This is a genomic window from Rhizobium mesoamericanum STM3625 (genome assembly GCF_000312665.1).
Classification (GTDB): domain Bacteria; phylum Pseudomonadota; class Alphaproteobacteria; order Rhizobiales; family Rhizobiaceae; genus Rhizobium; species Rhizobium mesoamericanum.
The window spans coordinates 1,441,042-1,484,660 of record NZ_HF536773.1; the positions used below are offsets into that span (position 1 = coordinate 1,441,042).

The following is a 43,619-nucleotide window of genomic DNA, read 5'->3' on the forward strand; positions in this document are numbered from 1 at the left end:
TGGCCGACATGGTGATGAATAGGACGCTTGATTTCGCATTGGCTGGGCCGGGCTTTGAATCCGCAGAATTGGAGGGAAGAAAGATCAGCGAGGACCCTTTTGGTCTCGTCTGCCATAGAGATCATCCCCTTGCACGGTCGCCACGTCCAATTGTCTTGGCCGATATCAACCCGGACGATGTGATCGCGCTCGACAGACAGGCGGGTATTGCAAGAATGCTTGCCAATTGCGCCGAATTGCCGCTGGACCTGACTGTGGGCCGTATTAAAACATTCAGCACCATTGCGCAGTTGACGTTGATCAGCCGCAACGCCGGCGTGGCGCTGCTGCCGCAGCACGCCGCGAAGGTCATCCAGAGCGATGACATCGTCTTTCGCGCGATTGCCGATTTCCGGCTCGTCCGTTCGCTCTATCTGTTGACGCGCAGCCGCTCCAGTCCGTCGCCAGCGGCGCAACGCTTCATAAGCTACCTCCTATAGTCGTTGCCGCACGAAACGTTCAATGGTTTGAAGAAAGTTGCAAAAACGCCGACGCAATTGCGTGTTTGCATGAAGGATTGACCAAAAAATTCAATCACTCGCCGATATCCTTGCCACCGCGTATACATTTGGGCCAGCACATCGGTGGTATTTGGCCGACATCAAAAATGGAGATGATGGCTGAGGACACCGATATCATCACCTTCAAAAATCCTCGCCCGTTTGGGCAATAGTTAACCTGATCTGACTTTTTCTGGGGTTCATAATGAAGATCACCGTGCTTGGGGCCGGCGTCATTGGCGTTACCACTGCCTACTATCTGGCAAAATCGGGACACGAGGTAACGGTGTTGGAGCGCCAGAGCGGACCGGCGCTGGAAACCAGCTACGCCAATGCCGGCGAAATCTCGCCCGGTTATGCATCCCCCTGGGCAGCGCCTGGAATTCCTCAGAAGGCCGTGAAATGGCTTTTCATGAAGCATGCGCCGCTGATCATACGTCCAACATTCGACCCGGCCACTTGGTCCTGGGTGACGTCGATGCTGCGCAACTGCACTTCCGCGCGCTACGCGACCAACAAGAGCCGTATGGTCCGTCTTGCCGAATATAGTCGCGATTGCCTGATTGAACTGCGTGGCGAAACCGGCATCCACTACGACGAACGGTCCCAGGGGACCCTGCAGCTCTTTCGCACGCAAAAGCAGCTCGACTCGATCACCAAGGACATTGAAGTTCTCGCCAAAGACGGTGTGCCGTTTCAGGTGCTCGATCCGGCAGGATGTGTCACGGCCGAACCGGGACTGGCCCCGGTCAAGCATAAGATTGTCGGCGGCTTACGTCTGCCCAACGACGAAACGGGCGACTGCTTCAAGTTTACAAATGAGCTCGCAAAACGTGCGGAGGCGTCAGGCGTGCGCTTCATCTACGGCACCGAAGTCCACAAGCTGCGCATCGACAACAATCGGATCAGCGCGGTCGAAACCTCGCGCGGAGCGTTTGAAGGCGATATCGTCGTGGCTGCCTTTGGCAGCTTCACGCCAACCCTCTTACAGCCACTCCGACTGAGGGTACCGATCTACCCTGTGAAGGGATACTCGATCACCGTCCCCATCGTCGACGAGAGCCGCGCGCCCGTCTCGACGATCATGGACGAAACCTTCAAGATTGCAATCACACGTCTTGGCGATCGTATCCGTGTCGGCGGCATGGCCGAAATCGCACGATTCAACAAGGACTTGCCGATCAATCGTAAAGCAACACTTGTTCACTCGGTCGAAGATTTGTTCGGCGGAGCCGGGGATCAGAGCCGGGCGGAATTCTGGTGTGGATTGAGGCCGATGACTCCTGACGGCACGCCCATCATCGGCAAGACCGTCTACGACAATCTCTACCTCAACTCCGGTCACGGCACGCTCGGCTGGACGATGGCCTGCGGCTCCGGCCGCGTGCTGACCGATCTCATCAACAAGGCCAAACCGCAGATATCGACAGAGGGCCTCGACCTTAGCCGCTACGCCTGACACATAGCCGCGGAATTCGTACGGGATCTTGATAAAATACCGGCACGCACAGCGACGCCGGTATTTTTCTAAGCTAGCAGTTCAGCGAGCTGCCCAGTTCGCACCGCGGCGGAAAATCGTCTTCATCTCAGGCACCGAAAACTCCTTGGCCTGATGGCCAAGGGAAGAATAAAAGACGCGTCCCTTGCCGTATTTGCGCTTCCAGACGACGGGCATCACCACGCCGTCGATCCAGTAGGCGTGGTCGCCGGTGAACCTCGTTGTCGCCAGCACCTCGTTCGACGGATCGACATGCATGTAGTACTGCTCGGAGGTGTAAGGGAAGTCGCCAATGCCCTCCACGATGGGATCGCCGGGCCGGGTGATGTTAACCGTGTAGTCGATGATGTTGCCGGGGTGGGCGACCCACTGGCCGCCGATGATGAACTGATATTCGACGCAGTCGCGAAAGCTGTCGCCGGCACCGCCGTGGTAGCCGGCAATTCCGACACCACCCTCGATCGCCGCCGCAAGGTTCTTGATCTCTTCCTTTTCGATCTTTGACATTGTCACGATCGGCACAACGAGACTGAGATCCTGGACCGACGGGTCCGCAAAGGCCTCCGTCGTGTGCTCGACGTAGACCTTGAACCCGTCCTCCTCCAGCATGTCCTTGATGATTAAGGCACATTCCTGCGGCTCATGGCCGCTCCATCCGCCCCAGACGATCAGTGCTTCACGCATCTCTTTCTCCTGATGTTACTTTGCCAAGCGTCCGTCGACGAGCGACTGGGACAGCGGCATCGGCCGCTCGGTATGAGTTGTAATGGCAACGGTATGTCCGTTCTTAGAGGCCGTATGGAAGGCTTCCATTACCTCAAGGACATGCAGAGCCAGGTCGCCGCTTGCACGATGCGGCCGGTTCGAGCGGATGGCATGGGCCAGATCCGCAACACCGATCGAGCGGTAGTTTCCGTCGCCGTAAGGCGCCGTCAGTTGCTGCGGCTCGAATGCGCCGCCCTTCTTCAGCAGTTCCACATCGCCGCCGAAATGGTTCGGATCAGGGACAATTAGCGTGCCTTCGGTTCCGTAAATCTCGAGTGGCACGTGCTTGTGGCCGGCGACATCAAAGCTCATGCCGATCTGCACGACTGCGCCATTGGCGAAGGCCATAAGACCCGCCACATGTGTGGGTACATGCACCGGAATATGCTCGCCGTTTCGCGGTTCGCTCGTGATAACACGCTCCTTGCGCGGCGTTACGGCAAACCCGGCCACCTGTGCGACTGGTCCGAAGAGGTTGACAAGATCGGTGATGTAGTATGGCCCCATGTCGAGCATCGGTCCGCCCCCGACTTCGTAATAGAAGGCAGGATTGGGATGCCAGCGCTCGTGCCCCGGGCACATGAAGGTCGCCGTGCCTCCGACTGGCTGGCCGATGACACCCTGATCGATAATGGCCCGCGCGGTCTGGTGGCCGCCACCGAGAAAGGTGTCGGGGGCAGCACCGATGCGCAAGCCCTTGGCTTTGGCAGCCTCCGCAAGCAGTTTGCCTTCCGCGAAGTTGATGCCAAGCGGCTTTTCCGAATAGGTGTGCTTGCCAGCATCAAGCGCCTTGAGCCCAACCGCCACGTGTGCCTTGGGTATCGTCAGGTTGACGATGATTTCGACCGCCGGGTCGGCAAACAGCTCATCGATCTTTTTCGCCGGCACGTTGAATTCGGTAGCCTTTGCCACAGCCATGTCGTGGTTGAGGTCGGCCACGCCGCGAACATCAAGGATCGGAAAAGACGCCATCGCTTTCAGATAGGCACCGGAGATGTTGCCGCACCCAATGATGCCTATACCGACTCGTTCCATGATTTCCTCCCGTTGGATGTCGTGATTGTTTGCCGGTCAGAACGCCGGACCGGTGGTGTTCCACGGCGACTCGTAAAGTTCGTAAAGCGCTACCGCGGCTGCCCCTTGCGCCCAGAAGTCGTCGGTCGAATCATCGAAGACAAGTTCGGCAACACCCTTCAGAGAGGGGGGAACTGCGAGCGCATAGGCGTTTCGCAGGCTGTCGAGAAACGGCTCTCCGAGTGCGAGACTGGAGCCGACAAGGATAACGCGCGGCGGCGCAAACAAGGTGACGATGTTGGCAATCGCCACACCGACCGCTTCTCCAGCGCGGATTGCAGCACTGATCAAGGTGTTGTCTTCGGCTTTGATCAGTGCCTGGGCGTGAGCCATTCCTCGTCCAAGCCGGATGGCCTCGGCAAACCGGCCGCTGGCCGGCTGCTCACCCAGAATTTCGCTCTCTCCGGCCTGGCTGGACAGTCGCACGATGCCGCGCGCTCCCATCCCGAGCACGAGATCGCCGAGATTATGGCTGAGGCCACCGGCGCCGCGGAACAATTGATTGTCGTGGAGCACGCCGAGACCCAGCGTCTGTTCCAGAGAAATCAGAACCATATCCTCCAGATCTCGTGCCTTGCCAAACCAGTGATGGGCAAGCGTGATGGCATGCGCATCGCTTTCCACGATGGTTGGCGTGTTGAGACGCGCGGTCATCTCGCTGGCAAAGTCGACATTCGTGTCACGAAAGATCGGGCTGCTGCGGATATGGCCGGTGCGGTGCTCGATCACGCCCGGAAGGCCGAGGCAGACCGTGTCGACCTCCTCGAGCGATAGGCCGGCATCGACGACACAGCGGCGCACGCCGTCTTCGACGAGATCGGCAATCACGCCGATTGGCTGGCGATCGATGCGAATGGGAAGGGTGAGTTTCGACAGCATATCACCACGAAAATCGGTCACGACGAAAACGAGGCGGTTGGCCGCAATCTTGGCGCCAACCACTCTTGCCGCATCCGGATTGAGTTCGAGCATCACACGCGGTCGGCCGCGGGCCGCCTCGTTGCGAATATCCCCCTCGTGACGCGGCAGGATGAGGCCGTCGTCGAGGAGCGAAGCGGTGATCGCTGAAACCGTCGTTGTTGACAATTGCGTGCGTTCGCTAATCTCGACACGTGATATCGGCCCGTGACGACGGATCGTATCCAGCACGTTCAAGCGGTTGATCGCGCGCATCAATTCGGGATCTGCGGTCTTCATGTGGTCTTGCCGGCTCTTCAAAATCCCGCGAGGGCGAGGGTCTTACCTTTTCAACGGTATGCGAATTAAATAGCGCGTCGATGACCCCACCTGTCAAGGCGAATCTGCCAATTTCCGTGAGGGGAGTTGACATTCGCCAAAACCTCCCGATGATTTATTCCGCATAGGGGAAAAATTGCAGAGGACGATTTTCGCCCTTCCTGGAGGAGAAATCATGTTTGACCATATGAAGGCAAAGGCCTTGCTTCGCAGCCGTTTCACTGCACGTTCGGCGGCCACCGGACTAGCGCTCCTGATTGCAGCGGGAAGTGCTGCGGCAGACACGACCGTCAAGTGGCTGCACCTTGAAATCGACCCGAACTATCTGGCGGCCTGGAAGAAAATTGCCGACAAGTACGAGGCCACGCATCCAGGCGTAAAGATCCAAATGCAGTTTCTGGAAAACGAAGCCTTCAAGGCGAAACTTCCAACACTGCTGCAATCGAATGATGCCCCGGATCTGTTTTTTAGTTGGGGCGGTGGCGTCCTGAAGCAGCAGCTTGCGACCGGCACGCTGATGGACTTGACCGAAGCCATGAAGGCCAAGGACGGCGCCTGGCAGAAGAGCTATAATCCGGCCTCGATCAATGGCCTGACCTTCGACGGCAAGATCGCCGCAGTTCCCTACAAGATGGGCACGGTTTCCTTCTTCTACAACAAGCAGATGTTTGCGAAGGCCGGCGTGGATGCCGCGTCCATCAAATCATGGGACGACTATCTCGCCGCCGTGAGAAAACTTAAAGCTGCCGGCATCGTGCCGATTGCAGGCGGTGGCGGCGAAAAATGGCCGATCCATTTCTACTGGAGCTATCTCGTCATGCGCGATGGCGGCCAGAAGGTCTTCGATGCAGCCAAGAACGGGCAGGGCGAAGGCTTCAACGATCCGGCGATCATCAAGGCCGGAGAACAACTCGCCGAGCTCGGCAAGCTGGAGCCTTTCCAGCCGGGCTTCCTCGGCGCGACCTGGCCGCAGGCGCTTGGCGTCTTCGGTGATGGCAAGGCAGCGATGATTCTCGGTTTCGAGAACACAGCTGCGAACCAACGCACGAATTCCGGCGATGGGAAGGGACTTGACCCAGACAATATCGGTCGCTTCGCGTTTCCTGCCGTCTCCGGCGGGGCGGGCGCCGTGACCGACACGCTCGGAGGCCTGAACGGCTGGGCAGTGACGAAAAAGGCGCCCCCCGAAACGCTTGATTTCCTCGCCTATCTGACAAACGCCGAAAACGAGCGCGAGATGGCCAAGGCCGGCATGCTCATTCCGGTTGCAATCGGCGCAGAAGACGGCGTGACCAATCCGTTGATGCATCAGGCAGCCGAACAACTCGCGCACTCGACGTGGCACCAGAACTTCTTCGATCAGGATCTTGGGCCGTCTGTTGGCCGAGTGGTCAACGATGTCTCCGTTGCTATCGTATCGGGGCAAATGAGCCCAACCGACGGCACCCAACAGATTCAGGAAGCCTTCGAGCAGGATCAGCTCTGATCAAGACGATCGCGGCGCGGAGACGCATCCGCGCCGCCCTCAATCTGAATAACGGGGATCGGCCTTAATGACCACCATCAGCGCGACAAGCATCGTCCGCCCGCGTCCGACTGTCAGACCGTCGGTGCGAAGCAAGGCTCCTAGCCTGGCGCGGCGGCTGCCGGTCCTGCTTCTGTTTCTGCCCCCAGCACTGTTGCTGTTTGCGATCTTCGTTATCCTGCCGATGGGGGAGGCCGCCTGGTACAGCCTTTACAAGTGGGATGGTTACGGTCTTCCGACGCAGTTTGTCGGAATGCGGAATTTCGAAGTGCTGTTCAAGAACAGCGCCTTCCTGACAGCACTGAAGAACAATGCCCTGATCATCGTTATTTCGATTTTGATCCAGATACCACTCGCCATCTGGCTGGCGATGATGCTGGCGCACCGGATCGCCGGTGTCGTCCTTTTTCGCCTGATCTTCTTCCTGCCTTACGTGCTGGCGGAGGTCGCAGCTGGCCTCATCTGGCGCTTCGTCTACGATGGCGACTATGGCTTGTTTGCCTCGGCTGCCCACCTTTTCGGCGTCGCGACCCCTTATGTTCTGGCAGACAAGGACCTTGCGATCTATGCGGTGTTGGCGGTTGTCGTCTGGAAATATTTCGGCTTCCACATGATGCTGTTCATCGCCGGGCTGCAGTCTCTCGACAAGAGCGTGCTGGAGGCTGCCGAAATCGACGGCGCGAGTGGCTGGCAGAAATTCCGTTACATCACTCTGCCGCTTCTCGGCTCGACCGTCCGCCTGTCCATCTTCTTTGCCGTCGTTGGCTCGCTGCAGCTCTTCGATTTGATTATGCCGCTGACCGGTGGTGGGCCGTTCAATGCGACGCAGACCATGGTCACCTTCCTGTTCAACTTCGGCGTTACGCGCATGCAGGTCGGCCTCGGCAGCGCCGTTGGCGTCGTGCTGTTCCTCATCTGCGTGACGCTCGCCTTCGGCTACAAACGGATATTCATGCGCAATGACTGATATGGCCTCAACAGCCCGGATTGCGACCGGCACGAAGATCTACCTCTACGTCTCGCTGACGATCATCGCCGCAATCGTGCTGGTGCCACTGCTGACGACAGCGCTTGGCGGCTTCAAGGATCTCGGTGACCTGCGCACCAACCCCTTTGGACTGCCTGCTGCATGGCATCTGGAGAACTACACCGACATTCTCTTCGGAGATCGCTACTGGCGCCAGATGATGAATTCGCTTGTCATCGCGACGCTCACCGTCTGCCTGACGGTTTCGGTTTCAGCCATGGCCGCTTTCACCTTCGCGCATGTAAAGTTCTTCGGCGCCGGCTTCCTGCTCAACTATTTCCTGATCGGCCTGATGTTTCCGGCAGCGACCGCCATCCTGCCTTTGTTCATCCGGATCCGGGACCTCGGCTTGCTGAATTCATACTGGGGGGTCGTCCTGCCGCAGGTCTCCTTTGGCCTTGGCATGAGCATTCTTTTGTTTCGGAACTATTTTCGCAACCTTCCGGAAGAATTGTTCCAGGCGGCAATTGTTGACGGCTGCGGCTACATCCGCTTCTTTTGGCACATCTCGCTGCCGCTCTCGCGGCCGATCATTGCAACTGTCAGCATAATCTCCTTCGTCGGCAGCTGGAACAGCTATATTCTACCGCTTATCATGCTGAACTCGGAGACGATGTACCCGTGGCCGCTCGGCATCATGGTCTATCGCGGCGAGTTTGGAACCGCCTGGCAGCTCGTGCTCGCCTTCATCACGCTGACGATCATGCCGACCATTATCGTCTTCTTCTTGGCGCAGAAGCATATCATCGCGGGCCTGACGGCCGGGGCAGTCAAGTCCTGACGCAACGGGCCGAGGATGCAGCTCAGCGTCATCCAAAGGCGAGGCGGCCCTCAGTGAGGGAGGAATGCGAAGTGACCGCGCATCCCCGTATCACGATGCGGGAACCCACTTGAAGTGATCACCATCGGACTGGATATGGCCGACGCCGGGGAACGGGAAGTGAGGCGCGAAGATGAGTTCCTTCGATGCGGCAAGCTTTTTCAGGGTCTGAATGCGGGTTTCCTCACCGATGGTTGCGTCCGTGTCGAACCCGAGCGGCCAATCGGGCCGGACAAGTGAAATGATCGAACTGTGAACGGTATCGCCGATGTCGAAGAGTTTCTCTTTGTCGGAAACCATCTCGTAGCCGACATGGCCGGGCGTGTGTCCTTTCAAACTGACGGAGGTAATGCCAGTGACGACCTCGGCACCCGGCTCGAAGGTCTTCACGTGCCCCTCGATTGTCTTGACGACGTCAGCGAGCTGATCGTTCGTCTTGGCAAAATCCCACTCGAGCGACGACATGCGGATGGTTGCCTTGGGAAAGGCAAGTTTGCCGTCCTTGAGGAGACCACCCACGTGGTCGGGGTGCGAGTGGGTGATCAGTACGTCGGTGACGTCCTCCGGCTTGAAGCCTGCCTGAGCGAGAGACTGTTGCAACGCACCGCCCACACCTGTGTCGATGAGGATCAATTTCTTAGGCTCCTCCACCAGCAGTGCGTCGACGCTGAGCGTAATAGTGTCCGTCGACGCACCCGCCGCCTTTAGGACGTCTCGGACCTCTTCAGGGCTGTGGCCGACACCGAATATCGTATTGTCGTTCGGCCTGACGAACTCTGCATCATGCAAGGCAACAATGACAAACGAGCCGAGTTTGAAGGATTTCGAACTCGGCTGCTGCTGTGGCATCTGGGCGAACGCGCCCGTTGCCAGTGCAGTGGCCAAGGCGAGGCAGACGGAGAAGGAAATTCTGGAGCCGTGCATGATTGCAATCCTTTCACGAAGTGCAGACAGCCCATCTTCATAGGCCTATATCGCATAGGCGGTCACATCGAATTCTCGTGAACACTAGAGCTGCGCCAAGCTCGGTCTTCTTCTGCAGTGGCCAGATGCTGCCCTCAATGATCACTGCACAGCATGCTCGTGCTTGAGAGTTGAACCATCAGAGCGCTGGGGCGCAAGCAGCAACGATGTATTTTTCCCGCCAAGGTCACATCTGGCTGGTTTTACGATGCAAGCGTCGCCCATCAAAGCTGATCGGCCCAGCTCAGGCTGCATGTCCAGTTAAAATCGCTTTGCGACCTGGTACTCATTCTCTTCCCAAGCGCGGAGTTCGCCGGCTTCGCAAGTGTAAATCTCGTCCGTCTCGTCCAGTCCAATGCCAATGCCATCGATGTTGGGATCGTCGAACGTGACGAGGATCCTCGATTTGGGGATTTTTCGATCCTGAAGGTCCTTCAGTATGAAGGCGAGACATTGAACGTTTTTCTTCGTGTTGCTGGTCTGAATGTGGCCCTCAATTTTGCGATTGACCTTCGAAAGCGGAAGCGTGTCTGCCCGAGCTGCCTCGGAAACAAGCATCGCCGGCAACACCAGAAAGCAGATCCATACCGAACACAATTTCATCATAGAGTTCCCCTCTGCAACCAGGTCAAATCTACCCGTCTGGCGCAGAACGTAGCGCTGATTATCGGGTCCGGATAGGCCGTACAACTGACCTTCTGATAGTTCAACTTCTCGCACCGCGACGCTTGGATCTTCCATTGTCGCTGGGCATTTCAAACGAACCTTCATTTGAACCTCAAGGAGGTCCGGTGTAGAGCCAATGTCCTGCCCTCTATCGGCAAATCCTCCGCGCCTACGGCGGGCCTTCAAGAGAGGAGAGTATTGGTGTGTTTGTCTGCTGATCTAACAAGTAGAATTGCTATATGGATCGCTGCAGCTAGCGACCTCAACCAATTGCAGTTGCTCGATTTTCTCTCTAACTTTCATTGGTGCAAAGGACGGCGGCAATGAGACTGTTAATCGTTGAGGACAATCACGAGCTGGCAGATTGGCTGGCGAGGGCGCTTGAACAGGCACGCTATACTGTCGATGCGGCCCTTGACGGCGAGGAGGCCGAGCATTTGCTCGCCATCGCGAATTACGCGGCTGTCATCCTCGATCTTTCCCTGCCCAAAATCGACGGCATGACGCTCCTCAGGCGCATTCGCCGTGCTGGCAACAAGACACCCGTGATTATCCTGACGGCCAATGCCTCGCTCGACGGACGCGTAGCGGGCCTCGACACAGGCGCCGATGATTATCTTGCCAAACCCTTCGAGCTTGCCGAACTGGAAGCGCGGTTGCGCGCCCTGATCCGGCGAGGGCATGATCTGGCCAATCCGGCAATCGCCGTGGGCGATCTCGTGCTTGATAGCGCCACCCGGCAATTCAGCCTGAACGGCGAGCCTTTGCAGCTTACACCGCGGGAACATTCCGTCCTGGAGTATTTGATTTTGAAAGCCGGGACGACGGTGACTAAGGCCGCGCTTCTGGAGAGTGTATTCGGCTTCGACGCCGAGACGGATCCGAGCGCCATCGAGATCTATGTGCACCGCGTGCGCAAGAAGCTCGAAGGCGGAACTGTCCAGATCGCAACACTTCGAGGCCTCGGATATATGCTGAGGGCACTTTGAAATGAGGTTTTTTCAGCCGCGGTGGCTTGTTGCAGGCCCATTTGCGCGCCTTCGCCACAGCCTTCGTGCCCAGCTATTCGCCTGGGTAACAGTAACGCTCGTCTGCGTACTCTGTCTCAACCTCTATGTCAGCCAGCGCCGTGCCGTCTTCACCGCAAACATTGTCACCGACAACATGCTGCTCGGTTCGGCGCGCATGATCGCAGAAGCGGTGCGCGTCGATCCAGGCGGCACGATCACGGTCGATATTCCCCCAGCTGCCCTCGAGATCTTCGGCACCGGCTATGGCGACCGCGTCTATTATCGGGTGACGACCCCGTGGGGAAATCTCGTTGCCGGCGATCCAGCGCTTGTGCAACCTGAAAAGCTCGCCACCGGCCAGGATATGCGGTTTCGCGACATGGATATCAGGGCGATGGCGATCAATCATCCGGTCGTCGGCCTTGGCAATGACGGCGTCGCGACGGTGACCGTGGCGGTGACGCTGAACAGTGAAGCCGCGCTAAGGCGGAGCCTCTGGATGTCCGATCTCACCAATCAGGTCGTCCTGGTCGTGGCTGCTGGCCTCGTCACCGTGCTGGGTCTGCGGCGTCTTCTAGGGCCGGTGCTGAGGCTCCGCGATGCCGTTCTGGCAAGTCGGCGCGAACGTCTTGAACCCTTCGATCCTGCTAGCGTGCAGACAGAGCTGCAACCGCTTGTGCACGCCCTCAATGATTACATGGGCAGGGTACAGAAGCAGATGGGAGCCCAGCGCCGTTTCGTCGCCAATGCGGCGCATCAGCTCAGAACACCTTTGACCCTACTTGCAACGCAGGCCGGTGTCGCGGCGCGTGAAATGAACGCAACCCGCCGCCACGAGGCGCTGCAGGCGCTGACGCACAGCACCCGGCAGGTATCTCGGCTCGCCGAACAACTTCTTACCCTCACGCGCGCCGAGCCGGGTAGTCGCGCCCCGCGCGCCGAACGCATCGACATGGCAGAGGTCGCGCGCAAGGTGCTCGAGGCCCATGCCGAGGAGGCACTGCGACGCGGCATCGACATCGGTCTTGAGGCGGACGGGCAGTCACCGGTGGTCGGCGACGGCACTATGCTGCGCGAGATGGTCGTCAATCTCGTCGATAACGCATTGCGCTACACGCCGGCGCCAGGCGAAATTACCGTCAGCGTAGCACGTGATAAAACGCATGTGGTTCTAACAGTCGACGATTCCGGTCCCGGCATCCCCGAAAACGAACGCAACCAGGTTTTCGAACGCTTCTATCGCATTATTGGAACGCGAGCTGAAGGCAGTGGGCTTGGTCTTGCCATCGTCCATGAAGTCGTGGACGGTGCCGGCGGCTCCATCGATCTCGGGACATCACCTAGCGGTGGCCTTGCCGTGACAGTCCGTTTGCCGTTGGCCTCATAGCAAAGAGGGGGCCTTTGGCCCCCTCGATAGCAGATTGATCAGCGAACGGGTTAATGTGTCTCAAGGCTTTGTTGCGGGCGCCACTTGGCAAGGCGTTTCTCGACGAGAGTCATCACGTATTCGGCCGCAAGCGTCACGACCATCACCAAAACGATGGCGGCGAACATACCGGCTGCGTCAAAGGTACCCTTGGCGATCGAGATCAGCTGGCCAATGCCGAAGCGCGCGCCGACGAACTCGCCGACGATCGCACCAATGATGGCGAAGCCGAAGGACACATGCAGGCTGGCAAAGATCCAGCTCATCGCCGAGGGGATGACGACGGCGCGAGTAACCTGCCAATCCGACGCACCGAGAATACGGGCATTGGCGATCATGTCGCGGTCGGCTTCACGCACCCCCTGGAAGGCGTTGGCGAAGACCACGAAAAACACCATTACGAAGGCGAGGGCTACCTTGGAAGCGAGGCCCAGTCCCATGATCATGATGAAGATCGGAGCAAGAACGACGCGTGGGATCGAATTGATCGCCTTGATGTAGACCGAGAAAATATCCGAGAGCATCGGGTTGCGCCCAAGCCCGACGCCGACCACGACGCCTGCGATCGAGCCGGTGAAGAAACCAATGAGAGCCTCTTCCATCGTCACCCCGAGATGATACCAAAGAGACCCTTCCGTGGTGCCTTGCGTCGCCCACTCATAAAGACGTTGCAAGACCCCCGAGGGACTTGAATAGAAGAAGGGATCAATCCAGCCGAAATCGGAAGAGAGTTCCCAAAGTCCGAGCGCTGCGACAAGGATCGCGATTTGCCAGAAAAAGACCGTCTGCTTGCGGCGCTTGATCGCCTTAATCGCAGCGCTCTCGATCTCCTTGTCTGATGTGCCCGGACGGAACGAAGTGGTAGCGGTCTCCATGGTGATGCCGGTCATAACGTCATCCTTTCTCACGCTGCTTCACTGGCGCGGCGATAGCTGGTCTCGACCTCCTGGCGCAGGTCGTCCCAGATGGTCTTGCAATAGTCGATGAATGCGTGCTCGTAGCGGATTTCCGAAACGACGCGGGGACGCGGCAGATCGATATGGTAGACGGATTTGACCGTCGCCGGGCCGGCTGTCAGCACATAGACCTTGTCGGCGAGCGCTACGGCCTCTTCGAGGTCATGTGTAACAAAGACCACCGACGCCTTGCGTTCTGCCCAGAGCTTCAGCAGTTCCTCGTGCATGACGGTGCGGGTCTGAACGTCGAGCGCGGAAAACGGCTCGTCCATCAAGAGGATCTCGGGCTCGTTGATGAAGGTCTGGGCAAGTGCTACGCGCTTGCGCATGCCGCCCGAAAGCTGGTGCGGGTAGTGATGCAGGAATTTCGACAGCCCGACGCGGGCAAGCCAGTCTTTGGCGGCCGCCTCTGCGGCGGCGCGCGATCGGCCGCGAAAAAGGGGGCCGGCCATGACGTTGTCGATGACATTCTTCCAGGGAAAGAGCGCATCTTTCTGGAAGGCGAAGCCGACGCGGGGATCGATGCCCTTCACAGGGCCACCCATCAGGCGCACTTCGCCGGCCGAGGGCCTGGCCAGACCAGTGACGAGGTTCAAGGTGGTGGATTTGCCGCAGCCGGTCGGACCGACCACCGCGACGAATTCGCCCCGCTCCACCGTCATGTTGAAGTCCTTAAGCGCCGTCAGCGTCTTGCCGGTCGGGGAAACGAAGCGTCGCGTGACATTGATGAGCTCGATGGCCGGCTCCTGGCCCTGATTTTTGGACATTGGGTCATCCTTTCGGCGGCGCCACTTGCGCTCGCAGACTATAGCTCCGAAGAATCCGCCCCCGCCCGGAGGCGGGAGCGGCCGGGAGGATTGGCTATTGGGCGTTCTTTACGAATTCGGTGGTATAGGTCTTTGACAGGTCGATCTGCTTGCCCTTGACGTTCTTGGAGAACTCCGAGAGTACGGCGAGGACCGTCTTTGGACCATCTTCCGGCATCACGCCGTCGGCCGTGAACATGCCCTTGCCCGCCTCGAGCGCCTTCACGTAGCCGTCCTTGTCACCGACATAAAAATCCTTCGGCATCTTCTCGGCGATCTCGGCGGCGGAATGGCTATTGATAAACTTCAAGGTCTTGACGAAGGCGTTTGCGAGCTTCTGCACCTCTTCCTTGTGCTCATCCACCCAGGCCGTCTCCATATAGAGAGAGGCGGCGGGATAGGTGCCTCCAAGGGCAGCACGTGTGGTCTCCACCGTGCGCAGATCCACGAGCACGCGGGCCTCACCAGTCTTCACGAGACGCGAGATGGTAGGCTCGGTCGTCATGCCGGCCTGGATCTGGTCCTGCTGCATGGCAGCAATGAATGTCGCCCCGGCACCCGCCGGCACAGTGACCATGTCGCCGCCGGAAAGGCCGGCCTTGGATGCCATGTAGAGGGTCAGGAAGTTTGTAGAGGAGCCGAGCCCCGTCACGCCGAGGTTCTTGCCCTTGAGGTCGGCAAGGCTTTTCACGTCGGGATACTTGTTGGAAACGACTTCCACTTCGCCCGGCGCCTGACTGAACTGGACGACAGACTGCACAAACTTGCCCTTGGCCTGAAGGTCGACACAGTGATCATAGAAGCCGACAACACCCTGCACCGCACCGGCGAGAAGCTGGTTTTCGGCGTCAACGCCCGCGGCCTCGTTGAGCAATTCGACATCGAGCCCTTCATCTTTGAAGTAGCCTAATGCTTCGGTCAGCTTGGCCGGCAGATAGATCTGCTTTTCGTAGCCGCCGACCATGATCGTGATTTTTTCGGATGCGCCAGCAAGTGAGGTGGTGGCAAGAAGCCCGGCAATGGCCAGAGCGGACATGGAAAAGGCGCGCACGAAATTGCGATGAAAACGCATGAGATCCTCCCTATTGAGCAGAGCACCGGCGTAACGCTCTCCAAACGCATATCTACCCGGTGCGTAGGAAACGGTTTAGCAGCCCGAGCTTTCAGTCAGCTTTCAGCGCCGCAGTATTTTCGTCGCTGGGTCGCTAAATAGGTCGCGGGCCCTGCCGGACATCGACTTTGCCAATGCGTTACCATTTGCGACGGACACCGTTCGGCCTTGGTTGTTACCTCTGCTCTTCGGTTTCGCACGCTGCCATCTGCCAAAGCTCATGAAAATGTTGAACCGGCCCATGACCGGAGCCCACGCTTAACGTGTCTGCCCGGGCAACGGCCAGCGCAAGGTAAGCCTTTGCATCCGCCACGGCCACCGGCAGCTCAGCACCCTTTGCAAGTTCAGCTGCAAGCGCACTCGAGAGTGTGCAGCCGGTACCATGCGTATTGGCCGTTGGTACCCGCCTCGCCTCGAACCAAGTCAACCCCGAGGCTGTCGCCAGGACGTCGGGGCTTGCGTTGCCAGACAGATGGCCACCTTTAACAAGCACCGCCTTAGGGCCCAAGACACGCAAGCTTTGCGCCTGCTCAGCCATTTCCGCGCGGGTCCCGGCCGTTGGTCCATTAAGGAGTGCTGCAGCTTCCGGAAGATTGGGGGTGAGCAGCGTCGCAAGCGGCAGCAGGCGCCGGGTGAGGACCTCAACCGCTGACAGATCGAGGAGGGCAGCCCCACCCTTGGCCACCATGACCGGATCGAGGACGATCGGGATATTTTGGTGAGGTTCGATCGCCCCAGCGACGGCCTCGGCAATTTCAGCGTTGGCGATCATGCCGATCTTGATCGCGTCAACACGTATATCGGCGAACACCGCTCTGATCTGGTCGGCAACGAAAGCCCCGGGAACCAGCTGCACGCCGGAAACACCCTGCGTGTTTTGCGCCGTCAATGCGGTCAGGACTGCCATGCCGTAGACGCCCCGAGCAGAGAATGCCTTCAAGTCGGCCTGAATTCCGGCGCCGCCCGAGGGATCGGAACCGGCAATGGAGAGGACGTTGCGGATCATCGATGAACCTTTCCGATGCTTTCAGCCAGGGCGCGGGTGGCCGCCTTTGGGTCAGGCATGCCGCAGATCGCGGAGACGACGGCAAGACCGTTTGCACCAGCCGCAAAGACATCCCCGACATGGTCCGCTTTCAAGCCACCGATCGCGACTGCGGGAACGGGGCAAATCCGCACCAGGCGAGCAAGTCCATCAAAACCGATAGGCAGCTTGTGGTCCGCCTTCGTCGGCGTTGCGAACACAGGGCCGACCCCGGCATAATCAACGATTGCCGGATCGATCGCCGCGGCCAAAGGCTCGGTCTCAACAGAAAGCCCAAGGACCATGTCGCGCCCAATTAGGGCGCGGGCAGTCAATGCATCCATATCTTCTTGTCCAATGTGCAGTCCATCGGCACCAATTGCGATCGCAGCCGCCACGTCGTCGTTGACGATGAGCCGTGCGCGGGTACCAGCCAAGGCTGCCTTGAGGACTCGCCCGGTCTCGATCATTCGGGCCGTGTCCGCACCCTTGTCCCGCAGTTGCACGACCGTCGCCCCGCCTGCGACCGCGGCACGCGCGGTCTCCACCATCCCGACGGCAGCACAAAGGTGAGGATCAAGGACGAGGTATAGAGAAAGATCGAGGTATCTCATGCAGCAAACACCCTGACATTGCGATCGAGCGCTAAGGCGTCGAGCGCAGCAAGCGCATCGAGAAACCGCCAAGAAAACGAGCCCGGGCCGTCCGCCCCATTGGCAGCAAACTCACCCGCGACAGCAAAGGTCGCAAGTGCCGCAACTGTCGCGTCAAACGGTTGCTCCGGCCGAACCGCCGCGAAGGCTCCTACAAGGCAGGTCAGGGAGCAGCCAAGCGCGGTTACCCGCGGCATCCATTCGCAACCACCCTCAACCCGGACCGCCCGTTCACCGTCGGTGACGAAATCAACGACGCCGGTCACCGCGACAGTCGCGCCGTGCACCCTTGCGAGCAGCCGTGCGGATTCTTCGGCCTGCTCGACGCCGTCGCGGCTATCCACACCCTGACCGCGGCTTACGCCGCCGGCAAGGGCAATGATTTCGGAGGCATTGCCGCGAATGATGGTGGGACCAAGTTCCAGCAGCCGATCCACAGCCGCACGACGAAAGCCGGTGGCGTAGTGGGCGACAGGATCGAGGACCCATGGTTTTCCCGACTGACCGGCAGCGACGGCCGCCGCTTCCATGCCGCGCAACCAGCCTGACGAAAGCGTACCGATGTTGATCGTCAGCGCGCCGGCGATTGCGGCAAATTCGCCAGCCTCCTCTTCTGCATGCACCATGGCGGGGGAAGCACCAGCCGCCAGAAGCACATTGGCCGCGATATTCATGGCGACGAAGTTGGTGATGCAATGGACGAGCGGCGGTTGCGCGCGCAGTTGGCTGAGCAACGTTCCAGGTGAGGCTTGATCTCGCATCGTGCGCCTTTCGAGCGGGGAGGAAAAACGCAGGGACCACCGAGGAGGCAGGGAGCCCGAGCGACTCCCTCCGCCGGCATTATCCGGTTCAGGTTCAAAGGGTGCTTCTCAGCCCCCCCAATTAGGAGGGCGCCCCTGTCTCTCATTGCCTTCTTGTCGCAGAGAAGCAGGCGCCTGTCATCCATTAAAATGGACGCCTCCAACGCGTTCCTGCTATAGACCCACGAGGGCTCGAGCAGTGAGCAGCTGAGCTACCGGCAAGGGGCACCATGCAAACTCCCTTCGCCTCAGGCTCCTTGATTTAGCTCTCGCCGGCGAACATTAACCGCTTTCTATCCGTCGAACGCATCAACTCAGCGCTGGGACGCAGCGCAAGCGCTAAGAGCGATCGCGAAAACGGCAATAAGACTGCGGAAGCAACGGATTCCGCCAAATTTTCAAAGTCGAGCCGGAAAACTACATAACTCAGAAGACTGCATAACGGGTTGCGCGGTCGGATGATCTTCAGACGCCGCTTTCCTTTACGGCTTCCATGGCCACGAAAGTCGACGTACTGGCAACGAAAGGAAGGCTCGAGATCTTCTCACCGAGCACCAACCGGTAATTGGCAATATCTGACGTGCGAATCTTCAAAAGGTAGTCGAAAGCACCGGCGATCATGTGGCACTCTTCCACCTCCTGCAGCTTGCGCGCGGCGATGTTGAAAGCCTTCAGCGCGTGCTCACGCGTGTCAGAGAGTTTTACCTCGGTGAATGCAACGTGATTCTTGCCCAGTTTTTTCACATCGACGATTGCGCGAAATCCAAGAATATAGCCATCTTCGATCAACCGCTTTAGTCTGACCTGGCAGGGCGTATTGGAAAGGCCCACTTTTTTGGCAAGGTCGGTGATCGACATGCGACCGTCGGCGACAAGCGCCTCGATGATCTTATGGTCGAACTGGTCAATTTCCCTGGCATTTGTTGCGATGCTCACCATATTCCCTCAAACGTCTACTATAATTAGGCGATTATAGTTCATTCGGCCCATTTTCAAGTGAAATCACCTTTCTGCGAACTGCTATGTTTTGTTCACAATCCCGACCTGGAGCAAAGACATGACAATCCCCCGCGATACGGTGGCGAATAAGACCGGTGACACGCAGCCTGGCGGGGTAAATCCGTTCGACGGGTTTGCACCGGCAGTCCGGCCGCAAAGCGATTTGCGGCGTGCCATTACGGCGGCTTACCGCACGCCGGAGACCGTCTGCGTCCCACATCTCCTTGAGGCCGCCACGCTTCCGGAGAAGGTCAGACTGGGTGCGGCAAACACCGCTCGCAAGCTAATTGAGGCGCTCCGCGCCAAACACAAGGGCACTGGCGTCGAAGGGCTTGTTCACGAATATTCCCTTTCAAGCCAGGAAGGCGTTGCACTCATGTGTCTCGCCGAAGCTTTGCTACGCATTCCCGATACGGCGACACGCGATGCCCTGATCCGCGACAAGATCGCTGAAGGGGATTGGAAGTCTCATCTCGGCGGTGGCCGCTCACTCTTCGTTAACGCAGCAACCTGGGGACTTGTGGTGACCGGCAAGCTCACCGCGACGGTCAATGATCGCAACCTCTCGGCAGCACTGACCCGCCTGATTGCACGATGCGGCGAGCCTGTCATCCGCCGCGGCGTCGACATGGCTATGCGCATGATGGGCGAGCAATTCGTCACGGGCGAGACAATCGATGAGGCGCTCCAGCGAGCAAAACCGCTGGAACAGCGCGGTTTCCGCTACTCCTATGACATGCTCGGCGAGGCAGCGACGACATCGGCAGACGCTGAGCGGTATTACAGGGATTATGAAGCTGCGATCCACGCTATCGGCAAAGCCTCCGACCGGCGTGGCATCTATGAAGGTCCAGGCATTTCGATCAAGCTTTCGGCCTTGCATCCCCGCTATTCAAGAGCTCAGAGCGCGCGCGTGATGGGCGAGCTGTTGCCGAAGGTCAAGGCACTTGCATTGATTGCCAAGTCCTATGACATCGGCCTCAACATCGATGCCGAGGAAGCCGATCGGCTTGAGCTGTCGCTGGATATCTTCGAGACGCTATGCCTCGATGAGGACCTTGCGGGCTGGAATGGTATGGGTTTCGTCGTCCAGGCCTACGGCAAGCGTTGCCCGTTCGTGCTCGATTTCATTATCGATCTTGCTCGCCGCGCCGGTCGCCGCATCATGGTTCGCCTCGTCAAGGGCGCCTACTGGGATGCCGAAATCAAACGCGCACAGCTCGATGGTCTAGAAGACTTCCCGGTCTTTACCCGCAAGATCTATACCGACGTTTCCTACATTGCCTGCGCCAAGAAGTTGCTGGCGGCGACCGACGCCGTCTTCCCCCAATTTGCGACCCACAACGCGCAGACGCTCGCCACCATCTACCACGCGGCTGGTTCGGACTATTATGTCGGCAAGTACGAGTTCCAGTGCCTGCACGGCATGGGAGAGCCGTTGTACGACGAGGTTGTCGGCCGACAGAACCTCAATCGTCCGTGCCGCATCTACGCTCCCGTCGGCACCCATGAAACCCTGCTTGCCTATCTAGTTCGCCGCCTTCTGGAAAACGGCGCCAACTCCTCCTTCGTCAATCGGATTGCCGACCCCAATGTCTCGGTCGACGAACTCGTTGCCGACCCTGTCGAGACAGTCGCCAAGATGCAGGTACCCGGCCAGAAGCATGACAAGATTGCGCTTCCCTCCGACCTGTACGGCCAGCGCCGCAACTCTGCCGGTCTTGATATCTCCAATGAGATCACCCTACAGGCGCTGACAGAAACACTGAAGGCGAGCGCCACGGTCCTGTGGACGGCCGCGCCAACCAGCCAAACCGCTGTAGCGCCAGCGGCCCGCGACGTCTTCAACCCGGCCGACCACCGAGACGTTGTCGGCACCGTGCGTGAAGCAACCGCAGAAGAGGCTGCGGCGGCCGCGGTGATCGCACTGAAGGCCGCGCCCTCCTGGGCATCGGCATCGCCGACTGAAAGGGCCGCACTGCTCGAACGCGCTGCCGACATCATGCAGGCAAAAATGGAAACCTTGCTCGGCCTCATTATCCGCGAAGCGGGCAAATCGCTGCTGAACGCGATCGCCGAGGTGCGCGAGGCCATTGACTTTCTACGCTACTATGCTGAGCAGACCCGCCGTACGCTGGGGCCATTGCATGCCCCACTCGGACCGATCGTCTGCATCAGTCCCTGGAACTTCCCGCTTGCAATTTTTACTGGGCAGGTCGCTGCGGCGCTTGTCGCCGGCAACCCGGTACTTGCCAAGCCAGCAGAAGAAACCCCGCTGATTGCCGCCGAGGCGGTTCGTATCCTTCATGAAGCTGGTATTCCCACCGACGTCGTACAGCTCGTTCCCGGGGACGGAAGGGTAGGGGCCGCCCTGGTCGCAGCGCCAGAAGCCGCCGCCGTTATGTTCACCGGCTCAACTGAGGTCGCCCGCCTCATCCAGGCAGAACTTGCAAAGCGCCTGTCGAAGGACAACAAACCAATCCCCTTGATTGCCGAAACCGGGGGGCAGAATGCCATGATCGTCGACTCGTCGGCGCTCGCCGAACAGGTCGTTGGTGACGTGATCGCCTCGGCCTTCGACAGCGCCGGACAGCGTTGCTCGGCGCTCCGCATCCTGTGCCTGCAGGAAGACGTCGCCGATCGCACCCTATCCATGTTGAAGGGCGCGCTGCGCGAGCTTTCGATCGCCAATACCAACCGGTTGGCTTCCGACATTGGCCCGGTGATCACCACTGAAGCCAAGAATATCATCGAGGCCCACGTGGCCGTCATGGCCAGCGCCGGCTGCGCGATCGAGCGCGTTGACTTGCCGGAGGCGACCAAGAACGGAACCTTCGTGGCACCGACCATCATCGAGATCAACAGCATCTCGGAGCTCAAGCGCGAGGTTTTCGGCCCCGTTCTGCACGTCATCCGGTGGCGACGCCAGGACCTCAGCCGCCTGATCGACGAAATTAATGCGACCGGTTACGGCCTCACCTTCGGCCTCCACACGCGCCTCGACGAAACGATCGCGAATGTCACGTCACAGGTGAAGGCTGGCAACCTCTACGTAAACCGCAATATCATCGGCGCCGTTGTCGGGGTCCAACCCTTCGGCGGCCGTGGTTTGTCCGGCACCGGTCCCAAGGCGGGCGGACCGCTTTATCTTGGGCGGTTGGTCACGAGGCCGCCGATTCCGCCGCAGCATAGCTCCGTCTACAGCGACCCTGCTCTTTCCGACTTTGCGAAATGGCTGGATCAGCAGGGCCTTCCTGAGGATGCGGAAATGGCGCGCCATCTCGGCAGCCAGTCTGCACTGGGGCTAGAAGTCGAACTGCCAGGCCCCGTCGGCGAACGCAATCTCTATGCGCTTCATTCCCGCGGCGCGATCCTCTGCGCTCCGGCGTCGCGAACCGGCCTCATTCGCCAGGTCTCCGCAGTGCTCGCCACCGGAAACAGCGCTGTCATTGATGGCGAAGACAGCCTTCGCTCGATGCTGAAAGGCGTTCCCGCCAGTGTCGCCCAGCGCATTTCCTGGCAGGCGGCATCCACGGCGCCAAAGGCAGGCGCATTGATCGAAGGCAACGCCGACCGCGTCTTAGCGATGCTGGCAAAAGTCGCCGCGTTGCCGGGCCCGCTGCTACTTACTCAGTGCGCCTCAAGCGAAGAGCTCGAGGCCAATCCGGATGCTTACTGCCTCAACTGGCTTCTGGAGGAAGTGTCGACCTCCATCAACACCGCGGCAGCGGGCGGAAATGCCAGCCTGATGTCAATAGGATAGGCGCAAGCGTCACCTTGTTTCAGCCGGCACCGTCGTCTGGCTTTCACAGGCAACGTCAATACCTTGCTACCGCATCGCAAAGAGTTCCTGGTGGAAGCGCTGAGCCACGGGAAAGCCTTGTGTGGCGAAGTCGCGCTTTAGTGCTTCGCCGAAGCCAATCGGGCCACAAAACCAGATGCTCGCTTCACGCCATTTGGGAACGGAGGCTCGAACGCGCTCGGCCGTTAGTCGGCCGTCGCGCGCATCGACCCACAAATGCAGTCGGACCTCAGCGGCCTCGGCGTCCGCGGCCAGGTTGGCGAGGGCTTCTTCATCAACATCGGCGGTGCTGTGGAACAGATCCGCCGTCTGCCCGACTGGCCAGTCAGGCGCTGCCTTCTGCAAGGCCATGTGCTTCATGCGCGCGACAAAGGGCGTGATACCGATTCCGCCGCCGATCCAGATCTGATGCGTGCAGTCGTCATCAAAGGTAAAACAGCCATAGGGGCCTTCTATTTTCACCTCTTGTCCGACCCGAAGCTTATCGCGCAGGCGGCCGGTGTGGTCGCCCAGTTCCTTTGTGATGAAGGAGATCCTTGGCCTTTCGGGATGCCATGCCGAGGCAATAGTGTACGGATGGGCACCCTCCGCGACGTCGGACGTGGCGAAGGCGAACTGACCGGGCTTGTGTCCCGGCCACCCCCGCGGCACCTCGATTTCGGTTTCGAGCGCGCGCACCCCTGAATAATAGCGCAGAGAGAGGATCTTGCCCTTCACTTGCCGGTTCGCACCCACCCGACGCAAGAGGACGATGACAGCCGCGCATGTGCCGTAGACCAGCAGCGCTGCGGTCAGCCAGCCAACCGGCGATGTCCAATAGCTGAGCTTGATAAGCACAACCGTGTGAAACACCAGAGCCAGATAGGCGACGGCAAGGAGACGGTGCGTCTTGTAGAACATCCGATAGGGAACATAGCGAATAAGTGCCAGTGCTATCAGCAGCACAACAGCATAAAAGGTCCATTCTCCAACACCTTCCGCGGAACCGCGCAAACTCAACAGGAATGCCTGGAAGGGATCCTCGATCAAAGGTCTGTCGCCGCGCACCGGACGCTCGAGCCAGCCCCAGCCCGCTGCCCATTTCGGTCCCTGCGCCCAGAGCCAATGCAGGACCGCAACGACGAGGGCCGCGATTCCGAGCCACTTGTGCAGGCGATACATTTTGTCGAGGCCACCAAACCAAGCCTCCGGCCAGCGCGGCCGCAGCGCCACCGCCATCGCGAGGCTCATGCAGCCGATTGCGATGATGCCGGTGAACTGCATCATCAACGTACGGATGTCAAAAAAGCTGGCTGACTGAAGGGCCGATGGTTCAGCAACCAACCATAAAAGGGACAAGAGCGCGAGCACGCCCCAAAATGCACACTTTAGGTTTCGCATAGGGCGCCACCTCTAGGATGCCCCGCTTTTCCCAGAAGAACTCTGGCGCGCGGATCATTCGGCGAACATGGCGTACAGGGTGGTATTCTCAATAGCAGTTCAACCAATTTTACGGGACGCATCGAGGTTCAACAGTCTTCAACCCATGTCCGCCGGACCTGTGGTCGCGGCGATCAAAAGGCAATGAAATCCGGCAATCAGCCTTCGATCCATGAGCAGTGTTGCGCTTTGATCCGACAAGCCCTTTGATGGGTCCTCGCGACGAGGACCCTGTCGGGGGCAATCATGGATGGAACTCACCTGTTTGAACTGGTGATCGCGATGTTTCTTGCGATCATCGCGCTCAACTACGCGGCGCACAGATTTGGACTCCCGCCCTCGGTCGCATTGCTTACCGGAGGGGCAACATTGGCGTTCCTTCCGGGTCTGCCGACAATCACAGTCGATCCAGAGCTGGTTCTCGTTATCTTCCTCCCGCCGCTTCTGCTCGACGGCGCTTGGGCCATCGCTGTCGCACGACTGCGCCGTCACATGGTCGGCATCGCGTCGCTGGCCGTCGGGGCGGTGTTCTTCACCTGCGCCGTCGTGGCCGTGGTGACCCATTTCCTTTTTCCGTCGCTTCCGTGGGCCGTCTGCGCGGCGCTCGGCGCGATCGTATCGCCGCCCGACGCCGTTTCCGCCCGCGCCGTGCTGGAACGCGTAAGGCTGCCGCGCCGGCTCCAGATCTTGCTTGAAGGGGAGAGCCTCCTGAACGACGCGAGCGGCCTGGTCCTTTTCCGTTTTGCAGTTGCTGCCGCCGCCACAGGTACCTTCAGCTCGGTGGGGGCGGTTGGCAGCTTCCTCCTGCTGGCGGTTGGTGGTGCGCTCGTCGGCGTCGTGGTCGGAACCGCGTGGGTGAAGTTCGTCCGCCATCTTGGCGACGAATATCTGATTATCGCAGCTACGACGCTGCTCGCCTGGATTTCCTATCTGCTAGGAGAACAGCTTCACGTTTCAGGTGTCATCGCCACCGTCACCACCGGCCTGATCGCAACCTGGCACCAGCATACGGTACTGTCGGCAGCAACGCGCATGCGCGGGACGTCGTTCTGGACCGTTATGGTCTTCTTGATGGAGGCTGCGGTCTTCATATTGATCGGTCTGTCCTTACGCGATGTCGTCGAGCGCGGCGGTGGCTTTGGCACCGTAATTGCGTCAATGGGACTGCCAGCCATCGCTATTCTCGTCGCCCTTGTCGTCGCGCGCTTTGCCTGGGTTTTTGGATCCGATCTTGCCATCAAGGTCTGCAAGGCCCTGGGGCTGGCCCGAACGCGGCCTCTCGGTGTCGGCGCCGCGACCGTCCTGAGCTGGGCGGGCGTGCGCGGCGTCGTGACGCTCGCCCTTGCCCTCAGCTTGCCGGAAGGATTTCCTGGCCGCGACCTTATTCTGGTAATGTCGTTCGCCGTGATTTTGGGAACGGTGCTCGTTCAAGGCACGACGTTGGGGCGCGTAATCGCCTGGGCGAAACTGACCGAGCCAGACTCGGAAAGAGCCCGCCTGACAATGAGTGAGGCCGAAGCTGCAATGGCGAAGGCGCAACTGACGACCATCCAAAGGCTAGCATACGACGCCGAAGGAAAACTCATCCATCCTCGATTGCTGGAACAGTATCAGCGCAGGGCGGCGGCGATCGTCGACTATGCCGCACGAACCGAACATTATGTACCAGTCCTCCATGCTCATTTCGACGTCGTCCTTGAGGCAGTAGCATCCGGACGCCGCGAACTCATTCGCCTTCATCGCGCCGGCGAGATCGATGATGAAACCCTGCAGGAACTTGAGCGGGACCTCGACCTCGAGGAGTTGAGTGCGATCTCCGCAAAGGCATGAGACTGCAAGATGGGTTGCTACTTTTCTGTTCGCCAACGAGTGCCGTCGAATAGGGGGCAGGATTCTGCCGGCAGATCGACTGGCTTGATATCAAGGCGATCGGCTCGATATCGAATTAAATAGCCCGACGCCGGTCAATTCTGTCAGCTCGTCCATAAGTCTATCCTGATAAGCCGCGTCCGTGACCTCTGCGGCTGGTTGGCGCTGCTGGCGGTGATACCAATAGGCACCGCTTGCCTTCGCAGCCTCGTCGTTGCTCGTCGCCAGCCAGGTCTGGGTCTGATAGCCCATCTTTAGATCATCAGGCGCTCCAGGCCCGCCCATCTTGGTCGGCACCCAGCCGGGATCAACAGCATTGCTGATGACCTCGGTCCAGTGCCGCGCGACGGCGGCCGCGATGGTGGCGACATAGAGCTTGCTTTCCGAATAGGCTTGGCTTGTATTCCACGCGCGCCTTTTCCAGTCGATGTCGTCTATCAGTCCACCGCCACTCCGGTGCATTCCACTGCTTAGATAAACCAAACGATTGGGGCGATCGATCCAGGCCGTAAGCAGGTAAGGTGCCAACGTGTTGACTGCAAGAATCTTCGCATGACCTTCCAGCGTGCTCCCACGACTTCTCTCGGAGTAGATACCAGCATTGTGGATGACGGTGTCCATGCGCCCGATCTTGTTGACCTGTTCCGCAATGGAACGTGTCTCCGCGCCGCTGCTAAGATCGCCGATGACAACCGCCAAAGCTTTAGGTCGCAGGTCGGCTACGGCCAACGCCCTCTCGTTGGAGCGAGCATGCAACACGACCTCATGGCCGTCATCCATCAAAGTGCTTGCTGCGGCCAATCCCAGACCGTCGGTGGATCCTGTAATGAAGATACGGCTCATGGTGATCGCCTCCCGGCTTGTTGTCATGGCAGAAATAGGCAGGGGCGATCGGTAGGCCACCCTCACATATATGAGGAGCGCACTCGCCATCCCGCTTCGTTCAATCAAATTGAGAGTCGTGTCCGAAACAGGATTTCCTTGGGACGGCAGGACCTTTCAGGCTTCGCTCCAGGAAGCTTTTGACGAACACATTCCGCAACCGACGCACAGCCATAGATCTAGGTAGCCACTAACTATCGCCCAAGGCCTTTATGACCCGGTGGACTTTGAGACCGGTTCGACGATATTAGGCCCGGCTCGAAGAGATCGAGGGCAAAGCATAAAACTCCAGGCGAACCGCGACGAGGATGCCGAAGGTAAGGGCATCGCGCATCCGACCGTGAAGGCGCCGCAATGGCCGCGGCAGGAAGCGGCGCCGGCCGCCCTGTAATACCTCTTCAGGCAGGCTCGCATCGCCCGGCAAACAGATCCGCATGGGCGGCAAACAGCCCGGTCAGCCTGTCGATGACAGTTCGCACCTCCGGGCGCTGGCGCTCATCCTCATGCACGGTGATCCAGATGTCGTAGGTGAGACTGTCGATCACTGGCCCGGCGCGCACGAGACCATGTTCGGCATCGCCCATGAAGCACGGCAGCAGGCCGCGGCCGCCGCCGCCACGGATGAGATGGAGCAGCATCAGCGGCGTATTCGTCCAGCTGGTGATCCAGTGATCCGGCTGCTCGAAGGTCCATTTGTCGGCCGGTGTCATCGCAATCTCCGTTCCGAGCGAAATCCAGTTGTGATTGGCGGTGTTGAAAGTGGCGGCCTGATAGGCGGCGTGAGCAACGGAAACCGAACGGCGCGTGGCGAAATTTCCGCGCTCCGGGCGGCCATGCATGATGGCAAGATGCGCCTCGCGGTAGGTGAGATCGAGGCCGGTATCGAGCGCCTTGTAGCACATGCGGAACCGGTCTTCCGGTTGCCAGACTTCGGGCAGGTGGCCGGCGATGAACCATAACATCCAGGCATCCGCCCCGGTCGAAACGATTGGCAGGCTCAAGACGTCGCTGCGCCAGTCGGCGATCGTCTCTGCCGCCTCCTGCATGACCTGAACGCGCTGGAGCAGCGTCTCCCCATCCTTAGCCAGCAGATAACCGGTCGGGCCACGACGGAAGAGCGTGCGCCCCGTCGCCCGCTCCAGCGCCAGCATACGCCTGCCGATCGTCGGCGCGCTGAGGCCCGTGCGTGCCGCAGCACCCGTCAGGCCGCCCGATGTCGCCACATGGAAGAAGAGCTGCAGATCATCCCAGCTTGCCTCTTTCATGAATGAAAACCCCCTTTTATCCGCGCGTCTACCTTTGCGGGTGGTTGCGCCTTAGGTCAGTTGCATCTGACATAAATGGAGGCAGGATGATGCTTCTCAACTGGATCATGCTTTCAATCGAGCTTTGCAGAATAAGGGGCAAGCAGAGGAAAGACCCGCTCGCCGATCCGCTCGATGCGCCGGAATGGGATGGCCTGCGGTGGGCCTTGCCGCTTCTGAGCCGGATGGCGCAGAGACCTTACAAGGTCGATCAGGCATCGGCGCCGAAGAATCAAGTGAAATGCGCGATGACGGCGTCAGGCTACTCGGGAATGAAGTGACCGAAGGAACTTCACCCTACACCGTTTCCGCCCAGGCGCGCCAGGGCTCGAGTCCATCCTCGCCCTTCAGCGTGCGCCGTTTTCGCCCCAGAGCATCAGCAGAGGCATATCGAGTTTCTAGCCACACGCGGCGAGGGCAGGCGCGGCGCGCGACCAGCACGTGCGCGTCCGGGGCGACCATTAAGACAGAGATCTGCTCAAGCGACCACTCTATGAGAACAACGATCGTCTCAGTTCTGCCCGGCAACCAAAAACATCTCGCGCTCCACTTGAGGCGCATTGGCGGCTTTTTGAGACTGCAACCGTTGCTCGGCAGCGAACGCGGGCAGCGGCTTCCCGAAGAAATATCCTTGCAGGGAACGACAGCCGAGTTCAAGCAGACGAGCGACCTGACCAAAGGTCTCCACGCCCTCTGCCGTAACCTTCAGGCCGAGCTTTTTTGCCAGATCAAACACAAGTTCGACAATGGCCATGCTGGAGGAGTCGGCGAGCATGGTGTCGATGAAGCTTCTGTCGATCTTGATGATATCCACGGGAAGGCTCCGCAGATGAGTGAGGGAAGCGTAACCGGTTCCGAAATCATCGAGAGCGACCAGAACGCCCTTGTTGCGCAAACGCTGCAAGGTCTCGGCGACCTTTTCCTCCGATCCTTGCATAAACACAGTTTCAGTGACCTCGAGCAACAGGTGATTAAGCGGCACACCATGACGGCTGAAGGTTGCGCGAATTCGTGTTTCGAGGTCACCTCGCATGAAATCAGCGGTGCTGATATTGATGCCAACACGGCCGAATGACAGGCCATCATCAAGCCATCGACGCATGTCGGCCGCTGCATGTTCGAGCATCTGGGTAGTGACCCGGTGCGAGATGGTGGCGTCGGTGAGCGCCTCATGAAACTGCGCCGCCGCAATGATACTGCCGTCACTGCGTGACATGCGCACCAGCGCCTCGAACCCTATGACATCCCCGTTGGCGCTGGAGACGATTGGTTGGTAGTGAGGCGACAATCTGTTTTCCAAGATCGCCTGTTCTAATTCCCTGGTCGTCTTGAGCCTCCGTTCAATTCGAGTCCGCAACCCGGACTCGAATTGAACGTAGCCACCCCGATGTGTCTCCTTGGCATGGTAAAGCGCGAAATCGGCATTTTGCGAGAGTTCACTGACGCTTTCGCAATGTGCAGCAAATGCCCCGCCAATGGTAATTTTGGGGGTAATTGTCGACCCGTCGATCTTCAATGGGCGCGTGACGCATCGTATGAGCCGTCGAGCGATTGCCATGACGCTGCGCGCGGTGGATGCCTCTTCAACGGCAATTGCGAATTCGTCGCCCCCGAGACGGAAGATCACACCGCGGTTACGGAGCGCTCGGGTCAGTCGTTTTGCAACCTCCTTCAGGAGCACGTCGCCGGCGGCATGCCCCAGCGTATCGTTCAGCTGCTTGAGGCTATCGACATCCGCCAGCAGCAAAGCGAAGTCCGGCTTCTTCTCTCCGTAGCGAGCCTCCATGTAGCAATTAAAGGAGGCCCGGTTTCGAAGCCCGGTAAGGCCGTCCGTGTTAGCCGCTTGTATCAGCCGCTGCTCGTGTCGATGACGATCTGAGATGTCTTGCAGGATCCCAAAGAGGCGGCGGGGGACGCCGTCGACGTGCTCGATATCGCTGACGATGTGCACCCATCGCTCCTCCCCGTCAGGGGTTATGATCCGATACTCCTTATCGACACCTGTGCCGGCGCCACTAAGGGCGTTTCGAATTCTTGTTGCTACACCCGCGCGCTCTTCAGGCGCATAGCAGGAAAGCACCTTTTCGCTGGTCATTACGGTGCCCACGGGTAGGCCTACCGTGCGATAGACCTGATCCGACCAGACAATCTGGCCGGTTTGCAGATCCATTTCAAAGCCGCCGACTTTCGCTGATTGTTCGGTCTGCTCGAAACGCGCTTGTCTCAGCTCAAGCTCGCGCTGCTGCTCCTTCAGAATCGATTTCTGCCGGTGTTCGCGGACCAATCCAATAACCACAGTTGCGAGCTTCTCCAAACGGTTCAGCTCCACATGCCCAAAACTGCGGACCTTCCTATCCATGACACAAAGACTGCCGTAACACGTGCCGTTCTCGATCAGCGGCGCACCCGCATAGGAGCGGATAGCGGACCCTCCATTGACGAAGACGTTGTCTTTGAAGCGCAAATCGGCGGCCGCGTCCGATACTGTCAGGGGCTGCATGGTATCAGTAACATGCGCGCAAAACGAATGCAGGCGGGGAGCTTCTTGGAGATCCACGCCGATTCTGGCTTTAAACCATTGGCGATTTCGATCCACGAGAGAAACGAGTGCAATCGGCGCTTCAAATATGCAGCTCGTCAGTTCCACGATGGAGTCAAACTCCGGTGTGGACGCTGTGTCCATGATGTCGGCGAGCAGCAAAGCGTCCAGTCTCGTCCTCTCCGATGCCTTTGTGGTCATCTGACAGTGCCCTTTGCGATCAAAGTTACCGACGTGAGGGCAGCGTTCACGTTTTCAGACTGCAGATTGCCGAGAAGAAGAAAAGCCGTCCTGACTGCTACACCTGAGAACTGCTGGAATGATTTGGTGTTTTCGTGAATTGACAAGGCCGGCCTCTTGGAAGGGATCAAAATGAAAAGGTGCTCGCGACACACTCTGAAACCCGCCGTCATGGCGACCAGGAACGAACAGTACCCAGCAGATAGCCCTAAAATGAAGGGCGACCGTTGAGAATGTGTAAAACGCCCTCCTTAAATAAGAACCTCCTTATGAGAAGTTCACCACAGCTCGCCCGCGGTCGCCGAATTAGTTCACTTTAGCGAAGGCACCGCTCCCGCCGTAAACACATCGCGCAATCCCGCGCAGTTCGACCTTTCGCCGGATGTAGCGGAGCAAAAGCAATCATCGCGCCAGTGCGTCTTTCGGAAATCCGGCAGCCAGGCAATCGATGAACTTGCGCACCGCAGGTGGCAGGCCGCGGCGCGTCGTGAACACGAGATGCACCAGACCTCGTACCCCACGCCATGCGGGCAGGACACGCACGAGCTTGCCTTCATCCAGCGCCTGGCGGCAATTGTGGTCCGGCAGGAGTGCGACGCCAAGTCCCGCCACTGCCGCGGCGCGCACGGCCGTGAAGTCGGCGCAACTCATCCTTGGGGCGTGATTTAATATATGTCTCTGGCCATCTTCGGTCTCCAGATGCCAGTCGACGTCGCCCAACTCGTCGCTGCTCGCGAGTGTCGGATGGCTGCCGAGATCATCGATCCCGGTGATTCCGCTAGCAACCTGAGGGCTGGCAACAAGGACGCGGACAGAGCTGCCCAGCGAGCGCATGGTCAGCGATGCGTCGCTGTCGAGCGAGGTACGTACGCGCAGTGCGACATCGATACGCTCCTCAATCAGATCGACCGGGCGGTCGATGGCGACGAGTTGAAGGCGCACCTTCGGATGCAGCTGCAGGAACTCATTCAGAAGCGCCGAAATCGGCTCAACCAAACCAGTCGGGCAGCTCATACGGATCAGCCCGTGCGGCTCCGACTGAGCCGCGGCTACCAACGCTTCCGCCCGCTCGGCTTCAGCGACCATCGCCCTGCATCGTTCGTAAAAGGCTTGGCCGACATCCGTCACACGGAAGCGGCGGCTCGAGCGCTCGATCAGCCGAACGCCGAGCCGCGCCTCGAGTGCCGCAATGCGTCGGCTAAGCTTCGATTTTGGCTCACGCAGGGCGCGTCCCGCGACGGCGAACCCGCCATGCGTAACCACTTCGACGAAGTAGACAAAGTCGTTCAGGTCATTTCGGGTCATCGTTCCTCCTTTGGAACGCTGGGTAACATTTTTGCCCACTGTTTGCATCAGCGTTCTACTGCCATCTTCTTGTCAACAGCAATGCGCTGGATACGAGGAGTATGACAATGACAAAGAAGTTCGAGAATAAGGTCGTGGTTGTAACGGGCGGCACGAGCGGCATCGGGCTGGCGACCGCGAAGGCTTTTTCTGAGGAAGGCGCGTCGGTGTTCATCACCGGCCGCCGGAAGGAGGCGATGGAGGCCGCCGTCAAGGCAATCGGCGGCCGCGTGACAGGTGTCCAGGGCGACATGGGCAAACTGGCCGATATCGATCGGCTCTACGATGCCGTCCAGCAAAAGCATTCCCACATCGACATCGTGTTTGCCAATGCCGGCGGCGGCGAATTCGCCCCCCTCGGCGCGATCACCGAAGAGCACTACCAAAAGACCTTCGACACCAACGTCAAGGGCGTGCTGTTCACCGTGCAGAAGGCTCTTCCGTTGCTGCGCGACGGCGGCTCCGTCATTCTCACGTCCTCGACGACCAGCATCTCGGGCACCCCTGCCTTCAGCGTCTATTCTGCAACGAAGGCCGCCATCCGCAACTTTGCCCGCAACTGGATCCTCGATCTGAAGGATCGCCATATCCGGGTCAACGCGATCAGCCCCGGAGTGACCGACACCGCGGGTGTGGAGGAGCTTTTTGGCAATGGCGAAAGCGCCGAAAACACAAAGAACTATCTCGCAAGCCTTATCCCGGCCGGCCGTATTGGCAAGCCGGAAGAGATCGCCAAGGCGGTGATGTTCCTTGCCTCGGATGACGCGTCCTTCGTCAACGGCATCGAGCTCTTTGTCGATGGCGGCCACGTCCAGATTTGAGTCACGAGCGAACCGGAGAACGACCATGGCAGACATAGAAACCCTGCTCGAACGGAATCTCCACGGAATCTTCGCGGAGGGCGATGAAGCCCTCCGCCGGAAGGTTGCAGAAGAAATCATGCACAACGACGCCGTCTTCGTCGAACCGCACGGGGTCTACAGCGGCAGGGATGAAATCGTCAGAATCGCGGGGGTCATCCGCGCAACGCATCCGACGTTCAGATACACGCCGCTTGCTGGGCCGGAAGTCCTTCATGACCAGGCCGGACGGGTGAAGTGGGTGGCCGGAGAGCCGGGCAAGCGTCCGGTCTACGCCGGAACTGACTTCATCGTAGCAAGAGATGGGAAGATTGCCGCGATCTATCTCTTCTTCGATGGTCAACCCGATCCGACCGGACCTGCGTTGCCCACCTGAGACCGCGCTGGTTGGTTATCCTATTCCAACAAAAACCCTAACTTACGACAAAGACGCCTCTGAACTCCTTCACCGTTCAGCTTGGCGAGGAGCTTCGGGGTCAAGAACATCAACGTCAATGCAGCCCCTCCCGGCCGGGTTCGCACCGGGTGTTCATGCCTCGACCGTCTTGTTTCCCGACGCCGGCACGATGGCAAGACACGGGCAAAAAATACACCTATGCCACGCGAGGCACACCAACGAGCGACGCTTTAATCGGCGCCACCCAATAAACTGGGGAGGGCGCGGCTAGCACCTTTCTCGTCCCGAGCGGGCTTGCTGCGGTCAGGATGGCGCTCCTGGCGTATACCTTTCTCGCCGGGATCACGCACTGATCGTCGATTTCCGCCTTTGCTATGGAGGGCATAAAAATACACCACGAGCCTTCCGCTGGAACATGTGTTGCTCGCAGCAACTACGGCGACGGTTAGCTGGAAGTCGGGAAGGTAGTCCCTTCACTCGGGCCAATTTGCAAGGGAAACCGTTTTAAACCGCGTGCGTTATTTGGCGTTATGTTCCTATAGTCCACAAACTCTATGGACTATACTCCTGAAAACTCGGAGTTTGAAGGAGATTGAGATGAGCGCCTCGAGGCATTGCGCGCGGCTTTCTCGAATCCGTGATCAGCTGGAAACCCAGCTTTTGCTGCACGAAGCCCGGGATTGCTTCGACGAGTACGACCACGACGGTGGTATCGAAGCTGAACTGCGCGACCGCATTTTTGAGATCGGCAATGAGCTTGCAAATATCTGCGGCCCTTACGAACATCACGACGCGCATGTCGAACGACTTTCCGAATATAAACCCGGCCTGATTCAACGCGCCCTGTCATCTTTGGCGGGTCTCAGGCCTCTAGCCCATCGATAACACGCGAAAGGAAGAGCGATGTTGCGATCACTCGCGCGCTGGCTTTGGCGGAGGTCTAGGAAAATAGAAGACCCCGCGCACCTGGAACCAGGACGACAACCGATCCACGCCAGTGAAGATGACCAATATTTAGCTCGATCCTACGAGCTCTATTACTGGGGCGCTGTACCAGGGCCGTGGTACTAGCCTCAACGACGAAGTGTAAGCACTGTTCAAGCCTGCCCGTTTGGAGGGCAGCATCTGGAGAAGGCGCGGTCAATATGAGAGACGCCAATCATACGGTGACGACAGCCGAGCTTATAAGGGCGTCTACCGAGTTGCCGGCGCTGGATGCCAGGCAGCGACGCCTAATCATCACCCGCTTGGTCCACGCGCTCCTTGAACACGTCGAGGTGCTGGAGGATGCTCCTTCACAAAGTTCAAGGGTCACTCATCTCGGCCGAACACTTCTGACTATGGCCGAGAGCGTGGCGACTGCCGACGACACCGCGTTCTCAGCGGTGCTCTTGGAAGCGGCGATCCTCCTGCGGAAGCTTGACGCCGTGACCGCACGCCGCGTGCCTCTCCTGCCGAATTAGAGTTTAAACCAACCTCTCGCGATCTAGCGCAATGAGTATCACGGACCGGTTTGTTCTCAGGCTGGTTGATGCCCGGCACCATGTTCGATGTCATGCGATCAGGTGGCTCGATCCCTCAACGTTGATGTGGCCCTACGAGATCTGAGTGCCGCAAGGGCGGCTGTACAGCATGGAGCAGGCATTGACTTGCGCCGTTCGAAAGCCTTGGGTTAGGTGCTGACGTTGGCCCGCGCAGAGACAAAGTCAAAAAACCTCATCAAGGCGACCAATTGCCATCATTGATCGCGCTTTAGACGCAGACGGGCTCCTGTGTAATCGCCATTGGTAATTTCAACACCGTGAGCGGCATAGGCGCTGCTTTGATTTTTTCCTTAGTTGCTTCCGTAGCGCTGCCGGTTGTTTCGAAGCGATGCACGGTTGAAAAAGCGATTCCAGCCTTTTCAGCAAGGCTCGGCGTCGCGTGGAACCGGGAAGATCCGACCGCCTCGCGCGACGACATCGTCGATATCGCCCGGTCGCTGGCACGGCCGGGGCGGTGAGGGCCGCCGTGTTCGGCTGACCCCGACGGCTCGGCTGCCCGTCCGCGGGTCCTTGGCTAGCTGCCTGCTGTTGACCATCCCGTCTGCCGTCCGCGCCGCGCGTCCTGCCCCGGCTGTTGGTCCTGCCGGGTTCGCGACGCAGGAACCATCCAGACCCATGAGGAGCTTCCTGCACCCATTCCGTTACGAACGTCGTCAACCTGTCAGAGATTGCCTCAAGTGCGCCTTGTACGACCGACGGCGCAAGTGCCCTGATCCGGGCGCCAATCTAGTTGTAGGAACTTCTTACGTCGAAATTACATCCGGTCTTGGCGCGGATCTCGTCGAGTGATACGTCGTTCGCCATCTCTATCAAAGACATCGCAGGTGGGCCTTGGCGGGAGACCTCGAAAACTCCAAGGTCCGTGATGACGAGGTCGGTCACCCTGCGGCCGGTGAGCGGCAAGGTACATTCGTTCAGCAACTTCGGTTGTCCCTTGGCCTCATGCTCCATGACCACGATGACGCGTTTAACTCCGGCGACGAGGTCCATAGCGCCCCCCATACCCTTCACCATTTTCCCGGGGATCATCCAGTTCGCGAGGTCGCCGGATTGAGACACCTGCATCGCTCCCAATATCGAAAGGTCGATGTGGCCCCCGCGTATCATTGCAAAGCTATCTGCAGAAGAAAAATAACTTGTCTTCGGCAGTGCTGTAATTGTCTGTTTCCCGGCATTAATGAGGTCGGGATCCTCCTCCCCCTCGAAGGGGAAAGGCCCCATTCCAAGCATGCCATTTTCGCTTTGCAACGTCACTTCGATCCCATCGGGAATGTAGTTGGCGACGAGCGTCGGAATGCCTATCCCCAGATTGACATAAAAACCGTCCTGCAGTTCCTGCGCGGCCCGTGCTGCCATTTGTTCGCGAGTCCAAGCCATTTCAGGCAACCTCCATTTCTTTTGGCCGCACAGTCCGCTGTTCTATGCGCTTTGCAGGTTCCGGCACATGCACGATCTTCTGAACGAAAATGCCGGGCGTGTGCACGGAGTCAGGGTCGATCTCGCCGATGGGCACTAGGTGTTCGACCTCCGCGACAGTGAGGCGGGCGGCAGTTGCCATCATCGGATTGAAGTTACGCGCTGTCCGTCGGTAAAGAAGATTGCCTTCAGCGTCGCCCTTCCATGCGTGGACAAGCGCGATATCCGCGAACAAGCCTGTCTCCATCACGTGGTCGACGTTCCCGAACCGACGCGTTTCTTTGCCGTCGGCAATAAGCGTTCCGACGCCCGTTTTCGTGTAAAATGCAGGAATCCCCGCGCCCCCGGCGCGAATACGCTCCGCGAGTGTTCCCTGTGGATTGAATTCGAGTTCCAGTTCTCCCGACAAGAATAGCTCTGCAAAGAACTTGTTCTCGCCGACATAAGACGAGATCATTTTTTTAATCTGCCGGCTGCGCAAAAGAATGCCGAGCCCATAGTTATCAATGCCCGCATTGTTAGAGATAACTATAAGGTCCTTGGCACCTGATAGATGCACAGCGTCGATCAAGCTCGCCGGAATGCCGCACAGGCCGAAGCCGCCCGACATTATCGTCATCCCGTCCGCGAGTTCGTTTGCCAAGGCTTCTGCGGCGTCAGAAACTACTTTTCTCAAGACCTCTCCTCCTCTCTAAACTGTCGCAACGATTTCGATTGAACGGAAGCTAGACCTCAACTCGGAATCCGAGTTAGCAGTATTTCTACTGCACTTCATGCGGATCTAATAAGCCATGGAAGCTGATGAATTGCTCTTCCAACTGAAAGAGATACCGGTACCGATGGTATATGCGACTTACCGCATCATTCGGGACTGCAATGAGGAGTTCTGCCGTTTGTTCGGCTATCGCGGTTCTGAACTGATCGGTAGGAGTTTCGCTAGACTATATCCGAAGCACGCCGACTTTGTCCGCACGGGTAAGATGTGGCAGGAAAATATGCGCGGCGGTCAGGTCTATTACGATGAGCGGATCATGATATCGAGCGACGGGCGCCGCTTTTGGTGTCAGGTTCACGGTCGGACGAGGCACGCTACCGATCCGTTCGCAAAAGCAATTTATTGTTTTCAGCCGATAGCGCGAAAGGTCGCTGAAATCCGCTTTCGCCTTACCGATCGCCAGTTTCAGATCGTCGCACTCGTTGCACAGGGTAAAACAAACGCTTCGATCGGTCGTGAGCTTCGTTTATCGGTCCGCACTATCGAATCCCATCGTGCCAGGATCATGAAGACATGGGGATTCAAAAACACCGCAGAACTGATAGCGGCATTTTCCAATCAAAACAGCGAATAACGCTTGCCGATGCAGGCGCTGAATTTCTCGGGTAAGGATTCCTACAAAGCACAACTCCGGCCTGCTGGAGTTGAACCACGACGTCAGTAGGGCAAAGAAGGCTGCCAACAAAGGACCTGTGGTAATTACAGATCGCGGGAAACCGTCGCATGTGTTGATGACGTACAGCGATTTCGTGCGCCTGACTGGCAAGCGTCGGAATCTCGTCGATGCTCTTTCAATGCCTGGGCTATCGACGATCGAGTTAAACCCACCGAGAGCCGATATTGCGCCTCGTGAGGTCGATCTGTCTTGAAGTACCTGCTGGACACAAATGTCGTCTCCGAACTACGCAAAGTTGGAGACGGCAAAGCAGATGCCAACGTGACGAAGTGGGTCGGTGCGCAAGATTCCCATGAATTGGTTATTTCCGTTATTACAATCCTTGAAATTGAGCGCGGGATATTAACCATCCAGCGTCGGGACACTGCGCAGGGTTCGCGTTTGCGGGGGTGGATGGACAGCCATGTTCGCCCCGCGTTTGCCGAGCGAATTCTGCCAATCGATGACGCGATAGCGACGCGTGCCCACTTGCATATTCCAGACCGGCGCAACGAGGCCGATGCTTTGATCGCCGCTACCGCGCTGGTTTACGGTCCGACTGTGGTCACCCGTAATGTTCAGAATTTCAAAGATACCGGAGTGATCATAATCGATCCGTGGCAAAGCTGAAATTGGGGCGACACCGATGGGAAGATTCCCTTCGCAAGAATTCCTCAGGTCGCCGCCACCAAGGGCCCTGTTGTCTGGTGCCCGACGCGGTGAGGGCTTGCGATGACCAGGGTCGTCTCGATCTACCTTCCGATCGCATTCGTCGCGCCGATCCGTCCATCCCGCTTGTGCAGGCGGCTGTCCGTGCTAATCCAGCCCCGAAGCGTGCAGTTATACCAAACTGCCCTAATACGAAGTCGGCAGCAGGTAGTTGGACGGCGAGGGCAGGTCGATTATGGACCTCACGTCCGTGGCATTCGCCGCTACGATCAGCTGATAGGTTCCCGATTCAGCCAGGAAGGCGCCGGTCTCGATGTCGAAATAAGCGAGATCGCGGGGAGTGATCTTCAGCGTGGCAGTCCCAGTTTCGCCGGGCTGCAGCGAGAGCTTTGCGAAAGCGCGCAGTTCCTTGTTCGGCCGTTCCACCTTGGCTCTCGGCGAGCTGACATAGAGCTGGACGAGTTCCGAGCCGGGCCGGTCGCCTATATTGGTGAGGTCGACGCGGACGGTCACGCCTTCGGAACTCATTTCAGTTGCCGAGAGCTGCGGTTCGCTCCAGCGGAAGCGGGTATAGCTGAGGCCGAAGCCGAAAGGAAAGAGTGGGCCGACGGCGCGCGTATCGTGGTGGCGGTAGCCGACGAAGACACCTTCGGCATAGCGCACATGGCCGTCCTGACCCGGATAGACGGCAGGATCGCCCGTGATGGCGGAATTGTCGGTCAGCGCCTTCGGGAAGGTCTGCGAGAGGCGGCCGCCGGGCTCGGCATCTCCGAACAACACGTCGGCGACGGCATTGCCGAGTTCCTGCCCCGGATACCACATCTGCAGGACGGCGCGGACCTTGCCAAGCCAGGGCATCTCGATTGGGCCGCCGGTCTGCAGCACGACGATGGTATTGGGGTTAGCGGCGGCAACCTTCTCGATCAGTTCCTTCTGCCGGCCCGGAAGCCGCATGTCGGGAAGGTCCAATCCTTCCGTATCCCACTCGCCGTCACGGCCGACGAAGAGAAGGGCTACTTCGGCATTGCGGGCAGTCTCGACGGCAGACTCGATATCGGCCTCGCCGAGCGGCTTTTCGACGCCGAAGCGGACCGCGATGAGGTTGATCCCTTCCTCGCTAGCCATGGACGGCTCATATTCGACGGTGATTTCGTAGGAACGGCCCGCTTCCAGCGGCACCGCGCCGCGCTGTTCGTCATTGGCGGTGCCGAAATAATTCTCGCCGCGCGTCCAGCCTTCACGGCCATCGACAGTGAGCCGGCCGTCGACAAAGAGCCGCGCCAGACCGGCATTGGTCATGCCGAAGGCATGCTCGCCGCTCTCCTCCGGCGTGAAGTGCATCTTCATTCGCGCCGAGAAATCGGCAGGGTCGAGCTCTTCCGACGGCAGCTCAAACCAGAAGAATTCGCCCTTGTCCACGGTCTCGATATGAAGCGGATCGCCCTTGCAGCCGCGTCCCTTGAAATATTCGACAGCGATCTTGCCCTTGAACACGTCGATAAGGCGGTTATGGCGGCAGCCGACCGCGTGGCTGATGCTGTTGGCGTTAGAAAGAGCGGCTCGAATGCCTTCGAGCGGGCTTACCGTATAATGGGCGGCAATCTGCGCGCTGCCGCCGCCCATGACGCGGGCGCTATCGGCGTTCGGCCCGATGACGGCGATCCGGTCGAGCGAGGGCTTAGCAAGCGGCAGGATGCCGTCGTTCTTGAGGAGGACAGCGCCTTCGGCGCCGAGGCGCCGGATCAGCGCGCGGTCTTCCGGCAAGTCGATCGCCCGTTCGGTGAGGTCTGGCTTGCTCTTGAACGCGCCGACCCGCTCGAGCAGCCGCAGCATGCGCCGCGCCGCCGTCCGCACGGTGGCCGCCTCCACCTTGCCTTCACGCACCGCCGCAACCAGCTTCTCGCCGCGGTCGCGAGCCGGGCCTGGCATTTCGAGATCGAGGCCGGCATTGATCGTCTCAGCCGTGGAATGCGAGCCGAACCAATCTGACATGACGATGCCGTCGAAGCCCCATTCCTCGCGCAGCACCTTGGTCAGCAGCCAATGATGCTCGCTCGTATAGGTGCCGTTGAGGCGGTTGTAGGAAGACATGACGGCCATGACGCCAGCGCGGCGGACAGCCTGCTCGAAGGGCGGGAGGTAGATTTCGCGCAGTGTCCTCTCGTCGATATCGGACGACATGGTCTGCCGCTCGATTTCGGATTCATTGCCGGCGAAATGCTTGATCGTCGCGGCAATCCCTTCCCCCTGCACACCCTCGATATAGGCGACGGCGAGTTCTGCGGTCAGCATCGGATCTTCGGAATAACATTCGAAATTGCGTCCGTTGAGGCCGGAACGATGAATGTTCACCGTCGGCGCGAGCAGCACGGCAGCACCCTTGCTCTTTGCCTGGCGGGCAAGGGCAACTCCCATCTGCTTGACGAGATCAGGATTCCAGCTGGCGCCGAGCGCGATGGCGACGGGGAAACAGGTCGCCTTGACACCGGCGACCAGCGAGCCCGCACCGCGGGCGCCGTTCGGCCCGTCCGTCACCTTGATCTTCGGGACGCCGAGGCGCTCGACGGCAACGGTCGTCCAGAAATCGGCGCCCGACAGCAGCGAAACCTGCTCTTCGAGCGTCATCTTGTCGAGAATGGAATCGATCATGCAAACCTCCCGTTAAAAGACTGCTCACATCGCGGCCCTAAACCTACCGATTACTCAGTATTTTTAACATGTCAAGCAGCGGGGCGTGATGTAAGAAGAGCACAACTCAGCCCGAGGATTGCGGATCGGCGGTTCGACGTTAAAAAAGGGCGACGGGAGAAACGATGGCAGAAGAAGAGAAGACCGACAGGATCGAGAAACGGCGACGCCAGTCCCCCAAGGGAGAGGAGCGCCGCGCAGAAATCTTGGCTGCGGCTCTGCGGCGCTTTGCGGAAGACGGCTACCAGAATGCCGCGATCGGCGATATCGCTCGCGATGTCGGCCTGTCGCTGCCCGGTCTGCTGCACCATTTTCCGACCAAGGTGGACCTCTTGCTCGCAATCCTTGCCAAGCAAGATATAGATAGCGCCGACTTCATCGGCCACTTCCGCTCGGATCTGCGTAGCCTGCTCAAGGGCATGGTTGACATCTTCCGGCGCAACGCCGGTATGATCGAGGTCGTCAGAGCCTTCGCCATCCTGAATGCCGAGAGCTTGATGAAAGACCATCCGGCCAAGACGTGGTTTCTCAATCGCACCGCGCGGATGCAAAATGATATTGCTGTGACCTTCGAGCGGGCAATCGCCGAAGGTTCAATCGATGGTGGCGTTGACGCGATGGCGATGGCGGCCGAGCTGATCGCCATGATGGACGGGCTGCAAATGCTTTGGCTCCGCCAACCCGATCGTTTCGACATGGTGGGTGGACTGGAAGCTTACGTCAACCGACTGCTGACGAGCCTCGGCCTAGAGCACTAAAGGGCAAACCGGCCAATGACAACATCGATGCTGTAGAGATATTGGCGGGCTCGAGGCGTCGTCCAAGTTCGAGCCAAATGCATTTGTTGCCATGATCGAGCTTGGCGATCGCAAGCGTCAGGATGTTGGCGTCCCGGTTACCCCGTTTGACAGTGGCAATCTGCGCCACTTCGCAATGCGTCGTCACAGCCCGGTCAGCTGCCTGGTCATCGATGCAGTGATAGTACCAATCGTCGAATTTCTGCACGCGTCCCGCGGAGCCGGCTGCCTAGGGCTTTCGCTTGGAATTTCGATCTTGGCTGCCGGTGTTCAATTCTTGCTTCAAAATAAGAGCTTGCACGTGAGCAAGCCTGGATCGGATAGCCTCGATTTCGTCGATCAACCCTCCTTGGTCAGTTTCACTGCGACCAAACGACTGCTCAAGGCGATAAACGACCTCTGACGTGATGGTTCGAGAGTTGGCGCGTGCAGCGGCCTCGATTTCCCGTTTCAAATCTTGGGGAATTCGCAACCGGAAATGAGGGTCACCGCGGCTCATTGCGGCACCTCGACACTTTTTACTTGCGGATATGACGCACGGTGTGTTACACAAAATATGACGCACGGTGCGTCATGAGATTGGAGTGGCCTCAAGGTAAGCACTCTGCTTGCCGGTCGGTTAGGCAGTCCGCGAGACGGTAAATTTGTGTATGAGGAGTCGACCTGCAATCTGGGGCACCTGAAGGCTGTGCATTGTAAGGGCAGAATTCAAGCGGGGACTGTATAAATGGTACACTCCGCCCTTTCGAATCCATTCAGTTAATGTGTACCGGAAAACCATAACTGGTTGACAGGCCCGCAAGCAAATCAAAGCGTGCGGTAAAGCATCTTTTTTGACAGAAAAGCGATCAGAAAAGCCGACTCATGGAATTGCGCCAGCTCTCCTATTTCAAAGCGGTGGCCGAGGAACTGCACTTCGGCCGGGCTGCAGCGAGGGTGCGGATTGCCCAGCCGGCGCTCAGCAATCACGTCATGGCGCTGGAAAGGGAGCTCGGCGGTGCGCTGTTCATCCGCTCGACCAGGCGGGTGGAACTGACCAGGGCAGGAGAGACGTTCTATGATCGCTGCGTGCGCATCCTCAGCGAGGTCGATCTGACCACCGAGCTGACGCGGGCGGCCGGCGGCAGCCGCATGCGCCAGATCAAGATCGGCACCGTCCATCCGGCCACCATCGGCATGCTGCCGACCTTCCTTGCGAAGATCGCCCGCAAGTTCCCTGACGTGAAGATCCATATCGCTTCCGGCAACACCGGCGAGATCATCCGCATTCTGGAAAGCGGCCAGGATCCGACCGCCTCGCGCGACGACATCGTCGATATCGCCCGGTCGCTGGCACGGCCCCGGCGGTGAGGGCAGTCGTGTTCGGCTAATCCCGACGGCTCGGCTGCCCGTCCGTCCTTGGCTAGCTGCCTGCTGTTGAGCATCCCTATGATGCCCGCGCCGTCGCCTCCTGCCCCGGCTGTTGGTCCTGCCGGGCTCGCGCTGGCCCGCAACGGCGTTGCCGTCCTCCACTTCCGTTCC

Annotated in this window: 39 protein-coding genes, 3 pseudogenes and 1 riboswitch (1 of these 43 running past the window's edge); of the genes and pseudogenes, 21 read left to right on the forward strand and 21 right to left on the reverse strand. The window is 59.0% G+C overall.

Features of this window, described 5'->3' with window-relative positions; genetic code table 11:
• Positions 1-479, forward strand: partial view of a LysR family transcriptional regulator gene (locus BN77_RS26950; RefSeq protein WP_007538167.1) — the 3' portion only. It extends 421 nt beyond the left edge of the window; the window shows 479 of its 900 coding nt (coding positions 422-900); the start codon falls outside the window, past its left edge; its stop codon occupies positions 477-479.
• 265 nt (positions 480-744) lie between these two features.
• Positions 745-1,998, forward strand: a complete 1,254-nt coding sequence (locus BN77_RS26955) for a D-amino acid dehydrogenase (RefSeq protein ID WP_007538169.1) — start codon at positions 745-747, stop codon at positions 1,996-1,998.
• An 81-nt stretch (positions 1,999-2,079) separates the two neighbouring features.
• On the opposite strand, the gene BN77_RS26960 is transcribed toward BN77_RS26955, so the two are convergent.
• Genes BN77_RS26960 through BN77_RS26970 form a run of 3 tightly spaced genes read right to left on the reverse strand, consistent with a single transcriptional unit; the run spans position 2,080 to position 5,073 of the window.
• Entirely contained in the window at positions 2,080-2,721 is a 642-nt protein-coding gene (locus BN77_RS26960; RefSeq protein WP_007538171.1) for a ThuA domain-containing protein, read from the reverse strand.
• Between the two features lie 15 nt (positions 2,722-2,736).
• A complete protein-coding gene (locus tag BN77_RS26965; protein ID WP_007538173.1) occupies positions 2,737-3,837 on the reverse strand; it encodes a Gfo/Idh/MocA family protein in 1,101 nt (366 codons plus the stop codon).
• Between the two features lie 36 nt (positions 3,838-3,873).
• The gene (locus BN77_RS26970; RefSeq protein WP_007538176.1) at positions 3,874-5,073 is read right to left on the reverse strand and encodes an ROK family transcriptional regulator; all 1,200 of its coding nucleotides are present in this window, start codon (positions 5,071-5,073) and stop codon (positions 3,874-3,876) included.
• Between the two features lie 214 nt (positions 5,074-5,287).
• Between BN77_RS26970 and BN77_RS26975 the strand changes: the two genes are divergently transcribed.
• The 3 genes from BN77_RS26975 (at position 5,288) to BN77_RS26985 (ending at position 8,445) form a co-directional block, all read left to right on the forward strand.
• A complete protein-coding gene (locus BN77_RS26975) occupies positions 5,288-6,598 on the forward strand; it encodes an ABC transporter substrate-binding protein (protein ID WP_007538178.1) in 1,311 nt (436 codons plus the stop codon).
• A gap of 67 nt (positions 6,599-6,665) precedes the next feature.
• Positions 6,666-7,604, forward strand: a complete 939-nt coding sequence (locus BN77_RS26980) for a carbohydrate ABC transporter permease (RefSeq protein ID WP_007538180.1) — start codon at positions 6,666-6,668, stop codon at positions 7,602-7,604.
• Positions 7,597-8,445, forward strand: a complete 849-nt coding sequence (locus BN77_RS26985; protein WP_040678516.1) for a carbohydrate ABC transporter permease — start codon at positions 7,597-7,599, stop codon at positions 8,443-8,445. Before BN77_RS26980 ends, BN77_RS26985 begins: the two co-directional genes overlap by 8 nt.
• Positions 8,446-8,535: 90 nt before the next feature.
• On the opposite strand, the gene BN77_RS26990 is transcribed toward BN77_RS26985, so the two are convergent.
• On the reverse strand, positions 8,536-9,408 hold the full coding sequence (locus BN77_RS26990; RefSeq protein ID WP_007538184.1) for an MBL fold metallo-hydrolase: 873 nt from the start codon (positions 9,406-9,408) through the stop codon (positions 8,536-8,538).
• Between the two features lie 300 nt (positions 9,409-9,708).
• Complete coding sequence (locus BN77_RS26995; protein ID WP_007538186.1) at positions 9,709-10,053, reverse strand: hypothetical protein; 345 nt, start codon at positions 10,051-10,053, stop codon at positions 9,709-9,711.
• Between the two features lie 383 nt (positions 10,054-10,436).
• Between BN77_RS26995 and BN77_RS27000 the strand changes: the two genes are divergently transcribed.
• A complete protein-coding gene (locus BN77_RS27000; RefSeq protein ID WP_007538187.1) occupies positions 10,437-11,102 on the forward strand; it encodes a response regulator in 666 nt (221 codons plus the stop codon).
• Between the two features lies 1 nt (position 11,103).
• Positions 11,104-12,510 carry a sensor histidine kinase gene (locus BN77_RS27005; protein ID WP_007538189.1) on the forward strand — a complete coding sequence of 469 codons (1,407 nt, stop codon included), beginning with the start codon at positions 11,104-11,106 and terminating at the stop codon, positions 12,508-12,510.
• Positions 12,511-12,560: 50 nt separating this feature from the next.
• Here BN77_RS27005 and BN77_RS27010 read toward each other — a convergent pair whose 3' ends face one another.
• The 7 genes from BN77_RS27010 to BN77_RS27040 all read right to left on the reverse strand — a co-directional run bounded on the left by BN77_RS27010 (position 12,561) and on the right by BN77_RS27040 (position 18,838).
• A complete protein-coding gene (locus tag BN77_RS27010; RefSeq protein ID WP_040678836.1) occupies positions 12,561-13,439 on the reverse strand; it encodes an ABC transporter permease in 879 nt (292 codons plus the stop codon).
• Between the two features lie 14 nt (positions 13,440-13,453).
• On the reverse strand, positions 13,454-14,272 hold the full coding sequence (locus BN77_RS27015) for an ABC transporter ATP-binding protein (protein ID WP_007538193.1): 819 nt from the start codon (positions 14,270-14,272) through the stop codon (positions 13,454-13,456).
• A 94-nt stretch (positions 14,273-14,366) separates the two neighbouring features.
• Complete coding sequence (locus BN77_RS27020; protein WP_007538195.1) at positions 14,367-15,383, reverse strand: ABC transporter substrate-binding protein; 1,017 nt, start codon at positions 15,381-15,383, stop codon at positions 14,367-14,369.
• A gap of 214 nt (positions 15,384-15,597) precedes the next feature.
• Positions 15,598-16,428 carry a bifunctional hydroxymethylpyrimidine kinase/phosphomethylpyrimidine kinase gene (gene thiD / locus BN77_RS27025; RefSeq protein ID WP_007538197.1) on the reverse strand — a complete coding sequence of 277 codons (831 nt, stop codon included), beginning with the start codon at positions 16,426-16,428 and terminating at the stop codon, positions 15,598-15,600.
• A complete protein-coding gene (gene thiE / locus BN77_RS27030) occupies positions 16,425-17,060 on the reverse strand; it encodes a thiamine phosphate synthase (RefSeq protein WP_007538198.1) in 636 nt (211 codons plus the stop codon). The genes thiD and thiE overlap by 4 nt, the downstream gene beginning before the upstream one ends.
• Positions 17,057-17,860: a hydroxyethylthiazole kinase gene (thiM, locus tag BN77_RS27035; RefSeq protein WP_007538200.1), complete on the reverse strand. Its 804-nt coding sequence runs from the start codon at positions 17,858-17,860 to the stop codon at positions 17,057-17,059. The genes thiE and thiM overlap by 4 nt, the downstream gene beginning before the upstream one ends.
• 48 nt (positions 17,861-17,908) lie before the next feature.
• Positions 17,909-18,007: riboswitch (TPP riboswitch) on the reverse strand.
• A 357-nt stretch (positions 18,008-18,364) separates the two neighbouring features.
• The gene (locus BN77_RS27040; RefSeq protein ID WP_007538203.1) at positions 18,365-18,838 is read right to left on the reverse strand and encodes an Lrp/AsnC family transcriptional regulator; all 474 of its coding nucleotides are present in this window, start codon (positions 18,836-18,838) and stop codon (positions 18,365-18,367) included.
• A 118-nt stretch (positions 18,839-18,956) separates the two neighbouring features.
• On the opposite strand from BN77_RS27040, the gene putA reads away from it, so the two are divergent.
• Positions 18,957-22,661, forward strand: coding sequence for a trifunctional transcriptional regulator/proline dehydrogenase/L-glutamate gamma-semialdehyde dehydrogenase (putA, locus tag BN77_RS27045; protein WP_007538205.1), 3,705 nt, complete (start codon positions 18,957-18,959; stop codon positions 22,659-22,661).
• A gap of 66 nt (positions 22,662-22,727) precedes the next feature.
• Here the strand turns inward: putA and BN77_RS27050 are convergent, their stop codons facing one another.
• Positions 22,728-24,080: a ferredoxin reductase family protein gene (locus tag BN77_RS27050; RefSeq protein ID WP_040678519.1), complete on the reverse strand. Its 1,353-nt coding sequence runs from the start codon at positions 24,078-24,080 to the stop codon at positions 22,728-22,730.
• 285 nt (positions 24,081-24,365) lie between these two features.
• Between BN77_RS27050 and BN77_RS27055 the strand changes: the two genes are divergently transcribed.
• Entirely contained in the window at positions 24,366-25,949 is a 1,584-nt protein-coding gene (locus tag BN77_RS27055; protein WP_007538209.1) for a Na+/H+ antiporter, read from the forward strand.
• A 90-nt stretch (positions 25,950-26,039) separates the two neighbouring features.
• On the opposite strand, the gene BN77_RS27060 is transcribed toward BN77_RS27055, so the two are convergent.
• On the reverse strand, positions 26,040-26,831 hold the full coding sequence (locus BN77_RS27060) for an SDR family NAD(P)-dependent oxidoreductase (protein ID WP_007538211.1): 792 nt from the start codon (positions 26,829-26,831) through the stop codon (positions 26,040-26,042).
• A gap of 437 nt (positions 26,832-27,268) precedes the next feature.
• The gene (locus BN77_RS27065; RefSeq protein WP_007538214.1) at positions 27,269-28,135 is read right to left on the reverse strand and encodes a LysR family transcriptional regulator; all 867 of its coding nucleotides are present in this window, start codon (positions 28,133-28,135) and stop codon (positions 27,269-27,271) included.
• An 86-nt stretch (positions 28,136-28,221) separates the two neighbouring features.
• On the opposite strand from BN77_RS27065, the gene BN77_RS27070 reads away from it, so the two are divergent.
• Entirely contained in the window at positions 28,222-28,455 is a 234-nt protein-coding gene (locus tag BN77_RS27070) for a hypothetical protein (protein WP_244426241.1), read from the forward strand.
• Between the two features lie 230 nt (positions 28,456-28,685).
• Here the strand turns inward: BN77_RS27070 and BN77_RS27075 are convergent, their stop codons facing one another.
• Positions 28,686-30,875, reverse strand: coding sequence for a putative bifunctional diguanylate cyclase/phosphodiesterase (locus tag BN77_RS27075; protein ID WP_244426242.1), 2,190 nt, complete (start codon positions 30,873-30,875; stop codon positions 28,686-28,688).
• 480 nt (positions 30,876-31,355) lie between these two features.
• Entirely contained in the window at positions 31,356-32,258 is a 903-nt protein-coding gene (locus BN77_RS27080) for a LysR substrate-binding domain-containing protein (RefSeq protein WP_007538223.1), read from the reverse strand.
• Positions 32,259-32,365: 107 nt separating this feature from the next.
• Here BN77_RS27080 and BN77_RS27085 point away from each other — a divergent pair, with 107 nt between their 5' ends.
• From BN77_RS27085 to BN77_RS34450, 6 genes and pseudogenes are all read left to right on the forward strand, one after another.
• Positions 32,366-33,118 carry an SDR family NAD(P)-dependent oxidoreductase gene (locus tag BN77_RS27085; protein WP_007538225.1) on the forward strand — a complete coding sequence of 251 codons (753 nt, stop codon included), beginning with the start codon at positions 32,366-32,368 and terminating at the stop codon, positions 33,116-33,118.
• A 25-nt stretch (positions 33,119-33,143) separates the two neighbouring features.
• Entirely contained in the window at positions 33,144-33,533 is a 390-nt protein-coding gene (locus BN77_RS27090) for a nuclear transport factor 2 family protein (RefSeq protein WP_007538227.1), read from the forward strand.
• Between the two features lie 145 nt (positions 33,534-33,678).
• Positions 33,679-33,915 (forward strand): annotated as a pseudogene (locus BN77_RS35130) (PLP-dependent transferase); the annotation flags it as partial.
• A gap of 221 nt (positions 33,916-34,136) precedes the next feature.
• Entirely contained in the window at positions 34,137-34,439 is a 303-nt protein-coding gene (locus BN77_RS33755; RefSeq protein ID WP_157224518.1) for a hypothetical protein, read from the forward strand.
• 260 nt (positions 34,440-34,699) lie between these two features.
• Positions 34,700-35,017, forward strand: coding sequence for a hypothetical protein (locus BN77_RS27105; protein WP_007538231.1), 318 nt, complete (start codon positions 34,700-34,702; stop codon positions 35,015-35,017).
• A gap of 437 nt (positions 35,018-35,454) precedes the next feature.
• Positions 35,455-35,556, forward strand: a pseudogene (locus BN77_RS34450) (LysR family transcriptional regulator); the annotation flags it as partial.
• Positions 35,557-35,824: 268 nt separating this feature from the next.
• Here the strand turns inward: BN77_RS34450 and BN77_RS27115 are convergent.
• Both BN77_RS27115 and BN77_RS27120 read right to left on the reverse strand, forming a co-directional pair.
• Positions 35,825-36,475: a CoA transferase subunit B gene (locus tag BN77_RS27115; protein ID WP_007538235.1), complete on the reverse strand. Its 651-nt coding sequence runs from the start codon at positions 36,473-36,475 to the stop codon at positions 35,825-35,827.
• A 1-nt stretch (position 36,476) separates the two neighbouring features.
• A complete protein-coding gene (locus tag BN77_RS27120) occupies positions 36,477-37,190 on the reverse strand; it encodes a CoA transferase subunit A (RefSeq protein ID WP_007538238.1) in 714 nt (237 codons plus the stop codon).
• A 115-nt stretch (positions 37,191-37,305) separates the two neighbouring features.
• Between BN77_RS27120 and BN77_RS27125 the strand changes: the two genes are divergently transcribed.
• The 3 genes from BN77_RS27125 to BN77_RS27130 all read left to right on the forward strand — a co-directional run bounded on the left by BN77_RS27125 (position 37,306) and on the right by BN77_RS27130 (position 38,574).
• The gene (locus BN77_RS27125; RefSeq protein WP_007538240.1) at positions 37,306-37,863 is read left to right on the forward strand and encodes a helix-turn-helix transcriptional regulator; all 558 of its coding nucleotides are present in this window, start codon (positions 37,306-37,308) and stop codon (positions 37,861-37,863) included.
• Between the two features lie 61 nt (positions 37,864-37,924).
• A complete protein-coding gene (locus BN77_RS32590; RefSeq protein WP_081593604.1) occupies positions 37,925-38,158 on the forward strand; it encodes a type II toxin-antitoxin system prevent-host-death family antitoxin in 234 nt (77 codons plus the stop codon).
• Positions 38,155-38,574 (forward strand): type II toxin-antitoxin system VapC family toxin, encoded by a 420-nt coding sequence (locus tag BN77_RS27130; protein WP_007538243.1) that lies wholly within the window; start codon positions 38,155-38,157, stop codon positions 38,572-38,574. Before BN77_RS32590 ends, BN77_RS27130 begins: the two co-directional genes overlap by 4 nt.
• A gap of 225 nt (positions 38,575-38,799) precedes the next feature.
• Here BN77_RS27130 and BN77_RS27135 read toward each other — a convergent pair whose 3' ends face one another.
• The gene (locus tag BN77_RS27135) at positions 38,800-41,262 is read right to left on the reverse strand and encodes a glycoside hydrolase family 3 C-terminal domain-containing protein (RefSeq protein WP_007538245.1); all 2,463 of its coding nucleotides are present in this window, start codon (positions 41,260-41,262) and stop codon (positions 38,800-38,802) included.
• A gap of 164 nt (positions 41,263-41,426) precedes the next feature.
• On the opposite strand from BN77_RS27135, the gene BN77_RS27140 reads away from it, so the two are divergent.
• On the forward strand, positions 41,427-42,059 hold the full coding sequence (locus tag BN77_RS27140; protein ID WP_007538248.1) for a TetR/AcrR family transcriptional regulator: 633 nt from the start codon (positions 41,427-41,429) through the stop codon (positions 42,057-42,059).
• 268 nt (positions 42,060-42,327) lie between these two features.
• On the opposite strand, the gene BN77_RS32600 is transcribed toward BN77_RS27140, so the two are convergent.
• The gene (locus BN77_RS32600; protein WP_081593605.1) at positions 42,328-42,597 is read right to left on the reverse strand and encodes an Arc family DNA-binding protein; all 270 of its coding nucleotides are present in this window, start codon (positions 42,595-42,597) and stop codon (positions 42,328-42,330) included.
• 365 nt (positions 42,598-42,962) lie between these two features.
• Between BN77_RS32600 and BN77_RS35590 the strand changes: the two are divergent.
• Positions 42,963-43,382: pseudogene (locus tag BN77_RS35590) on the forward strand (LysR family transcriptional regulator); the annotation flags it as partial.
• Positions 43,383-43,619 lie beyond the last annotated feature (237 nt).

Excerpts from the sequence above, each read along its gene's own strand:
- BN77_RS26955 (WP_007538169.1), top strand. The coding sequence starts at position 745 with ATGAAGATCACCGTGCTTGGGGCCGGCGTCATTGGCGTTACCACTGCC.
- BN77_RS26960 (WP_007538171.1), bottom strand. The coding sequence starts at position 2,721 with ATGCGTGAAGCACTGATCGTCTGGGGCGGATGGAGCGGCCATGAGCCG.
- BN77_RS26965 (WP_007538173.1), bottom strand. The coding sequence starts at position 3,837 with ATGGAACGAGTCGGTATAGGCATCATTGGGTGCGGCAACATCTCCGGT.
- BN77_RS26970 (WP_007538176.1), bottom strand. The coding sequence starts at position 5,073 with ATGAAGACCGCAGATCCCGAATTGATGCGCGCGATCAACCGCTTGAAC.
- BN77_RS26975 (WP_007538178.1), top strand. The coding sequence starts at position 5,288 with ATGTTTGACCATATGAAGGCAAAGGCCTTGCTTCGCAGCCGTTTCACT.
- BN77_RS26980 (WP_007538180.1), top strand. The coding sequence starts at position 6,666 with ATGACCACCATCAGCGCGACAAGCATCGTCCGCCCGCGTCCGACTGTC.
- BN77_RS26985 (WP_040678516.1), top strand. The coding sequence starts at position 7,597 with ATGACTGATATGGCCTCAACAGCCCGGATTGCGACCGGCACGAAGATC.
- BN77_RS26990 (WP_007538184.1), bottom strand. The coding sequence starts at position 9,408 with ATGCACGGCTCCAGAATTTCCTTCTCCGTCTGCCTCGCCTTGGCCACT.
- BN77_RS26995 (WP_007538186.1), bottom strand. The coding sequence starts at position 10,053 with ATGATGAAATTGTGTTCGGTATGGATCTGCTTTCTGGTGTTGCCGGCG.
- BN77_RS27000 (WP_007538187.1), top strand. The coding sequence starts at position 10,437 with ATGAGACTGTTAATCGTTGAGGACAATCACGAGCTGGCAGATTGGCTG.
- BN77_RS27005 (WP_007538189.1), top strand. The coding sequence starts at position 11,104 with ATGAGGTTTTTTCAGCCGCGGTGGCTTGTTGCAGGCCCATTTGCGCGC.
- BN77_RS27010 (WP_040678836.1), bottom strand. The coding sequence starts at position 13,439 with ATGACCGGCATCACCATGGAGACCGCTACCACTTCGTTCCGTCCGGGC.
- BN77_RS27015 (WP_007538193.1), bottom strand. The coding sequence starts at position 14,272 with ATGTCCAAAAATCAGGGCCAGGAGCCGGCCATCGAGCTCATCAATGTC.
- BN77_RS27020 (WP_007538195.1), bottom strand. The coding sequence starts at position 15,383 with ATGCGTTTTCATCGCAATTTCGTGCGCGCCTTTTCCATGTCCGCTCTG.
- thiD (WP_007538197.1), bottom strand. The coding sequence starts at position 16,428 with ATGATCCGCAACGTCCTCTCCATTGCCGGTTCCGATCCCTCGGGCGGC.
- thiE (WP_007538198.1), bottom strand. The coding sequence starts at position 17,060 with ATGAGATACCTCGATCTTTCTCTATACCTCGTCCTTGATCCTCACCTT.
- thiM (WP_007538200.1), bottom strand. The coding sequence starts at position 17,860 with ATGCGAGATCAAGCCTCACCTGGAACGTTGCTCAGCCAACTGCGCGCG.
- BN77_RS27040 (WP_007538203.1), bottom strand. The coding sequence starts at position 18,838 with ATGGTGAGCATCGCAACAAATGCCAGGGAAATTGACCAGTTCGACCAT.
- putA (WP_007538205.1), top strand. The coding sequence starts at position 18,957 with ATGACAATCCCCCGCGATACGGTGGCGAATAAGACCGGTGACACGCAG.
- BN77_RS27050 (WP_040678519.1), bottom strand. The coding sequence starts at position 24,080 with ATGCGAAACCTAAAGTGTGCATTTTGGGGCGTGCTCGCGCTCTTGTCC.
- BN77_RS27055 (WP_007538209.1), top strand. The coding sequence starts at position 24,366 with ATGGATGGAACTCACCTGTTTGAACTGGTGATCGCGATGTTTCTTGCG.
- BN77_RS27060 (WP_007538211.1), bottom strand. The coding sequence starts at position 26,831 with ATGAGCCGTATCTTCATTACAGGATCCACCGACGGTCTGGGATTGGCC.
- BN77_RS27065 (WP_007538214.1), bottom strand. The coding sequence starts at position 28,135 with ATGAAAGAGGCAAGCTGGGATGATCTGCAGCTCTTCTTCCATGTGGCG.
- BN77_RS27070 (WP_244426241.1), top strand. The coding sequence starts at position 28,222 with ATGATGCTTCTCAACTGGATCATGCTTTCAATCGAGCTTTGCAGAATA.
- BN77_RS27080 (WP_007538223.1), bottom strand. The coding sequence starts at position 32,258 with ATGACCCGAAATGACCTGAACGACTTTGTCTACTTCGTCGAAGTGGTT.
- BN77_RS27085 (WP_007538225.1), top strand. The coding sequence starts at position 32,366 with ATGACAAAGAAGTTCGAGAATAAGGTCGTGGTTGTAACGGGCGGCACG.
- BN77_RS27090 (WP_007538227.1), top strand. The coding sequence starts at position 33,144 with ATGGCAGACATAGAAACCCTGCTCGAACGGAATCTCCACGGAATCTTC.
- BN77_RS27105 (WP_007538231.1), top strand. The coding sequence starts at position 34,700 with ATGAGAGACGCCAATCATACGGTGACGACAGCCGAGCTTATAAGGGCG.
- BN77_RS27115 (WP_007538235.1), bottom strand. The coding sequence starts at position 36,475 with ATGGCTTGGACTCGCGAACAAATGGCAGCACGGGCCGCGCAGGAACTG.
- BN77_RS27125 (WP_007538240.1), top strand. The coding sequence starts at position 37,306 with ATGGAAGCTGATGAATTGCTCTTCCAACTGAAAGAGATACCGGTACCG.
- BN77_RS27135 (WP_007538245.1), bottom strand. The coding sequence starts at position 41,262 with ATGATCGATTCCATTCTCGACAAGATGACGCTCGAAGAGCAGGTTTCG.
- BN77_RS27140 (WP_007538248.1), top strand. The coding sequence starts at position 41,427 with ATGGCAGAAGAAGAGAAGACCGACAGGATCGAGAAACGGCGACGCCAG.
- BN77_RS32600 (WP_081593605.1), bottom strand. The coding sequence starts at position 42,597 with ATGAGCCGCGGTGACCCTCATTTCCGGTTGCGAATTCCCCAAGATTTG.